Genomic DNA, 57,671 nt, shown 5'->3' with positions numbered 1-57,671 from the left:
CAGTTAGTGGCACTAATATCTTTAACAGCAATACCGGGAACGTTGGTATTGGAACAACGACTCCTTCTTACAAGCTCGAAGTCAACGGACTTTTTTCCTCAAGTGTTACCGGACAGGCTGGAATTCATATTTATAATGGAGGATCCGTTACAGAATGGCTTGTACAACAAAAATCGCAAACCAGTAATAATTTAACAATTTCTTCCCTGATAAGCGGTGTTCAATATTATTATTTTAGTATAAATCCCAGTGGTAATATTGGAATTGGTACCGCAAGCCCCTTAGCGAACCTTCATGTTTCTGGTACAGCAATAATTGGTAACGGCAATTTAGATCATACTTATGTAAATACAAACTTTCTTGCGAATACAGGAGACCTTTTAGTTGGCTGGAACCGGACTTCTGGCGCCGGTGAGACCGATTTGATATCCAACCAGGGGCCAGGCACAACTGGAGGTTTTTCATTTTATAACCATGACAATAATAATAATGAAACGCAATTGATGTGGATAATGGGTAATGGACAGGTTCTTATTGGTAATACACAAGGCAAACAAGGTAGCTATCTGCTGGCTGTAGCTGGTTCGGCGGTGGCTACATCTTTTACTGTTAAAGCCGTTGCTAACTGGCCAGATTATGTTTTCAAAAAAGATTATTCTCTTCCTTCTCTTGCAAGTATAAAGACTTATATCGATCAAAATCATCATTTGCCGGATGTACCATCGGCACTGGACATTGATAAAGAAGGCCTTAATTTGGGGGAAATGAATAAGGTATTGATGAAAAAAGTAGAAGAACTGACGCTGTATTTGATTGAAAAGGATAAAAAAGAACAGGTGCAGGAAGTAATTAACAAAAAACTACAAACTACAATTGCGGTACAAGACATTAAGCTGCAATCGGAGCAGGAGCAGATTGACTTATTGAAGCAACAGATGGCTGCCATTCTTAAGCAATTAAATCAAAAGCAATAAGAGCGGTTGTCTGAGCATATTGTTCACCATTGAAAATTTACTTAGATATATTATGTGGTTTGGGCGTACTCATTACCCGAGCTTTTAAATCAGCACTTTCATGAACATAAAATTTGTTTTCTATATAACGGTTTGTTTTTTCCTTTTGTGGCAAAAGTCTTTTTCACAAGGCCCGGTTTCGGTAGATCCATTAACCGGAACAGCAAGTATTAATATTCCCATATACACGCTAAAAAGCGGGCAGGTGGTTGTACCCATATCACTTTCTTATAGCAGCACAGGTGTAAAGCCCAAAGACGTAGAAGGTACAGCCGGGATGAATTGGCAGCTTAATGCAGGAGGACAGATCAGCAGGGTAGTACGCGGTTTGCCCGATGATTGTACAAAAGATAACGCCAATAACATCCTTTACGGATGGATGAGTACCAACGATACCTATCCCCAATACATCAGCGGTTTCACCATTCAAAATGATGGCTTATTTAATACCTGCACTGATGAAACCAATGATATTACCTATATCAATAACTTTTTCCCATACAATAATGACAGTGAGCCGGATATGTTTTATGTAAATGCCCCGGGTCTGTCCTGTCAACTGGTATATGATAGAAGTACTTCTCCCGCTCAATTCAGGCCAGTGAGCTACCAGGACTTAAAAATAAGCACAGTATTACTTGCCAACGGTAATATATTTTCTTTTAGTATTACCAATGACAGAGGCATTACTTACGTGTTCGGGAATCCGGAATACACCACCCAAACAACCAGCGGCGGCAGCCAAACCTATTTCACCACAAAGTATAAACAATACCAGCATGGAATAACCTTTGCCGACAGTTGGGATTTAAGCAGCATAACGGATGCTACAGGTAACGGTGTACTGTTAAGTTATACAACTGCCTCTCCTCGTACTGGAACCGACAAAGTCTCGCTTTACGTAAGTGGTGCTAGTACAGCGAGCCTTCAATATAATATTGTACAAACAACAACACCATTAACATTAACTGCTATTACTACCACCAACGTGTGGGGAGCGTCACAACCCATTAATATAAGCTTTACCTGGATTGCTGCAAGCTGGCAAGCCGCCAGTGGAGGAACCTCTGGGACAAACCAGACGGTAATCAGCAGTATAAACGCTCCTGGGAGAACTTTCACCTTTAATTATAGTGGTGTCCCGTATAATACCGGATATGTCCGTTATTTTTTAAGAAATTTCAATGATGATAATTATGCAATAAGTTGCACTCCGGTTAATTATAACTTTTCGTATTACGGCGAAACACAACCAACAACGGGAAATTATACTACGGCACTTCCTGACTCTACGACTTTTCAGCAGGATTACTGGGGATATTATGCTGCCAGTTCCAATACCTCATTGATGCCTAAAATTATGATGCTGCCTACAGCAGGTGGTTATCGTTACGCAAACTATCAGCCTACTTTAGCAGGCAACTATACTTATATTAATAGCGGTAACAGTAGGGCTGCTGATCCGGTGAATGTAATTGATGGTAGTTTGAGTAAGATTACCTACGCTACAGGAGGCAGCACCAGCATTGTATATGAATCTAATGATTACCTGGATGTGCCCTCCAATACAACTATTCAGGGAGGTGGTATACGCGTAAAACAATTGATTGATAATGATAATGTCACTGGTCAAAGCATCACCAGGAATTATACTTATCTGGGATCAACCGGACTTTCTAGCGGAAAACCCATAACACTACCGGCTTATGCATTCACGCTGCCTTATACAGGTGGAGCTACCGGGCAAAGTGAATGGAATTTGGCAACGGTAACCTCTGATAATGACCTTTCAGCAGAAGACCATACCATTATGTATACCAATGTAAAGGTGAGTCAAACAGGTGCAGGTAGTGTGCAGTACCAATATCTGGTTCCCGGAACCTATTGGGATGCCAGCGCGGCACCGGCATGTGCCGGGTGCAGTACCGAATGGTCCCCAACGATAGATTATATTGCACGCACTGGGTGTACTACCACTGCTCCATGGCTGGTTACTAATAGCACTAATTCATATCCGTTTATTCCTAATCCAAACTATGATTTTGAACGGGGACTGCCACAGAAAGTAATTACGACTAATGATGCCGGTACCAAGGTCAGCGAATCCGATTACACCTATTCCCGCTCTTTCAGTCCCTCGGTGATGACCGCCTTTAAAACAGACGACGAAATAGATGGCTCCCTACTGGTAGAAGGATATGATAAATATTTAATTTATTACAACACTAGTGAGCTAACCGCTTCGGAAAGCAAAACGGTATATGATTCACAGAATTTAAGTTTACAACAAACTACAACGACCAACTATACTTACGGCAGCAGTAACCACAAACTGTTAACCCAGCGGCAAGCAACCAATAGTGATGGTAGCATTTTAACTACTCACTACACATATGTTAAAGATTACTTGCAAAGCGCTACCAACAGCAATGCAAATATTAACGCTTTATACAATCTGCAACTACAGAACATTAATGCTCCGGTTGAAAGTTACCAGCAGGTAACCCGTAACAGCACTACACTTACCACCGGTGGCTCCTTAAGTTTATATAATGCATTTACGGCAGGTTCAACCACCAATTATCTGCCTTCACAGCAATTTAAGTTTGTACTTCCGCAAGGAGGTAGTTTTACTCCGATGTCTATCAGCGGGCAAACATTGACTAAAGATGGTAACTACCCGGTATTACCATCTGCCAATTACGATCAATATGATGGCGATGGCATGTTGCAAACCGCTGATGACGGGCATAATCATATTACTACCACCTTTACCGAGGATAATTATGGTAATCCAATAATAGCTTTTAATAATGCTAACTACAACGAAGTAGCATTTAATGATTTTGATAGTAGTTTTCCGCCTCCAACGCCCGTTTTTTCGGTTACAGGATCAGGTAGCACCAACATCACGGGACATACAGGTAAAGGATACAACTTAGGAAGTACACAGACTCTTACCCAGGCCATTACTAAAAATACCAAGGCACAAAACTACATATTTTCGATATGGGCTAGTCCCACCAGTGTGCCAACTACTATAACCATAACACTTACCAGTGGTAGCACCAGCATTGTCAAAACTATTGTATTTAGTACTGCGGGAGCCTGGCAATATGGTGAAGTGAAAATCCCGTTGACGGGGCTGGCTGGCACGTTTACCGCAACGGTAACAACAAGCGCAGCTGTGGTTATTGATGATGTGATTCTATATCCGGATATAGCAACAGCAACGTCTTTTGCTTATGATCCTACCACCCATTATAAAATAGCCCAAACTAATACTAACGGAATATCTGCTTATTATACAAATGACCAGTGGGGGCGTTTGCTTTTGCAGTTTGACCAGGATAAAAATATTGTTTTAAAGAAGGCTTACATGACCCCTCAAAATGTAGCAGATTATGGAACACCCGTAATTAGTACGAATCAACAACAAATCACTACCGCAACCCCAGTTAACTTTTTAGTTACTATTGCTGGTATTGATGGCTGTAGTGCGGTAGGATTGGTTTATAATTGGGATTTTGGAGACGGAACAACCGGGCAAACCGCTACACATACGTATGCTTTACCGGGCACATATACTGTTAAGTTAACAGTAACATCTCCCTATTTTCCTACAAAAATAGCTGTTCCAATAAATGTAACAGTTATCCAGGCAACAGGTACAATCAACTATAGCAACAACTCTACTATAAATAATACATCCATCAGCGCCATAACTTTTACCAATAGCAGCCACACCTATAATTTCACCGGTTCTACTTTAAACGGAGCGGCTATTGCAAATGGGACTTACACTATTACCATTACGGTTACGGGAACAGGATTTAACCATTTAGAGGTGTATGATAATAATGACATGGGAGATAGCCAGTGTTTGGGGGTGCAATCAACGTATACCATTACCGCTACCGTAGCAGTTAACGGAACACTGAATATTGTATTAACCACTGCCGGTTGCGGAACAATCGGAAGCTAATCACTATTGAAGAACAGATCACAAAAAGAGAAATCATGAACCTTAAACCATATTTCACCCTCTTGCTTGCCTGTATCCTTCAGTGGATGGGCCAGGAACTCTATGCACAATCCCCTGGATTTGTGCAACAGGATATTATAAAAGTAGCTAATATTACCACTGATGCCCAGACATACAGCCTTGGGGTAAGCAGCAAGCAAACTACCAGGATTTATTACGATGGATTGGGCCGTAACCTGCAAAGTGTGGCTGTACAAGCCAGCCCGCTACAAAACGACCAGATACAACCGGTGGCATACGATAACTTAGGGAGACAAACCAAGAGTTACCTGCCTTACGCAGGGAAGAGCACTGACCCAATGGGCAGCTATCGCCCTAATGCCATCAGCACCGATCAGCCGGCTTTTTATACCGGGCAAAATATAGTGGCCAGTGACAATGCCCCTTACAGCCAGGCGGTTTTTGAAAACAGCCCCTTACAAAGAATGCTACAGGCTGGTATGGTAGGTAGCAGCTATCAGCCTGGGGTAAGCGGCAATCATTACAAAACTGTAATTTACAGGCCGAATACGAGTAGCGACGGCAATATTATTATCTGGAATCCAGATGGTACTTTTACGGCTAATAATTATTATGCAGCCGGTAATCTTTCTGTTACCGATGGCACCGATGAAGATGGTGTGGAAAGCCTGGTGTTTAACGATTTAGCGGGCCGTACCATCCTGAAAAGGCAAAAGCTCAGCGGTGTAAATATGGATACGTATTACATTTATAATTTAGCCGGGATGATCAGCTATATTGTGCCGCCGGCGGCCACCAATATTTTAGCTGCCAATAATTATAACCTTACTATAGCCCCCTTGAGTAACCTGGTATTTAATTTTGTATATAATAACCAGGGGCAGCTTATACAAAAAACCGTACCGGCAAAAGGGGCCATGTTTATTATTTATGATCCCTTGAACCGGCCGGTATTGATGCAGGATGCATTGATGCGCACCAACAATCAATGGAATTATATTAAGTATGATGCGGAAGGACGCGCGATAAGCCAGGGTATTTATATTGATGCGGTAAACGCTGTTAATAGTACTACCCCTGCAACTATGCAAGCCTACGTGAATACGTTTGCTACGTCATACACCACGCTGTGGTATGAAAGCCGCACAGCCACCCTAACAAATAACGGGTACTATACCAATAGCGTGTTCCCTACCGGAACAGTAACCAATACTTCCATCACACCGCTGGCCTATGCATATTACGATGATTATGACTTGAATCATGATGGTACTGCTGATTTTAGTTATGTAACGCAAAATGATGCCTCCCTGCCCAACGAGGAAACAGCGACAACAGCCCAACTGAAGGGCATGCCCACCATGGTTTGTAAAAGTACCGTAGCGGGCCTAACCAATACCTGGCTTACAACCGTGACTTTTTACGATAGACGGCTAAATCCAATACAAGTACGGAGCAACAACCATGTTTATTATAACGGCTATACCACCAGCGCAGCATTAACCGATACCAAAACCGTTGTGAATGATTTTACCGGGGCACCGCAGGTGAGTAAGGTGGTGAAACAAACTACTTCAACAACTTCCGTTACGGTGTATACCCAATTTACCTACGACCAGGTATACCGGGTAACGGCTATCAGCCAAAAGTACAATACCGGAAACTTTATGCCGGTAGCAAATTATACCTATAACGAATTGGGGCAGGTGATCAATAAGAAGCTGGGCCAGGTATCGGCTGGCAGTGTTCCGGCCACACAAACCTTAAATTCAACCTTCAGCGGCACCAATACGATTATTGCCAGCAACAGCATCAATATGGCTACGGGATTTAGTGTACCCTCTGGTTCCACTTTTAGTGCTTATATCAGCCCGGGTTACCTGCAATCGGTAGATTACCGGTACAACATCCGCGGGCAGGTGACCAGTATTAATAACAGCACCCTGAGCAATGATAACGGCCTAACGAATGCGGACAGTAATGATTTGTTTGGCATGCAGATGCTGTACGATCAGACAGATAGCAACCTGGGTAATACACCAAAATATAATGGTAAACTATCGGCTGTAAAATGGATGAGTAAGGATGGGAACAACAACAGTAGCTATGAACGAGCTTTTGTATATAGTTACGATGCACAGGACCGTTATACAGGAGAAATCTATAACGAAAGACCATCGAACAGTACAACTTCAACCGCCTTTACTACCACGCATGGATGGGACGAGACAGGTATAAGTTATGACCTTAATGGGAATTTACTTTCCTTAAGCAGGAATACCGGGACACAAGGTTCATCAACCTATACTAATATTGATAACCTGACCTACACTCCTGATCCCCAGACTCCAGACAGGTTAAAAACAGTAGGCGATGCCAGCAATAATGCACTTGGTTTTATAGGAGGGACAGGTAACTATACTTATGATGCCAATGGTAATTTGGCGGTCGATCCTTATAAGGGGATTTCTCAAATATCCTACAGCTTTTTGAACCGCACCAGTAAAATAGCCTTTACCTCATCAGTTAACAGGTACATTACCTATGTGACAGATGCCAATGGAACAGTACTCAGAAAACAACAGTATGACAATGTGAGCGGTGTAGCTACCATACAACACACTACCGATTATGTTGATGGTTTTGTATATTTGGACGGCGTATTAAGTTATTTCCCTATGCCTGAAGGAAGAGTAGTGAACAATGCAGGTACCCTTACCCAGGAATTTATTATTACCGATGGGCAGGGCAACGCACGGATCAGCTTTAACAATACAGGCGCTGGTGGTGCTGCAAAGGTGGTGCAGGAAAATAGCTATTATGGTTTTGGTATGATTATGCCAAGCTCGCCTGTGGCTACGCCTACCGTGCCTAATAAAGATTTGTATAACGGCGGCAGCGAATGGCAAAACGATTACGCTAACCTGCCCGATTATTACCAAACCTTTAACCGAAACTATGATGCTGCTCTGGGCCGTTTTATTGGTGTTGACCCGGAAGCAGAAAGTGCTGAAAGTATGACCACTTACCAGTATGCCGGGAACAATCCGATTATGAATAATGACCCGCTGGGTAATTTGTTAAATGCAGATAAGTTGCCTCCTTTAGGTGCTCAGCCTGTTAGTGGCCCAAGTTATGGAAACTTTGGAGGAGGAGACGGTAATAGTCTTAGTGATTTTGTTACGTGGAGCGATGCAGCTGCTTATGCTGCTACAGGCGCAGGTCCAGGATCCAGTTATTTAGGTACTACTATTTATAGATCTGGCACTTATGACACTAATGAGGGGAGTGTAAATACTAATGCTGGTGTAGGGGACATTGCTTCAGCCATTTCTTCAATTAATAATTGGACAGGACAGCAAGTTGGAAGTAATGCAGGGGTTTATTATGGTACCAATAAGACTGGTATTCAATATTATGAATATCAAAGTCAAACTGCCAATGGCGTAAATGCAAACGGTGATGTAGACATTACAGATCATTATGGATTTATAATTAATGATGCCAATGCGGGGGGTATGGCGCCTCCAGGATTACTCGGTGGACAATCAAATCCTGCGTCATGGGTGTTTACTCCTGCTGGGCCAGACGCTAATTATCAAACCGCAGGAGTAAGTGGAATACTTTTTCATGAATTGAAGCTTGAATGGAATCCAAAAGAAATGGGGGTTAAAGCGGCAATTGTTATTATGAGACCTCTGTATTTTGAGCTGCCAAGGGTAACCAGTATGTTTGGGAAAACAGATGAGATAATGTCGTCTGTTTGGGCCGCTGGTGTAAGTGCAGGTGCTGTTAACGCAGCAATTAGAGCCGCTGATAAAGCTTGGGATAATAGTAATGGTGAGTTAAATCAATATCAGCTTGGCAATATATTTTTGCAAAGTTTAAGAACTATAATTCAGAGTGTTGGGGGAAGAGTTTCAACACAACCCAATTATCCACTAACTATTGTTAGGCCATATAGTACATTATAATTAATAATATGAAAGACTTACCCTATTTTTTGATGCTTGTAAAACAGAATGCAATTCTATGGACAATCATTACCACCAACAGCTTTGCAAACGTTGATTTAAAAAATACAGTTCATGGTTTCTGGACGAAGCAATGTTTGGAAATAAGAGACTTTTCCTTAAGCCCGGATGAGAAATTCAGCAGCGTAAAAATAACTATTACCGATTCTTTTACTTTAATTGATTTCTTTACAACAAGCGATAAGTATTTACAAAACACTAAACATTATTTCGATAGAAATGGGTTTTCGGACAGTCCAAATACATATTCTATTGATAACGTAAAAATCAGCAGCACCCAAAAAAGTTTAGGAGAGTTTGATATTGGATTAGATATGCCGGTTGATGTAACTGTTATAAAGTCTGATTTTAGCAATTCTATTAATATCACAACTTATAAAAAAGATTGGCTGAAGGACATCGATAAAATGAAGGACATAGATCCATTTGGAAACTAAAACAGAGCCTCGTTTGAATAAGAGCCGGGCTTTGTTGCCTTAACAGATATAGCTATATATACAACTATGTGTATATCTGTTAAGGTGTTTGTTTTTTATACTGCAAGTTGTGTTTTTGTGGCACCCAAAAACCTACTTGCCCTACCGCCGGTGGGCGGTAAGGGACTGAAAGACCTGCGCAACTTGGTCTTTCTTAACCCCCGGCCTGGCTATCGGCTAAACGCTTTTTAAGCAGCTCTACCTTTTCCCGCTCCACCCGGAGCAAGCGTTCGTAAAGTTCTACCACTTTATCAAGGGGGTTAAAGGTACATTGGAAATTATAAGCGTAGGCGGTTGACTTGGATAAAACACATGAAAATGCCCCCTTCCGGCCAACTCAAAAAGGTCCCCTTTGCCAGTTGAAAGCAGCAACGTCTTGTCATGCACAAGAGAATCAGGGCTTAAAAAACCGCAAGCTAGCTCAAGCACTGAATGATACAGCCGTATCACTATTTCAGAAATATGGCTACCAAAAAGACTCTTTAAAAAAGGCTGTTCAATTTTTGGATAATGCGATAAAAAAGGATTCAACTTATACAATATCATATTCAAATAGGGTATCGATTTTATGTGGCTTGGGCGATTGTCGGGGTGCTTTAGAAACAATCGAAAAACTAGTTAGATTAAGAAAAGCAGACCCAGTCGCCATTACCCTGGAAGGTCATATACTTGAAAAAACTGGTGATACATTTGAGGCAATTCAAAAATATAAAACGGCGGACAGTATATATGATAGCCAAATTGAATCTAAAATCAATATAGTCCAAAATAAAATTGACAAATCCTATTTACAACTATTCTTAAAGAGTAAAGACGACGCTGTAGCAGCTTTTGACAGAATCAAAAAAGAAATTCCTGCTAAAGATGCTAAACAAATGACAGAAACGATTAACGACTTTGACAAGGATAAGTTTTTTAATGATTTTTGTAGGTGCAATCCCTGACCAGTAAGGAGCGTTTACCAATTACGAGAAGCCACGCTAAATTTGTCGCTTCATTGATGTAGAAGAATGCCAATCAGGGGGGATATCAGCCAATTGGGGACCCAATTAAATATGGTGATGGAACGGTTCAAAACTATATTGGTTATAAAAATGGTTGGCCAGCCATTCCATATACGTATCAAGCTGTTTTTACAGGCGCGAATGGTAAAGTGGTTTTCCCAGGTGTTACTATTGGCTCAAGCCCAGTGAAAGCGAATTCGGCTATTACTTGGCCTGGAGGAAGTATTATTGCAGATCCAACGCTTACGTTAGCATTTTTAGAACATGAATACGGCCATTATTTAGATGAGTTAAAGAATGGAAGTTTGTACTATATATTTGAAGTAATGCCGTCGAGCGGGTTCAATATGCAATTTTACCCCGATACGCACGCGAATTACTGGACAGAAATACGAGCCAATATAAATGCTGTTCAATTTTTTGGGCCAGACTCCGCAATTGCGAATGACCCAGGGCGTTTTCCGACTAATCCTTCTCAATAAAGAATAACAGAAATATTTATATGAAAAGCAAATTTTATGTTAGTGTTACCCTTATTTTAATTGCAATTTTTTTTATAACTGGGTGCGATTGGGCTAGTAAGGTAGCCATTGTTAAAAATCGTTCCAATAAACCCATATATATTGTTTATTCGTTACATAGTTTTGTGTCCGATAGTAGCGTGATAGGTAGTTATAAATATTTAAAAGAATATATTGTTAATCCGGATACTTTTAAAACAATTTTAACTTTCGACAGGGTTTTGAATAGGGAACCCGACTCCTCAAAAATTTACCTGCACATTTTTAATGTGGATTCGTTAATTAAATATGAAAAAGCCAGCCATTTTAAGGGCATTTTTGCTCATTCATTAATAAAAAGCGTAAAGATCCAATTAAATAAAGTCAAAGAACCGGCCGATACGATTTACGTAGATAAAAAATGATGTGGTCATAGTCAGGGTGGCATATAAAACTTGTTGTTAAGATAATGCTAATCCGGATAATGCTAATCCGGGGGGGCAACAGCAGGAACCCACATTTGCGCATGGAGCTGGAACTCTAGTTGTGAATGATTTACTCGATCAATATGAGAATGGATATTGGCGAGATTATAGATTAACTAAAAGTACATTTAATGCTTTTGTAAACGACATGCGTCGAGCTGGAAAACTCCAAAATAATAAAGGTGTTCCTGTACCCAATGTTAAAGGGCTTTATCAAGTCGTTGTCGATACTCGAGGAACAGATTATTACTATGCGGTAGGTTTAACTACTTTATATTATAACAGCACGGGTTTTGTGGGTTATGCGGATTGGTGGAACTTCGATCATAAAGCTTGGGGGACAAGAACTTTTTGGGGAGAAGTTGCAACTAGATATGGTTCAAGTTTATTTGGGCAGCCTTTCATGGTAATTTATGGCGTAACACCACCTGAAAATACAATTCCTAAAAATTAGTATATGAAACCAATCAAAATAATTATAATAGGCATAATAACACTTTTTGCAGGTACTTTTTTATACTTTCAATATAAATACCACACTTTTGTGGATGATATGGTAAAATCAACTACCCATATTGAAAACTATAAGCTTATATCGAAAGTGCACGACGATCAACAGTGGTATGCTAATATACTGATTAGTAAGTCAGATGGTGCAAAATTAGCGAAATTGTACCCCTTTAAATACGGCAATAATCCAATCTATTTAGCGGGTAAGTATCGAAATACCTATATTAAAAATAAGCCTAATTGCTGGTATTATTTTAATGATAAAGGTCAAGGGCCTTATGGTTACATTTTATACTGTCTGAATAATAACCAAACGCAATTGGAGATTTATGACTTGTTCGCTAACTAAGTGCACATAAAATGCATTAGGCCGGCCGCATCAGCCGGGCTGATTTTTGCCGTTTAATTGGTCGACACTAAAGATACCAATCAGGGAAGACCGAGTTTTAGTGACTTGTTAAAAAACTATTCGACAGGTGATGTACCATCTACTTATGCGCTTGTCGGTGGAGGCTTACTTAGAAGTTACAATCAAGACCCAGTTAGTTACGCTAATACTTGTGCAATGAGATTATCGTATGCATTAAATAAATCTGGTGCGCCTATACCATACGAACGTGGAAAAACATTTAAAGGTGCGGACAACCTAAATTACTTTATTAGGGTGAAAGATATGGCAAGCTATATGGATGCTACCTATGGACAACCTAACATAAATGGAATGAGTCCAAGTGATTTTTCAGGTTATACAGGAATAATACAATTTAATGTTTCCGGGTGGAGTGATGCGACAGGACATTTTACTCTTTGGAATGGTAGTAGCCCGGTATACGGCAATTATTTTAATGTAAGTCAAGAAGAGCCTGGAGTTACACTCACGGGAGTACACCTATGGATATTTAAATAATTTAATATAAATCTATGATTATGAGAACCACATTTGGAATTTTATTCATCATTATTCTTTGCTCTTTTGAGTACGTTCAAAAGGGCTTCCTAATCAATGTTAATATAGGCAAGTACTCTTATTCTATATATAAAGAAAGCAAATATGTGCATGATGAGGGCTGGAATGCTGAATATTTTGTCGTATACCAAGCAGGAGCTAAACGACATATATGCAGTTCGCTCTTAAAAGCAACAAGAAATGATTCAATATTTGTCAGCGGAGATTATATTGTTTACAAGAACAGAATTGAATTTATAGAACATTATTACTATAATAAAGGAACTAATTCAACAGACTCCGTTAAAAATATATTCTATCCTAATAAAGCTGGAAATTTGATCCTTAAACAGTCAATAAGATTCACAGAAAAGCAGGAAATCATAAATAATTATTAATAGTTGATAATTAAAAAGATGCCAATGCGGGGGGACCTGGCGATCACTACTTGGCAAACGTGGCAGCGCAAATGACTCAAGAATTCTTTACAGGCTCAGGTCCAAGAAACAGACTATTCTATAATGACCAGGTGGCAAGAGCATTATAACACTCACGTGGCGCTAACGCGGCTAGGGCGTTTTTTTACAATAAATATAAAAATATCTCTGATTTGACAGATGCCACTGCTACACATTTTGATGCAGGTTTTGGTATTCGTGGATACATAAATGCCGGATTAAATCCAATTGAACAATTTGTAGGAAATTTTAAGGTGAATATGTGGGTAGATGGAACGAACTTATTTTTTGCTGTACATAACATTACTTCATTTCAATCTTTAACATACGATCTGGGGCCGAACTGGGAAAGATCAGATCACCAAATAATGGGAAATACAGAGCAATGGTACATTTGGAGCGAACCTATTAATAGACCAGGAAATGAACAATTTTAAAATAAATGCACTGAAACTTTTTATAATAATTTTAATGTGTATTCTTAATTCATGTGATACATTTGATTCACATAAACATTTGATTGGCCGCTACTACTTCAACCACACTAAATTTGGTAAATGCATTTGTTATAAGGTTGATGATAATGATGATTATGTCGAATTAATTGATGGAGCATTTAGCTTAATCGGCTTCGATAGCAATTATATAATCGTTGAACGCAATAAAGACCAGTTTTTTATTGTACCCATATATAAAGAAATGAACTACTCCCCAGAAAAGGGAATAGTAGGTCCTTTAAATCCCAAGGAGTTTAATGAGAAAAAAAAGATGCTAAAGATAAATGCTGATTTTAGTATGAACACAAATTAAGCATCTCCTTCTGGGCTGAAGCACATCATTTGGTGGAAATAACGAAATGCCTTTTAAGTACCGAAGTTGACCACACCCCGCCCGGCTAAGCGTGCCACGCTAGCCGAGATAACGAAATGTATGTTTGAAAGACAGAGCCAGGCCCAGCGCCGGGCTTTTGTTATTTAAGTGCTTTTGCGCTCATGCTTACTGGGTAATGCAATGTGCATTTAAAAATGTAGTAGGAAGAGCATGGGCTGCTATTTAATAAAGTGCAAGCACCTTTCATTATGGATTTATAAGCCACCCGTGGGACACTTTTTAGGACGATACAGCATATTTTTTGGCCCATTTGGCCCAGCTTGGCCCGTGGGATGTTGTTAACTTATTGATTTATAGTGATAGCTTGTTTCGCCTGGCCCGGTGTGTTTCTGCTGTTTCATGTACTTGCGGGACAGAATGGCTCCCAACTGAGAAAACTAAAGCATATTTGAAACACAAGCCCCAGATTAGTTTAAGCCATGTTGGTGCCCGGTTTAATGCTCCCTGGTTTCATTCCGCAAAGTAAATGTTTGGGGTTTTTAGTGTGAATTATTTAACAATCATTTAATGCACAGCACCCTTTATAATTATAAGGCAGTGACATCTTTGTAGTGCATCATGACAGAGCAAGTAGCCGCTTTAAAAAACGACAGCAGGGAATGTTTTAACGAAGTATATGAGTCTCATCATACAAAGTTATACCAGTATATTTATAGCCGAACGCAGTCATCATATCTGGCACAAGAAGTTGTTCAGCTTACCTATATAAAATTATGGGAAACAAGAAGCAGACTAGCCGATGATCTACCAATAGATATTCAGCTCTTTAGAATTGCAAAAACTACTTTAATTGATGAGTTGCGAAAAGAATCGGTTAAACTCAAATACAATAACCTGGTAAGTAATTCTGCCGAACTGTTATACGAAGACAACCAGCTAACGGATAAAGATACCTTAACTCATGTTTACGCTGCTATGGAAAACCTCCCGGCTATGCGGAAAAAGGTTTTTAAATTAAGCCGGGTACATGGGTTTACCTATAAACAAATTGCGGGTATCTTATCTATTTCACCTAAAACTGTTGAACATCATATTTCTAAGGCTATTAAGCAGTTGCGCAATTCCATCAAAATGTTTTTCTTTTTATGGTGATGCATTTATGTTGTTTTTAAATTAATTGTAAATAAAAAATTAAATAAATAAAAAAAGCTGATGGGGGTAAAATGTTTTCTGAACGTATTAATTAAATATGAACATTACTGAAGAGTTAATAGATAAATTTTTTCGCCAGGAATGTACAGCGGAAGAACGCTCTGCTGTAAGCGATTATTTTGATGAGCATCCGGAAGAGCTGGATAAGTATTTTGGCGAGGAAGATTGGAAAACATTTAATACACCTGCAAAACTGCATCCTGTTATTTCGAAAATTATGCTCGACGCTATAGATGAGCATCTTGATAAAGACAAATCCAGGAAAACGGTTCGTTTTAAAGTTATCGGCATAGCCGCATCAATAATTGTATTACTGGGTATTACTTTGTTTTTTGGTATCAATAGAAACAAGCATACTGAAACACTATCATTAGTAACCAATACCAGTTCGTTACTGAAAAATCATAATGATACGGTTTATAATAAAACAGATAAAGCTATTCTTGTGACGTTAAAAGATGGTTCAACAGTTTTGTTATCAGGTAAAAGTGAAATAGTTTATCAGCTTCCCTTCACACAAAAAAACAGGGATATTTATTTAAAAGGAGAAGGCTTGTTTAAAGTGGCAAAGGATAAAAACCGGCCCTTTACTGTTTATGCAGAAGGTCTTTCAACAACAGCACTGGGAACCAGCTTTAAAATTACGGCATTCGCTTACGGCAATAAAGTTACTGTGCAGCTTTTTTCGGGCAAAGTTGTGGTTAAGCAGCAGCAAAACAGAGCCGCCAATGCAGATACATATCTTACTCCCGGGCATACGTTAATTCTGGATAAAACCAGCTACGTGGTGAGTGTAATTAGTTTTGATGAAAACGAATCCATTTCAAAACCATTGCAAAGCATAACAAGTGGCGCTACTTATGTACATGGAAGCATCATAAAATTTCAGAACCAATCATTGGCTGAAGTTTTTAAAATATTGCAAAAAACTTATCACATCCAGATTCAAGCCGACAAGGTCAAATTATCAAACAGGACTTTTACCGGGGATGTAGATATCCGGACAGATAAACCGGATAATGTATTGCTTACTATTGCAACACTTAATAAACTCACTCTAAGCAAACACGGTGCAACGTATACTTTAAATCAATAAAATTAAACACGGTAGTTTACTTGTGAAATGACATGAATTTTTTGTGGAGGCATACAATAAAGGACATTAATTGAGTGGGTATGTTTACTAAAAAGTGGCTTTTTATAGTATTGATGCCATGCTGGTATGCTTTACATGCTCAATCCACTGCTCCATTAATTACCGGCATTGTAAAAGATGAGCAGGGAATTATTTTACCAGATGTAAGCGTAAAACTGCAGAACAATGGCGTGTTTTTTTATGCCAGAACCAATAGTAAGGGCATTTTCGAGTTTAGTAAAATACCTTATGGCGGCCCATACTCCATCGTTTTTAGTTGCATAGGTTACCAGGACCAGGTTTTGGGTAATTATACCATTATTCCTGGTGGTTTGGTAGCTATTGATGTTAAAATGAAATTAGCAGTAATTGAGCTGACTCAAACGGTGGTGGTGGGTTATGGTATTGCCCCTAAAAGAGACTTAAGTAGTGCTGTCACTTCGCTTTTACCTTCCGATTTAAATGTAGGGGTGATAACATCTCCTTTGCAACAACTACAAGGCAGGGTTGCCGGTTTAAATATAAGTGAAGATGGTAACCCTAACGGCATTCCCACTATTATTCTTCGCGGACCATCTACTTTAAATTTAGGGCAGCAGCCTTTTTATGTAGTTGATGGGGTTCCTGATGCCTCGCTTGATTTGGTTAGCCCATCTGACATTGCCTCTGTAGAGGTTTTAAAAGATGCGTCTGCGGCAGCAATTTACGGTAACAGGGCAGCAAACGGTGTTATACTAATTACTACACGAAAGGGCAAACCTGGCGAAGTAAAAATAACTTATAACGCCTATGCTGCCATCCAAAAAATTTCAAGCTTTATTAATGTAGCAACCGCTGCGCAATTACGGGCTTATTTAAAAGCAAATAACAAAGCATTGGCTCCCACAGATGACAACGGCGGGAATACTGACTGGCAAAAAGAAGTTAGCCGAACGGGAAGCGCACAAAGCCATAACCTTGGTTTTAGTGGTGGTGGGGATAAATTTATTTATAGTGGCAGTCTTAATTATTTAAAAGATAATGCCATTATCAAAAAGTCATCGCTCGAAATATTTACCGGCCGTTTTAATATCGAACAAAAAACATTAAATAACCACGTTAAACTTCGGTTTTCTTTATACAATACCATAAGCAGCCAAAGCGATGTAGATACACTGGTATTTTATAATGTACTACGTTTTTTACCTACACTAAACATATATAATACCGACGGTACCTTTAAAGAAGACCTTACCCGAACACAAACCTATAACCCTTTAGCCTTAATTGAAAACAATGAGTTTGACACCAAAATGAGTACAACTTTGGCTAATGCAGGGGTAGAGGTAACGCTTCCGCATAACATTACCTATAATTTAAATGTAGGCTATCAAACTCATACAGTTGATAGTAATATTTACTTTAACCATTACTCTTTACTGGCTTATAATACTAATGGGGAGGCCATAAGATCAAGTTATCAGGATACTAAAAAAGTACTTGAAAATTATTTCTCCTATGATTATTCATTTGTTCATAATCAGCATTTAAAGTTTTTACTGGGCTACTCATGGCAGCAAGAAACTAATGGGGATGGTTTTCAAACATCAAATGTGAATTTTGCTTCTGATGCAACCTCCTATAATAATTTAGGATTAGGGCAGGCTCCTCCCGGCTATGTGCCTTTATATGGTAATACCTTTATTACAACCTTAAGGTTAATCTCCTTTTATTCCCGCTTTAATTATAATTATAACGATGAGTACCTATTCCAGGGAACCTTGCGCCGCGATGGTTCGTCTGCATTTGGTGTCAACCATCGCTGGGGGTATTTTCCATCAGCTTCTGCAGCATGGAGAATAATTAAAGCGGAATTTATGAAAGATCAACACGTGTTTAACGATCTGAAATTGAGGATAGGTTATGGTATTGCCGGCAATACTATAGGTTTTGACCCGCTTACTCCTTTATTGCTCAATAGTTCTACCGGGTCATTTTATTACAATGGATCATTTGTTAAATCTATTGGACCTGTACAAAATCCAAATCCAAACCTGGAATGGGAAAAAACCACCCAGTTGGATGCCGGTGTTGATTTTGCCTTTTTAAGGGATAGGCTAACAGGCACAATCGATATTTATAATAAAACAACAACAGGTATTATTTATAACTATCAGCAACCGGCCTCTCTTTCTTACACACCCGGAAGTTTAATTTATGCAAATGCAGGCGAAATGAATAATAAAGGGATTGAACTTAGCATTACCGCGATACCAGTAATTGCGGGTAATTTAAAATGGAGCAGTAATTTTAATATCGCCCATAATAAAAACGAGGTGGTTTCCTTATCAAATAATATTTATAAGTTAAATTATATATATACCGGCTACCCGGACGGAACAGGGCAAAGTAATATCAACACTCAAATAATAAAGGGCGGTTATCCGGTTGGTGAGTTTTATACGCTGCATTATTTAGGTAAAAATGCTAATGGTGTATCTGAATTTGAAGATAGAAGCGGCAAGCCAACCATCACCCCAACATCAGCCGACCAAAGGTATCTGGGTAATGCACAGCCACAGTTTGTTTTTGGATGGAATAATACGTTAAACTATAAAAACTTTGACCTCAATATTTTTATGAGAGGGGTTACCGGGAATAAAATTTTAAATGCAACGCTGGCAACACTTAACTCGCCTGTAGATGCCAGTAATCATAATATCCCGAAGCTTACTCTTTCTGAGTCTTATAACGATTATAATGCAAGCTTATATTCTGACCGGTATCTGGAAAACGGATCATATTTGAGACTGGATAATGCATCATTAGGATATAGGTTTAAAGATTTAGGAAAAAGTATTCGCGCTCTAAGGGTATATGCATCCGGTACCAATTTATTTACGCTTACTGGCTATAACGGTATTGATCCGGAAATAAACATTGGCACAGTTACCCCGGGCATCGATAATCACAACTATTATCCAAAAACAAGATCATTTATCGTAGGGATAAACATGGAACTTTAAATATTTATTTAATGAAGCGATTAATTAAATTCAGGTATTATGCGGCTATAATTTTTATAGTCGCGGCAATAACGGCCTGCACAAAACTTGATGTAAGCGTACAATCGCAGCTCACCAGCAGTAATTTCCCTAAAACGCCTGCTGAATATATAGCAGCATCGGGTCCGGTTTATACACAATTACGTACTCAATATGCACAATCATACTGGTTTATGCAGGAGCTGAGTACAGACGAAGCAATTATTGTGGCGCGTGCCGGAAATTGGTATGATGGTGGTAAATGGCGCGATTTGCATTATCATAGCTGGACAATAGACCATGAGCATGTAAATACCACCTGGCAATGGGGCTTTAGCGAAATAAGTACGTGTAACCGCCTGCTTGCCTTATTTAATACATTGCCAGATGATGTCACCAGGCGTACCACTATAGCCGAAATACGTACCACTCGTGCATTTGTCAATTTTTTAATGATGGATTTATATGGAAACATTCCTATAATTAAAAGCTTTGGAGACACAACTGGACTGGTAACAACCAACAGAAATCAGGTTTTTCAATATATTGAAAGTGAAGTGAAGGCAGCTATGCCCGATTTAAATACCTCAGTAGGGGCTATTACCTATGGTCGCCCTACCCGTTGGATGGCTTTTGCCTTATTGGCAAAAATGTATGTTAATGCTGAATATTACACAGGTAGGCCGCGATACACAGATGCGGTTACTGTGTGTGACAGCATTATTCAAAGCAAAAACTTTTTACTTGATGCCGATTATCTGGAAATGTTTAACATTGATAACGGCCCGCAAATAAGAGATTTTATTTTTGCAATTCCTTATGACAATATGCTGGCCCAGGGTCAATATTTTGCACGCTACAGTTTGCATCCGGCTTTAAAAAACAAATACAGTTTGCCTTTTATCCCAAGCGATCCAATGGCTACCCTGCCAGATTTTTATAATTTGTATAACGACCCTAATGACGCGCGGAACAAGCAATGGCTTACTGGTAAACAATATGATAATTTAGGAAATCCTATTATCATCCAAACTACAAAAGTTGGTCTTGACCAAACTTATAAAGGCGCAGATGCCGCAACTGTTGTAAATTATCAGATGGAGTTTACACCAGCTTTGACGCTTGATCCGACTGTTGACCCCTTGAATCTTGATGTTGGAAACGATGAATTGGGAAAGGCAAAGGGTTATCGTAATAATAAGTTTTATCCGGATAAGACCTCGTTGGATCGTAACCAGAGTAATGATATGCCTGTGTTCAGGCTGGCTGATGTAATCCTTACCAAAGCCGAAGCGATATTAAGAGGTGCAAACGCCACTTACGGAGAAACGCCTCTAACGTTGATTAATGAAGTAAGAGCACGTGCGGGCGCAAGTCCATTGTCATCAATAAATCTGCAAACGGTGCTTGATGAGCGGGGGAGGGAACTTGCTTTTGAAGGATGGCGCAGAAATGATTTGATCCGCTTTGGCCAATGGGAATATAAATGGGGATACAAAACGGATGCTAACCCTTTACACCGCATTTATCCCATCCCGGCATCTCAGGTACAGTTAAATCCGGGTTTAACCCAAAATTCCGGGTATTAACCTTCATTGAATTAACGGTTTTACAGGAAATAGTTTCAGTATTGGATATTAAATAATTGTTAAGTATTGGGGGCTGTTGTTTTGAAAGACGTATTGGTATTAATGATCAAAATACCGGTAAAAGTTCTATTCAATTAAACAACAGATTATCAAACTCACAACATTTAACAATCCATGAAAAAAATTTACACCTTATTTTTAAGGTTATTTAGTAGTACTGCATTAAAGGCAATTTTTGCAATTGCACTCATAATGCAGGTTACAGCTACAGCCTATGGCCAAAAGGACACGTATGCCATAAAAGGCCGGGTTATTGACGAAACCAATAACCCGATACCTGGTGCTATAGTAACTTTAAAAGGCACTTCAAAAGCTACCAGTACAGATGCTAATGGTAACTATTCAATTAATGTAAAGGGAAAAGGCGATGTACTTGTTTACACCTTTTTGGGCTCTTTGCCAAAGGAAATTACTGTAGGTGCAGACAATGTAATAAACGTTACACTGCTTACCGATACTAAACAGTTAAAAGATGTAGTAGTAATTGGTTATGGTACATCAAGCAAGCAGGATGTTACAGGATCAATCACATCGCTTAAAGCCGAAGACTTTAACGTAGGAGTTAATACCACACCAGCAGACCTGCTACAAGGTAAAGTGCCCGGGTTAAACATCACGAAAAGCGGCGACCCTAATGCAGCGCCATCAGTAATATTAAGAGGTCCTTCAACCATACGTACAACAGGCGGCGCGCAGGAACCATTTTATGTAATTGATGGTGTTCCGGGTGCATCTATTGACATTCTGGCACCTTCGGATATAGAAACTATTGATGTATTGAAAGACGCAGCATCAACCGCTATTTACGGTTCAAGGGCGGCTAACGGGGTTATTGTAATTACCACTAAAAAGGCTAAAGCAGGGCAAAACCGTTTGTCATATAGTACCTATTTTTCTATGCAGCAAGTATCGAAAAAGATAGATATGCTTACAGGTGACCAGTTAAGGCAATATTTAAAAGATAACGGACAAGCGCCACTTTCTAATCCGCTTAATGACGACGGTTCAAATACCAATTGGCAAAATCTGGTTGAAAGAACCGGTTACTCACAAAATCAAAATCTTTCTTACGGAGGAGCTTCGAACAATGCCGATTACGGAGCAAGTGTCAATTATCTAAAAAACGACGGTGTAATAAAACGTACATCATTAGAACGTACCATTTACCGTGGCTACATTAATGATCGTTTTTTTGACAACCATCTTAAACTAAGCCTTAATTTAACAAACAGCAATTCAAACAGCGATGATGTTCCTCAGCAATATCTTTTGCCTGCTATGTTGTTTTACCTGCCAACTGTTAGCCCTTTTAATCCCGATGGAAGCTATAAGGAAAACTATCAGCGTACAGGCAGTGGTACATTAAATCCTTTATCATTATTAAATAATAATACACTACAAACTAACGATAACAAAACGCTTGTTAACGGTGTGATACAGGTAGATATATTAAAGGGCCTTAAATTTACTGCAAGTGGTTCTTCCCAGCGCGATCAAATTAACTCTTCGAGTTATTTGAATAGTCAATCTGGCCTGGCGGTGGGCTTAAACGGTGTAGCACACCGGGCATCATATTTAAATACGGACGAGATCATTGAATCGTATTTTAACTATGACAGGGTTTTCGGACAGCATAGCCTTAAATTTTTGGCAGGCTATTCGTATCAGCAAACCACTACCAATAACGGATTTGGCGTACAAACGCAAAACTTTTCGAATGACAATCTGGGGGCTAATAATATTTTCCTTTCTAACCCTGCATCGGTTTCACAAATTGCGTTTGATAATAACCCAATATCCACCCTTAGGTTAATTTCTTACTATGGCCGTGTACAATATGAGTTTTCTGACAAATATTTATTACAGGGATCATTAAGAGACGATGGTTCATCGGCCTTTGGTGCAAATAACCGCTATGGCTTATTCCCGGCAGTATCAGCAGGCTGGAGAATAATCAACGAAAAGTTTATGGAAAAATATCCTGTTTTCAGCGATTTGAAATTAAGAGCTGGTTACGGTGTATCAGGTAACAGTGTAGGGTTTAATGCATTTTCTTCATTGCTTATTTATGGTACACAAGCAAGTGGCAGTAAATTTTTATACAATGGCAACGTAGTAAACTCAATAGGTGCAGTAGCAAATGATAATCCTAATCTTAAATGGGAAAGTACTGCTACTACAAATATCGGGGTAGATTTTGGCTTGCTGAAAAATGTAATTACAGGCTCGGTTGATTATTACATTAAAAATACTTCTGATTTGATTTATGACCAGTATCCGGTGTCATTAACACAATATGCTTATCCTACTATTACTGCCAACGCAGGTAAAATCAGAAACTCAGGTATTGAAGTTGTATTAAATGCTACTCCTGTAAAATCAGGAAGCTTTACCTGGAAAACATCTTTCAACGTTTCGCATAATAAAAACGAAGTGGTAAGTCTTTCTAATAGTCAATTTAATTTACCATCATTTTATACAGCACAGCTTGGCGGTAAAGGCCAATCCGGAGATTACAGCCAGATAGTGCAACCCGGGGATCCAATAGGGACATTTTATCTGTGGCATTATACCGGCAAAAACGCGCAGGGTATAAGTACGTTTGAAAATGCAGCCGGAAAAATAATTGATACGCAGCCGCTTACTACTGATCAGCGTATTGCGGGTAATGCACAGCCTAGTATTATTTATGGGTGGACGAACACCTTTTTCTATAAAAACTTCGATTTTAACTTCTTAATACGTGGCGTAACAGGTAACAAAATATTAAATGCCACCCTTGCCGATTTAAATGACCCTGCCGATGCAAAATTGCAGAATATCCCACAATTTACTAAAGGCGAATCATTTAATGATATCAATGCTTACCTTATCTCAGACAGGTATCTGGAAAATGGTGCTTACCTGCGTTTAGATAATGCAACGCTTGGCTATACCATCAAAACTCAAATAAAGGCCATCAAAAGTATAAGACTTTATTTATCAGGAAATAACTTATTCCTGATCACCGCATATAAAGGTCTCGATCCGGAAGTGAGTATGGGTGGATTAACTCCTGGTATTGATAATAATAACTTTTATCCTAAAACACGCACCTACCTTTTTGGATTAAACGCATCATTTTAATAAGCCATAATTATACAATCACGATGAAAAAAATATATTTGTTTTTAACAGGCCTTGCTGCATTTGTTTTAGTAAGTTCTTGTAATAAGTTAGATGTACCTGTTCAGTCGCAGTATGTAAAATCTAACTTTCCAACTACTACGGCTGATTATACAGCCTTATTGGGTACCATGTATTCCAACCTGTCTTCAAACTTCGGAGTAAGTTACTGGCGGATGCAGGAGCTGTCAACTGATGAGGCTATTATACCTGCCCGCGACGGTAACTTTGATGATGGTGGGCAATACAGGCAGTTGCATTATCATACCTGGACGTTTGACCATCCTAACGTAATTACTATATGGCAATGGGGCTTCAGTGGTATAAATACCTGTAACCGTTTGTTAGGAGTGGTTAACAATGCAAATTCTTCACCAAGTGTAAAGGCTGCCTATACCGCCGAAATAAGAGGAATGCGCGCTTTATACTATTATTTTATGATGGATTTGTATGGCAATGTTCCTATCATTACCTCATTTCCGGTAAATACGCCGCCGCCAACACAACCAAGGGCAAAAGTTTTTAGTTTTATTGAAAGCGAATTGCTGGCTATTTTACCACAGTTGCCAAACAAAACCAATAATTCTGCCACAAATACGCTTCAATATGGTCGGCCTACCCGCGCAATGGCATTTGCTTTACTGGCTAAAATGTATCTAAATGCAGGTGTTTATACCGGTACCAATCGTTTTCAGGATGTGGTTACCATGGCCGATAGTGTGCAGAATAATACCAATTATTCACTTGATGCGAGTTACCGCTCCATCTTTTTACCTAATAATGGTCCGCAAATAAATGAAACCATTTTTGCTATCCCTTATGATCAGCAAATACCCGGAAATCAGTTTACACGTTTCGGCTTTTTAGCCTACCTGGCACCGGCTTATGGGTTAAATGCCAGCTTAAGTATAGCTATGAGCACAACGCCCGAGTTTTATAACAGATTTAATTTACCAAACGATTTCAGAACTAATACATGGTTAACAGGCCCGCAGTATTATCCTGATGGCAATGGTGGGTTCACCAATCAGCCTGCTTATTTTCAAGGCACCACCACTCAAATTGTTATCACACCGCAACTGGTATTGGTTCCTGGTAAGCCAATGGATGTTGGTAATACTATAGCTAGCCAGTGTGAAGGAATACGTTCTATTAAATATTATCCTGATCCGGCAATAATACAGGCCACAAGGTTAAATGGCAACGATGTACCTGTTCTTCGCCTTGCAGATGTGTATTTAATGAAAGCCGAAGCCATACTACGCGGAGCTACTATGACAACTGTTGCAGGTGATTTACAAACCCCACTGGAGCTTGTAAATAAAATAAGGGCAAGATCCGGAGCACAACTGGCAACTTCAATTGATCTTCCTGGTTTGCTTGACGAAAGAGCACGTGAACTATCGTGGGAAGGCTGGCGCAGAAATGATCTTATCCGTTATGGTTTATTTGAAACAAGCTATCCTTTACCAAATGATGTGTTAACCATGGATACAGACCCAACACGCCGTTTATTCCCGGTTCCGTCTACCGAATTAAAAACTAATCCTAACCTTGTTCAAAACCCTGGTTATTAATTGGGAGTGGTAGGTTAAAATAAAATTATTGTTCATTTCAGCAACGGGTTAATCTTTTTTAGCCCGTTGCTTTTACACTCAACTTTATGAAAATTATTTTAAGCGCGGTATTAATAATGGGATTGTCGATGTTATCCCAACCGAACAATGACGATTTGCCCATTAATAAAATACAGGTAATCGGATCGCATAATAGTTATAAACAGGCAATTGATCCAAAGCTATTCAGAATGATGCAGCTCAGAGATTCTGTAGGCATGAGTAAAATCGATTATGACCACATCGGTTTTGCCGATCAATTAAATCTCGGTTTATTGAACCTGGAGATAGATGTTTATTCGGATGAAAAAGGAGGTAAATATGCACATCCGAAAGGTTTACAATGGGTTAAAGACCAGCCCCCGTTTGATCCTAATGGTGAAATGCTTGAACCTGGCTTTAAAGTGTTTCACATTACTGATTTAGATTTTAGGAGCAATTGTTTAACCTTAAAAGACGGTCTGCGCCAGTTAAAAGCATGGTCGGACGCACATCCTGATCATAATCCTATTTTTATTACTATCGAACCTAAAGACGAAAAACCTAAAAACCCGGTATTTACTACTCCGGAAATATTTACTGAAAAAACGTTCGAAGATTTAGATAATGAATTTTTAAAGTATCTGGGAAAAGAAAATATTATTACCCCCGACCAGGTAAGAGGCAAATATGCCACACTGGAAGATGCCGTATTACATGATAACTGGCCAACTTTAAAACAAGCCAAAGGCAAATTCTTATTTATCCTTGATGCGAAAGAGCGTAAAAAGGACTTATACATAGCGGGCCATCCATCATTAAAAGGCAGAGTTTTATTTGCCAATGCGGATGCAGGTACACCTGAAGCAGCGATGATGATTCTCAATAATCCTAAAGATAATGCAATAAAAGATTTGGTGAAAAAAGGATACATTATACGTACCCGTGCCGATGGTGATACCAAAGAGGCCCGTGAAAATGATAAAAGTGGCTTTGAAGCAGCTAAGGCGTCCGGAGCCCAGATAATTACCACAGATTACTACCAAAAAAGCACCCATTTTAAATCTGATTATGTGGTCAGCTTTGATGGTGAAAGCAAATATTTCCGTTTAAATCCGGTTTTTAAAAATTAAAGCAGGTTAGCAATAAGAAAACTATTAATAAAATCACAAAATGATATTAAACCTTAATCAAAATAAAATGGTGCTTGCTTTGGTGCGTGCCTTCAATGTTACGCTGCTTACAATCCTATTAGCGTGTATAAGTAATGCCGCGTTGGCTCAGTCAGCGCATGTTAATCCATGGGCGCCAACAGAACTTGGCCCTTTGCCACCTGTAGCAAGCCTTACAGAAGGAGTTTGGCTGAAAGGCGATCTGCATTTACACTCAGACAATAGCAAGGATGCATCTAACAACTCAGTAGCAAAAATTATAGCCTTCGCCAAGTCGGTAGGCATGGGATACATTTGTATTACCGATCATGATAACCACGTTAATGGTGATGTAGCGCATCATACCTGGACTGATCCGGGGTTTAAATCAGATTCGGTATTATTGCTTTATGGTGGAGAGTGGACAACAACCCGTGGCCATGGAAATGCTTTTTCGGCACGGCCCTATGATCATCAGCGTTTATATGATGTTCGTGATCAGCGCGACATCGTTATTCAAGCCGTAAAAAAAGAATTGGGAATTCATCTATCAGCCAATCACCCAAGTGGTAAAGATCATTTCGGATTTTCTTATGATATGGTTGAATCAATTGAAGTATGGAACTCGGCAATATGGTCAAAAAATGCTAACGCAATTATGATTTGGGACGACATGCTCTCATCGGGCCGCAAGTTAACCGGTAGGGGTGGAAGCGACTCGCACCATGGTACGCCTGATTCTCCAGATAAAGCAACCAAAAATACTTATCAGGCTAAGGCAAATTATGTTGGTACGCCAACCACTTGGGTTTTTGCAAAAACACGCACAACACAAGCTGTAGTTGATGCACTTACCAATGGCCGCGTTTCTGTTAGCGCGAATCCTTATGACCCCCGTGTTGAATTTTATGCCGACCTCGATCAGGACGGTAAAATGGATATGATGATGGGCGATAACGTTAAGTCAACAGGAAAGCCGGTTAAATTTCGTGTTCAACTCAGCGGAAAAGTTGCTCCTGATGCCACCTATACTATAAAAGTGGTAAAGAATGGCGATGATTTTAGCACCTTGCAAATGAGTGGCAAAACACCGGTAGTCGAATTTACAGATACACCTGCCATCTCGGGCCGAACTTATTACAGGGTAACCGTTGAAGGGCCGCAAAATGCATATCCGGAAGTACCGAACTCGATGGCTTTAAGCGGTAATATGGTAGGGCTTTCGAACCCGATTTACTTTAATTTTGATCCTAATTTTTGATTATGAATAAAGTAAATTCTGAGTTCGTAATATAAAAGGGGGAGTGTCATATTGATGATACTCCCTGTTTAACACTAAGGTACTGTAGTAAAACTAACAGAGGCTTTTAACTTGTCCCAGCTAACACTTATCACACCGCCGTTATTATCTGCTGCATCTATGGTAAATGTCAACAGCTCTACAGGCTCATTTAAGGCTTGTATGAGCATCGGAACCTTTAAGAAATCGTAATCTGCATTGTGCTCGGTTCCCCATATGTTAGCTTGCTTATTAAATATTAGGGTCCAGCCATTTTGGGTTGGTATGGTAAAAATGGAGTATGCACCGGCCGGAAGCTCTTTTCCGTTAAAATAAAGCGGCTTGCTTAACGAAATTTTTGTAGCTGCATCAGCCCCGGTGCGCCAAATGCGATTCCATGGAACAACTTCACCAAATATGACCCTGTCTCTAACCGATGGACGGGAATAAATGATTTTAACCGCGGCTGCATTAATGGTTGTTTTTACAGAATCAAGCTTGTTAATGATAGCCAACCGCGGGTGCAATTGCTGCTGCTTAACGTTTGAGGCAATTACAGAATCGATATTTAAATACTTGCCTGCTGTACCTTTTATATTAAATGATGTGCCGATACCATCAACCGATTGCATCCTGCCATTTTTATCAAGAAATATAGTAAACATACCCATTACGGAACTTCCTAAGAGCAGTTTCCTGTCGCCTGTTTTTTTGATGATAAACTTTCTGGCACTATTAAACACAATGTGGCTGCTAATTACACTATCGCCCACTCGTTTTGGAGCGAAATTGGCCAACAGGGCAGGCATAAAAACCAGGGCATCGCCCCCGAGATTATTTGCTACCATAATTTTTACAGGGTATTTATGCGTACTGATGCGGTTTTTGCTTCTTGTTTCAATAATGGTAGTATCCTTATCGTAATTTAATTTATAAGCGTAAAGCAATGAATCTTTACCCCTTGCCGGATTATAATTATTCCCCTCCACGTACATTAGTTGGCCATCAGGGAAAAAGGCACCTTTTAATTTACTTACATTAACATAGGGGCTCATGGAAACCACTGTGAGCATAAATTTATTTCCGTTTAATTCAAAGTTGCCCACTGAAGAGGTATCCGGCCCGAGGGTATAAATTAAACTCCCTTTAAACTGAGACGCTTTCTGGGCAACCGCCGAAACGCACAAATGAAGCAATAGCCCTATGAAAAATATTTTTATACGCATAAATTGTTTAGGCGAATTTAGTGTTAAAAATGTTAGCTTATTTATTTTGAAAAAATAGATATAGTTCATCTTTTAAATGAATTTTCTTATAAGGTACTGGTGCTTCTAGTGCAAGTCAAGCATTTTCTCAAAGTCATCATGTATTGTAACGTAATAGAAGGTAATTTTTAGCTTGGGCAAAGGGTGATAAGCGCGCATTTGGCGGCACTTTGGGGAGAATCGATCTACCTTTATCAAATGAATTAACGTCTTATTAACTTCAGACTAACTTCAGTATTATAAAGTAACATTGCCGTTACATCAGTTTAATTATGGAATCCCTGAAAAATTATTTTTTGTCAAACCCTTCTACTTCGCAGGTGCTGCTTTATGCAGGAATAATTTTGAGCCTCTGGCTTATTGAAGCAATCGTCCTGGGCACATCATGGAAAGATAAATGGAAACATACGTTGACAAATACGTTATTTATAGGTACTGCACTTCCGGTTCAGCTTTTCATGACTATTTTTGTCCTGATCATCGCATCATGGGGTGCAGCGCATAGCTGGGGCCTGCTATTTGTACTACCGTATGCCAAAAGTTATTTTACAAAGTATTTTATTGGCTTCATCTTATTGGATTTTTGTGAATACCTATACCACGTAATTATGCACAAGGTTAAGCCTTTTTGGAATTTGCACCTGGTACATCACAGTGATCTGCAATTGGATGTTTCTACAACAGTGCGGGAGCATCCGGCGGAAACTTTTTTGAGAATGTGCTTTTTAATGCTGTGGGTGTTTTTACTGGGGGCATCATTTGGCGTTTTACTGTTACGGCAAACCTTGCAAACAGTCGCTAATATTACCTCCCATACTAAATTCAGGCTTCCTGCCAAAGCCAATCAGATTATCAGTTTGATATTTATTACCCCTAATCTTCACCATGTTCATCATCATTACCAGTTACCCTATACCGACCGCAACTACGGCGATGTACTGAGTATCTGGGACAGGCTATTTAATACTTTTCACCAGGATTTACCGGTTAGTGAAATTACCTACGGGATAGATACACACATGGACCCAAAGGCAAATGCCAGCTTCCTCAGCATATTGAAGATTCCTTTTCTGACAAGAAATAAGTGATCTTTTTTTGTACCAATGGTTTCTGCATTATTAAAAATCATATTTCTGCATTTAAGGATATATGGTTTAAAATTAAACTGCAAAATGTATGAGTTTTGTAGCGGCCAACCGGTAACACTAATTCATTTTAAATGAATATTCTGTCTACAGAATCTCTTCAATTTGGCAGGTTACATTTGATTTAAAACAAGCCAGTGAAACTATTAATTATAGAAGACGAACAAAGTCTGCGGGAAAATATCACTACTTATTTTAATGAGGATGGTAACGTATACGAAAATTGCGGTGATCTTTGTTCTGCAATGGATAAGCTTGCCCTGTACGATTACGATTGTATTCTGTTAGATATTGGTTTGCCGGATGGTGAAGATTTTACCATTCTTAATTATCTGAAAGCCAAAATGAAGTCTGAATCCGTGATCATTATCTCTGCCCGTAATTCTTTGGATGATAAGTTAAAAGGGCTGAATATTGGGGCAGATGATTATTTAACGAAACCATTTCACCTGGCTGAACTAAAAGCGAGGGTTGTGGCGGTTTTTAGAAGAAAAACGGGGAGCAATAAAGGGATACTGGTTTTTAATGAAATCGCTATCGACCTGCAGGGCCGAACTGCAGCTGTCAATGATATACCCATCATCTTAACCAGAAAAGAATATGAAATGTTGCTTTACTTTATTGCCAACAAGGGGAAGGTAATTTCAAAAGCAGCCCTTGCTGAACACCTTTGGGGCGATGAAATGGATATGCACAGCCATTTTGATTTTATTTATACCCATATTAAAAATCTTCGTAAAAAAATAATGGAAGCTGACGGTAAAGATTACCTGCAATCTGTTTACGGTATCGGCTATAAATTTTTAGCTGCGTGAAATTAGCGGCACACTATAACCGGACAAATATTCTCATTACGGTAACGCTGTTAATTATCGGCGCCGTGATTTATTTTTTAGCAATAAATTATATTGCCAGAAGTCAGCTGGACAACGATCTCTCAGAAGAAGTTGCGGAAGTTATAGATTATGTTTCGGCTAATCACAAACTACCTAAACAAGTGGATTTTGATGAAGATCAGACGGTTTTTATTGAAACAAATCAAAAACAGATACAACCCAGGTTTTTCGATACAGTATATGTAAACCCTAAAGAAAAGGAGAAAAAACCAGGAAGAGCGATTGAAAGTATAATTCAATTGAACGGATCATATTATAAGGTAATTATCACTGTTTCGAGAGAAAGCACTGAATATCTTTTACAGTTTGTCGGCATTATCACACTTGGTTTAATGGTTGGCTTATTGCTCACCCTGTTTCTGGCAAACCGGTATTTTTTAAGCGGGCTTTGGAAACCATTCTATGCTTTATTACATCAAATAAAAGAGTTTAACATCTCAGAAAAAAATAACTTCAAATTAACTGGCGAGCGTGTTGATGAATTTGTAGAATTAAGTGCTGCCATCGATGATATGTCAAAGCGGGTTAGCAATGACTATCAGAATTTGAAGCATCTGACGGACAATGCATCGCATGAAATGCTGACGCCACTGGCTGTTATTACTGCTAAATTGGATATATTGATTCAACATGAAAGGCTACCAGCTGAAATATATGAGCAGATAGAAGATATTTACTCGGCTACCAGCAAACTCTCAAGAATGAACCAGACACTGCTGCTGCTCACAAAGATTGAGAACAACCTGATTATTGGAAATGAGCCAATTGATTTAGATATATTACTAACCGACAAGATCAAACAGTTTCAAGAATTGATCTTAGCCAAACAAATATCAGTAACGGAAAATTTAAGAAAAAAAGAAGTTCTTGTAAGTAAATACCTGGTCGATATTTTGTTGAATAACCTCATCAGTAATGCTATCTGGCATAATAACGATTATGGCGATTTGATCATCACCCTGGATGATGAGGAACTGCTTTTCCAAAATACAGGAAGTCCTGTTGCACTAAATAGGGAACATGTTTTTGAACGGTTCAAAAAAGGTAATAAATCTGAGGGAACCGGTTTAGGTTTGACACTGGTAGAAAATATCTGTAAATTTTGTGGATGGGAGATAAGCTATAATTTCAAAGAAAACTTGCACAGCTTTAAGATAGTTTTTTAGACGTTTAAGGGTGGCAATTTTTCCTTTTTGTTTTGCCCTTTAACAATCGGTTATGCATCATAGTGTGAATTTAACACTTTTTAACAAGCAAACTTCAGACTTGCTCCAACATAGGGCTTTATTTTCGGTTAATTTTAAAAGCTAATTGATGGAGCAGCTTAGAACTGCCAATTAGTGTCAAATAAATGTTAAAAAATATTATATAAGGTGATTTTCATGCAAACTTCAGATTGCAACAGTAATATAGCTGTTAAAAACAGGATTATCGTAAAATGAAAGGCATTGAAAATAAAGAAGATATAATCGCGTTTCAATCCGGCGAATGGAATTAAAATACGAGCTTTTGTTTTCATAGAATAATTGCAAGCGATACTTAATACCCGGTTCAAGAATTTACTAATAAAAATAACAACATGAAATTATTACTGATCTCCCTCATTTTAGGCTTGTCTATCAATGTTACCTGGCTAGGTGACTTTAACGAAGCAACTACGGAAGCGACCAAATCTCATAAATACATACTGATCAACTTTTCCGGGTCAGACTGGTGCGGTCCGTGTATTCGCGAAAGAAAAGAGATTTTAGAAAATGAAGTTTTTGAAAAATACGCCTCAGAGCATTTGATATTAGTAAGGGCCGATTTTCCAAGACAGAAAAAGAACCAACTGAGCAAAGAACAGACTAAAAGGAACGAAGAGCTGGCAGATAAATATAATCCGGATGGCAAATTTCCTTATACCATTTTGGTAGATGAACACGGCAAAGTTGTAAAGGACTGGGATGGTTTCCCTAATGAATCGCCAGAAAATTTTGTAAGCCAAATTGCTTCATTTTCAGGCACTGCTAACTAAAGGCGCCATGCTTGTAAGCCTTAATATTTTTATTTTACTTAATAACCCTTGTATAAAATGATAAATCAGATCGTGAAAGTTGCAGCTTGTATACTAGTAGTGATATCTTTTGCCTCATGTGCGAACGTAAAGGAATACCAGAAAAACCGGATCAATGATTCGGAAATGGCTTTAAGCAACCGAAAGGTGGAGAAAAATGAATTGAATTTTCAATCGTACCGCGAAGCCGCTTCCGGTGCTAATGCCGGGAAAACCGGAGGTGGCTGCGGCTGCAATTGATTGCTATTTAATATACTGATTATTAATGAAAAAAATATATATATCCATTCTTGGATTCTCATTCTTATGCCGTATTAACGCCTATTCGCAAGCGAAACAGGATAGTGTGGCAAACAAACCTGCTTATACCATAAATGGTACACCAAAGGCAGATTCCTCCCATTATAATCCGAGAAAGTTTCATATTGATGAAATTGACTTTGTTTCCAGCTATTATTCACAGAATGGTAACCATTCTGCAGTTACCGGTGGCATAGGCACAGAGAAGGTGACCGATCTTGCCACTGGGCTTACCTTAAATTTCGTTAAAACCGACCGTAATTTAAACAAGAATACCCTGCAAGTAGGGCTTGGCTTTGATTACCACACGGCTGCATCACAGGCTTTTGTGTCTAAAACAGGTGCTTCAAGCCCGTCTGGAACCAGGATTTATCCATCTATAGATTATACCATAGAAAGTGCTAAAACCGGTAATACTTTTGGCGTTGGAGCTTATTACTCTAATGAATACAATTATAAGTCATTAGGTGCTGATCTGCATTTTTCCGTAAAAACCGATAATAAAAACGGTGAATTCAGCGCCAAGCTTCAAGGTTATTTTGACAATGTTACGTTGATCTATCCATCAGAGTTAATGCCGGCAACTACAGTCATAACCAATAATTATGGCGACAATGGACATGATGGCCACCGGGATAACTTCGGTACCAGCCCGCGTAAAACTTATAATGCATCTTTTGCCTACTCGCAGATTATTAATTCCAGGTTGCAAATTGCATTTTTGGCGGATGTTGTCGGTCAAAATGGACTCCTGAGCCTGCCATTTCACCGGGTTTACTTCAATGACGGAACGGAAGCAATTGAAAAGCTGCCTTCCTCGCGCTTTAAATTACCACTGGGATTCCGCGCCAATTATTTCCTGGGTGATAATATTATCTTACGTTCTTACTACCGCTATTATGCGGATAGCTGGGGAGTGCGGTCAAGTACAGCTAATTTGGAAGTCGCCTATAAGGTCTCGCCATTCTTTTCCATCTCGCCATTTTACAGATATTATACGCAAACTGCGGCCAGGTATTTTTCTCCTTACGAAGAAGCCAGCCCAACACAACAATATTTTACCAGCAACTATGAATATGCCCAATTCCACAGCCAGTTTTTTGGGGTAGGTTTCAGAATAGCACCGCCTACCGGAGTTTTTGGAATTCAGGGCTTGCATGAACTGGAAGTAAGGTACGGGCATTATGCACAAAATACCGATCTGGTATCAAATGTTGTTTCGGTGAGCCTCGGTTTTAAATAAGTTATATACACCTGATATTATAAGGATCAAACAAGCGTATTCTGTTTGATCCTTATTGAAAAATGTACAACCTATACACAGGAAAGACCAGCTGTGGTAGCATAGCTATGCCCATTTATTTGTTTATTGATAATTAGGCAATGTGGTAATAATGGGTATTAAACAATATCGAATATTGCCTTTTTTTGATCTTTCAGATGTTAATGGTTACTAAACTGGAAAGATTTTTATTTTAAATTAAGATATTGATTTTAAAGATGTTAATAAATGTTAAATCTCATAAAAGAGGCATCTACTTCAATCTATCTTCAGATTCTTACTGTAATATTGCTGATACAATACAGGCCAATATGATTACTATCCAATTCATATAAATTGTGTACCATGACTACTCTTCAAGTTTTTAAAAGAAGCTGCAAACTAATGGGGAACCGTTTTGAATTGAGCGTGGTTGCTACCGATGAGAAATGGGCCAACGAAAGGATTGATGCTGGAATACAGGAGATACAAAGGATTGAAAAACTCCTTACCACTTTTAGTGATGATAGCGAAACTAACCAGGTAAACAATAATGCCGGTATACAACCTGTTAAGGTTAGTCGTGAAACATTTGAACTTATAAAACGCTCCATTAAAATATCGAAGGTTACGCAAGGAGCCTTTGATATTACTTATGGCTCCATTGATAAAAAGTTATGGAACTTTGATCAGCATATGACTGCACTGCCAGATGAGGCTACCGCAAAAAAAATGGTTAGGCTGATCAATTACCAGAATATTACACTGAATGAAGAAGACTGCACTGTTTTTTTGCGGGAGCGGGGCATGCGTATCGGTTTTGGCGGAATTGGAAAAGGATATGCTGCCGAACGGGCCAAACATGTAATGGTGCAATTGGGTGTAGAAAGTGGTGTAGTAAACGCTTCGGGCGATTTAAACGCGTGGGGATTGCAGCCTGACGGAAAAAAATGGACCATTGGCATTGCCAATCCTGATTCTTCGCACCAGGTTTTTTCTTATCTCCATATTTCAGGTTTGGCCGTTGCCACATCTGGCAATTACGAAAAATATGTGATGATTGATGGTAAGAAATATTCCCATACCATTAACCCGCGTACAGGTTTACCGGTAACGGGAATAAAAAGTGTAACCATCATCTCCACCAACGCAGAAATTGCCGATGCTATGGCTACCCCGGTTACCATTATGGGTGTTTACGCCGGTTTGGATATGATTAACCAGATGAAAGATATTGAGGCGATCATTATCGACGATGATGATAATTTATATACTTCTAAAAATATAAATATTACTTAAAACCCCTGATTATGATAACCCAAACAATTAAAGTTACTACTGCCCTGCTGCTGGCAGTATCCGTAACATCATGTGTACGACTTAAGGAATACCAAAAAAATAGGATCAATGATTCTGAAATGGCGCTTAGTAACCGGAAAGTAGAAAAAAATGAATTGAATTTCCAATCGTACCGCGAAGCCGCATCTGGTGCCAATGCCGGTAAAACTGGCGGTGGCTGCGGTTGCAACTAATTGATCATCATTTTTTAAGCCGACACAATACATGAAAAAGATATTTTTATCCATTGTTGGATTTTCGATGATATGCCGTTTTAGTGCCTTTGCCCAAACTAAAGAAGATACAAGTCACAACAAAAGTCCGTTTACTTTATACCAGCCGGTCAAAATTAATTCAGACCCGGCGCCGGATGATTACAATCCGCGAGCCCTGAGGATAGATGAAATCAACCTGGTTTCCAGCTATTACTGGCAACGGGGAGATCATTCAGCTATTACTGGTGGTATCGGTACAGAAAAAGTTTCGGATATCTCCAATGGATTAGACCTTAAGCTTGCCTGGAACGGCGACAATCAGAACAAAAATACGATCTCATTGGGTTTAGGGCTCGACCATCATACCTCTGCATCATCGGCTTTTGTTACTACAACAGGCCTGGGGAAACAAGGTGGAACACGTATCTATCCATCTTTTGACTGGACGGTTGAAAATAGTAAAACCGGAAATACCTTCGGCATCGGAACGTATTATTCAGGTGAATATAATTACAAGTCTTTAGGCGCTGATGTTCATTTTTCAAAAAAGACAGCTGACAAGAATGGAGAATTCAGTTTTAAACTGCAAGCCTATCTGGATCATGTAACGTTGATTTATCCATCAGAACTCGTAAAAATCATTAATCCGGCAGCAACGAGCGCAACATACATTACTACAGCCAGCGGTAATGTTGTTTTGAGTAACGGAGCAAGTACAATTCCTACCAAACCTCGAGATACCTATACTGCCTCTTTTGGGTATTCCCAAATTATTAATTCAAGGCTTCAGATTATGTTCCTTGCAGATGTTGTAGCACAACATGGTTATCTGAGCCTGCCTTTTCACCGTGTTTATTTCTATAATGCGAAAGGAGACTCTGTTGAAAAACTGCCATCATCGCGCTTTAAGCTCCCATTAGGATTCAGGGCTAATTATTTCCTTGGAGATAATATCATTCTCAGGTCTTATTACCGCTATTACCTGGATAATTGGGGTACACGTGCCAATACAGCAAGTTTGGAAATTGCTTACAAAGTTTCACCATTTTTTTCCATATCGCCATTTTACCGGTATTATACCCAAACTGCCGCCCGGTATTTTGCACCTTATGGGGAGCATAGTGTTTCAGATGAATACTATACCAGCAACTATGAATATGCCAAATTTAACAGCCAGTTTTTTGGTGTAGGTTTTAGGGTAGCCCCGCCTAAAGGAGTTTTTGGCTGGCATAACCTGCATGAACTGGAGATCAGGTACGGACATTATGCCCAAAATACCGATCTGGTATCAGACGTTGTTTCTTTAAGTCTTGGCTTTAAATAGCTCTTCAATTTAATATAGAAGTATTATATGCGGTATGTGAAAGTAAATAAGAGTTTTATGCTATTGGGCATACTCTTATTTGCTTCAGCTGCTGTCAATGCACAAAGGCATGCCAATGCCGGTGATAGGATTTTAGGGCAATGGATCTCTGAAAAAAGAAACCTAATTGTAGAAATTGATAAATATGGCAATGAATACCGGGGTAAAGTAATCTGGTTTAATGACAAAGATAACCCTCAATACCCGATGAATGATAGGATAGATTTCAATAATCCGGATGTTTCGCTTAGAAAAAGGAAATTGATAGGATTGGTGGTATTGAAGTCATTAATTTATGAAGAAAACTCCCATAGCTGGGAAAATGGGCTTATCTATGACTCACGGAGCGGAAAGGAATGGAATTCCTGTGTTAATTTAACAGCTGATGGTAGCTTATTTGTAAAAGGGTATTGGCATTTCAAATTTATTGGAAAGACTACCACCTTTCGGCGAATAAATTTTGATCATCAATAAAATAGGTTAGGGACTGTTTTTATCAGCCAGACATTTAGAATAAAGGCTTTTTTTGCATAACAGTGCTTAGCAAGGTAGATTAAGTTCAAAATTTAATGCCTTTTATAGTCATTTCATCTGCTAGCTTTTTTGAGATTGGCCTACAGGCACAGTTTTTTTGATGTTCCAGGTGCCACTCAACTTTTTGCCCAAAAGTTGGATATTTAGGCATCGGATGATTACGATGCCATTACTTATTTATTTCCATATAGGTGCGGATTACTTCTGCACTATTTTTTTATCTAAAATGCCGGAACCGAATCCATAGGATATGGATAAACCAGTAAAGGCACGGTTGTGTTAGCTGCTATTTTTTTAGTAACGCTCGATTTAAAAAGGAAATCAAACAAACTGTTTTTCCGGTGAACCATCACCATCATGTCCGGTTTTTCATTTTCCAATACCCAAACCAATCCCTTTTTTACATTTTGATTAGGGAAATTACGATAACTAATACGTCTGTAGCTAACGTTAAGAACCATTTGCTGCATAAATGCGTTTTCCGCTTTATTGTGGTCAACATCTACAGATAATTCCATATTCACATTCCCAATAATGATGTGGGCTGAAAATTCATCGGCTAGGCCAGCAACTGCATTTATATATTTAATATCGTTCGGGTTTAGGTCTGTGGCAAAAACAATCTTTTCTATATTTTCTATTGGGGCATTTTCCGGAATCAATAATAGCGGAAGCCTTGTATCGTCAATTAATTCACGGCAATTATTTCCTAATGCAAAGGTTGAAATCGCATCAGACCCATGTGTACCCGCTACTAACAGAACAATATCTTCGTTTTGTTGCAATATTGGCAGTGAATTTTCAACGGGACCTTCCTCACATCTGCAAGTAATAGCTGGTACAAATGGTCCTGTTACGGCCCCTTCATTGAAGCTGTGCTTTAACTTGTTGCGCAGGCTGTGTAAGCCTTTTTCTGCATCCGATTTAATCTCTTTGTATTCATCAACGGGCCATGCCAGCTGTGTGGCAGACATAGCGATATCCGCAGGCACCAGAAATGCATTGAATAATAAAACATTTGCTTTGATTTTTTTTGCCAGCTGCAGGGCATACCTGGCTGCGTGCTCTGAACGTGGAGAGAAATTGATTAATACGGCTATGGTTTTCATGATGGGGCAACTTTAATATGATGTTATAAAGTTGAGCAAATACAGTAAGGCAAAAAATGAGTTAGATCACCTAAAAGTTTGTTTTTAATCAATAACTGATAGTTTCCCTCAATAATGAAGTCTATCGCTAAAATTTACCATGAGTAAAATTAAGAAATATAAATTTGTGAGTTTTTTTATACCTTTAGTGTATCCGATTATAAATGAAACCCCTGTTATATTTTCTTTTTTGTTGCTTTTTCTTTTCGTGCTATACTGTTGATGCCCAGTCATCTACTGATAGTCTTCGAAATAAATTAAATAAGGTTTTAGCAGATAAGGATGTTTACGTAGGGCAAAAGCAGGCCCGTATTGAAGATTTAAATAAAAAATTAAAAAAGGCCGGTGATGCCCGGGCAAAGTATGGTTTATACGAACTGCTTTTTAATGAATATAAAAATTTTAGTTATGATTCAGCCTATAGCTATGCTAAAAAGCTGGAGCTAACCGCCAATCAGCTTAAAGATCCGGTTCTTTTGGCATCGGCTAAAATGCAGGTGGGATTTACGCTGATCTCGTCAGGTTTGTTTAAAGAAACACTGGAAACTTTAAATAGCATTAACACAGGCTTGCTAACCGATACTGCCAAAGTTGATTATTACTTTTTAAAGGCACGAAGTTATTTTGACTGGTCGGATTTTGACAGAAATGGCGATTATTCGGCAATTTATAATCCGGAAGGTATTAAATGCGTGGATTCGGCACTGGCACTGAGTCGGCCTGGAACTTATGCTTACCTTGCATCTAAGGGTTTAAAAGATCTGCGTTTGGGTAATTACCCTGAAGGGGTGAAGGATTATAAAGCATTGCTTAGTATAAAGAACCTTACACCACATCAGTTTGCTATAAATGCTTGCTGCTTAAGCTTTATTTACGAGGAGCTGGGATACAAAGAGCAATCTATTGACCTGTTGATAGAGGCAGCAATATCCGATATTCAATCGGCCACTAAAGAAACTGTAGCTATATACAAAGTGGCCGATTACTTGTATAAAAAAGGCGATTTGAAAAATGCCTATACCTATATTAACCAGGCCATAGATGAAGCCAACTTTTATGGCGCGCGGCACAGGCAGGTAACCATAAGCAGCATTTTACCCATTATAGAGGCCCAGCGCATGAGCGCAGTGGAGCAGCAAAGGAGATCGTTGATTATTTATTCGTCAATAATTACTGTGCTGGTAATTTTTGTGATTTTATTTGCAGTAATCATATTTATGCAATTAAAAAAACTGCGTATTGCCGATAACCTGATAAAAGCAGCCAATATTTCACTACAGGATAATAATAAGGCGCTGGAAGAACTCAATAAAAACTTAAGCACTGCCAATAAAATCAAAAACGAATACATAGGGTATTACTTTAACATCAATACCATTTATATTGAGAAGTTGGAAAGCTTTAAAATGTCGATAGATAAAAAATTAAGCAGCAAGCGGTATGAAGATGCATTGACTGCAGTTAAGAAGCTGAACCTGGAAGATGAAAGACATCAGCTTTTCCACACTTTTGATAAGGTATTTCTTCGTTTGTTTCCTGACTTTATTCAGAAGTTTGATGCCCTGTTTAATGGCGATAATGAAATCATTATTCCTGACGGACAATTGCTCAGTACTGAGCACCGCATCTTTGCATTGATCAGGATGGGCATCCACGATAACGACAGGATAGCAAAACTCCTGGGCTATTCGGTTAACACTATTTACTCCTACAAAAACCGCATTAAAAACAAATCATTTGTTGCTAATGATGAGTTTGATAACCATATAATGGCCATTGAGGCTGTTTAAAACGGTTTACCGGTTATTCCAAAATCTATATTGAGCTTCTTTTAAGTATTTGTAAGTAATTGATTGTTAATTATTTATAAATTGTATTGTCTTATAATTTTCTATATTGGTGTTTCCGGCTATTGGGAATGATTTATCATCCTCTTTTCTTTGATGTGGATTTGGTAACCAACGGATCCATTTATAAACCCAATATTAAACCAATAAATTAATGAAACAGATTTACTTTTTCAGGTACATTTTTCTGTTGCTTTTTATTTGCCTGTCGGCCACAGTTATGGCCCAAACAGGTACAATTACCGGCCGGGTAATTGATGAAAGCAGCCTTCCCCTTCCCGGCGCAACCGTTACAATTAAGGGCACTACTTTAAGTGCCGCAGCTGATGTAAACGGATATTTTAAATTAAGCAATGCCCCATCAGGCGCACATGTATTAGTTGTAAGTTTTATAGGATATGAACCAATAGAGCAGCCGGTAACGGTTAATGGTACCATAAATGTAAGCCTGCAATTAAAATCATCATCAGTTATACTTAACCAAGTAGCCGTTATTGGTTATGGTACGGTTAAAAAGAGTGATGCAACCGGCGCCATTGACGTAGTTACCGCTAAAGATTTGAACAAGGGGGCAGTGAACTCAGTTCAGGATGCTATTTCTGGTAAGCTTGCTGGTGTAACCGTTACTTCTAATTCTGGCGCTCCGGGTAATACTTCAACTATCCGTATAAGGGGTATCACTTCACTTAATGCAAGTACTGATCCATTAATAGTGGTAGATGGTGTTCCGTTAAGTAACGAGGTTCCTGGAGGTAGTGCCAATATTTTAACAACTATTAATCCTGATGATATTGAAAATATTACGGTATTGAAGGATGCCTCTGCAACAGCAATTTTTGGTTCGCGCGGATCAAGCGGTGTAATTATGATCACCACCAAACGCGGTACTAAAAAACTGACTATCAATTACAATACTACAGCTTCATTATCCGTAATCCCTAAAGAGGTACCGGTGTATAATGCGCAGCAGTTTCGTGATATTGTGAATGAAACTTATCCTGGTCAAACCGCAGTTTCGTCATTATTAGGCAATGCCAATACCGATTGGCAGAAACAGATCTACCAAAATGCATTTGGTAATGATCAGAACCTTAGTATTTCAGGAAGCACCAAAACAATGCCTTACCGTGTTTCGGTTGGATATGATAATGCCGATGGTATTTTGAAAACCTATAATTTTCAGCGTACTACGCTCGGTGTTAACTTAGATCCTAGCTTTTTTCATAATACTTTAACTGTTCACGTAAACTTAAAAGGTTTATACAATCCCAATAATTTTGCAGATCAGGCCGCTATAGGTAGTGCCGTAAACTATGACCCTACGCAATCAATTTATAATGGTAATACACGCTACAGAGGCTATACCACATGGGCAACAGCTGGAAATACCAACATCAATGGTGATCCCGTTACCCTGGCTACCGCAAATCCGGTTGCCCGTTTAGATGAAACGGACAATAAATCAACCAGCAGAAGAAGCATTGGTAATGTGCAGTTTGATTATAAAATACCTGGTATTGATGGCTTAAGGGCTAATTTGAATCTGGGTTATGATTATCAGTATACGTTTGGTTTGAATAACGTATTGGATAATACACCATGGATTTCTCTGCCGGTTGCCCTTGGTGGTCAAAAAAACACGTACAATACAGGTAACCACAATGCTTTAGCTGAGTTTTACCTGAATTACAAAAAGGATTTGAAATCAATTAAGAGTGTGATTGATGTAACCGGTGGTTATTCTTTCTCTGATTTTTATACATATGGTAATTCTGTTAATGCAGATTATAATGAAACACAGGTTAAAACTTTCCCATACAAAACAGATTATAAACTGATCTCATTTTTTGGGAGAGCCAATTACACTTTCGATGATAAGTATGAACTGACCTTTACAATAAGGGACGATGGTACTTCAAGATTTGGACCGCAATACCGTTTTGGTGTTTTCCCTGCAGGTGCATTTTCATGGAAGATAATGGATGAAGATTTCATGAAAGGTAGTACTGTGTTCTCCAACCTTAAACTACGTTTAGGTTATGGTACCACAGGGCAGCAGGATTTAACAGGTAATAATAACTACCCATATCAGGCAGTTTTTGTACAGAGCGATCCATCGTCAAGGTATCAATTTGGAAATACTTTTTATTATACTTTACGCCCCAACCCGTATGATGCCGGCATAAAATGGGAGTCGACCACTACCAGTAACGTGGGTATTGACTTTGGTTTCTTTAACAACCGCTTAACCGGTAGTATTGACGGATATTACAAAAAAACCTCTAACCTGCTTAACGTAGTTACAGTGCCTGCTTTAACCAATTTTGGTTCAACAGTACTTGAAAACGTTGGAAGCATGGAGAATAAAGGAGCTGAACTTGCTTTAAATGCCATTATTATTAGTCAAACCGACTGGCATTGGAGGTTAGGTTATAACGTTAGCTTCAATAAAAACAAAATCCTGAACCTGGTAGGTTCAAACCAGCCTGGTTATGTACAGGTAAATCCTAATTCGGGTATTTCCGGAACAACATCAGGAGATATACAATACAATACAATACTGTTGGCCAACCTGTCAATTCTTATTATGTTTTCCAGCAGATTTATGATAAAAACGGAAAACCAATAGAGGATGGTTATGTAGACCGCAATCATGATGGAGTGATCAATAGTGCCGACATGTATTTTGATAAAAGCCCTAACCCTACAGTAACAATGGGCATCAACTCTGATGTTACTTATAAAAGATTTGATTTCAGCTTTTCAGGCAGGGTAAGTTTAGGTAACTATAATTATAACAATGTTGCCGCAGGTAGTACTTACTATGGGGTTTACTCATCACTAGGTTATTTACAAAACCAAACAACAGCTGCAAGCTTAACACAATTTAAAAATGTACCATTGATGACTAATCAGTCTGATTATTACATACAAAATGCTTCGTTTTTCAGAATGGATAATATGAATGTGGGGTATACCTTCCCTCCATATTTGAAAGACAAGCTGAAATTACGTGTTAGCGCAGGTGTACAAAATGTATTTGTGATTACACCTTATAAAGGTTTAGATCCTGAGATAGCAGGTGGTCTGGACAATAATTTCTTCCCGAGACCACGTATTTATCAACTTGGTTTAAACGCTAATTTTTAATTGAAACGATCATGAAATCATATAAAATATTTTCAATTCAGGCAGTCATGATAACCATGCTTGCTTGCTCCTGCACAAAAAAACTGAATACCGTACCTATTGACCCATTGGTAACAACTTCGGCCAATGTGTACAACACTCCCATATCTTATAAAGAAGGCTTGGCCAAGTTATACGCGTCAATGGCGGTGTCAGGTCAAAATATAAGTTTTTCTGAGCCTGATTTACAAGCAGCAGACCAGGGAACAGCGTGTTTTTTACGTGAATACTGGGCTGCCGAAGAAGTAACTACAGATGAATGTATCAACGCCTGGGGCGATGGCGGTTTGGTAGAATATCACGGAGGTATTTGGTCTGACCAAAATCTTTATGTAGGATTAATGTACCAAAGGATATTTGTAAATATTGCTTACTGTAATGAATACATCAGGGATGTAAATGCAAAACTAGGATCATTAAGCGGTTCATTAAAAAACGATGTAACACAGTACGTGGCAGAAGCCAGGTTTTTAAGGGCATATTTTTACGAATGTGCTATGGACATGTACGGAAATGTTCCTTTTGCAACAGAAGCCGATTTGCCGGGTACATTTATACCTAAACAAATTGCAAGAGCTGATTTATTTAAATACATAGAATCAGAATTAATTGCCATACAACCTACGCTTGCTGATCCAACAACTAATGAGTATGCCCGTATTGACCGGGCTGCTGACTGGGCTTTATTAAGCAGGTTATATTTGAATGCACAGGTATTTACCGGAACAGCCAGATATACTGATTGTATTACTTACTGTAATAATATCATTAACTCAGGTAAATACGCTTTGCACCCAAGCTACCAGAATTTATTTTTAGCTGATAACAATGGCTATCGTGATGAAATCATTTTACCATTGGCTGAAGACGGAACAAATACCGAAAGCTATGGCGATATGACCTTTATTATTCATGCAGCTGTTGGTGGTTCTGAAGATGCTACCAATACATTTGGTATTGCATCAGGCGGTTGGGCCGGTAACAGGATGACCAATACTTTTGTGACCCGGGTATTCCCTGATGCATCAGGGAATACAGATAAAAGGGCCATTTTTTATACATCAGGACAAACCCTTGGCCCAATTACCCAACCAACCGTATTTACGCAAGGATACCTTTGTGCTAAATTCAAAAATGTTACTTCAACAGGTATACCGGGATCAAACACAACCTTTGTAGATACTGATTATCCCTTATTCAGGCTTTCGGAAATTTATCTGAATTATGCCGAAGCTGTACTACGTGGTGGTAATGGTGGCGATGCTGCTACTGCACTATCGTTGGTAAATAAAATAAGGGAACGTGCCGGCGCAGGTGATATCACTTCAGGACAGTTAGACCTAAACTTTATGATTGATGAGCGCGGACGCGAGTTATACTGGGAAGGTTTCAGAAGAACTGACCTTATCAGGTTCGGCCTGTTTACCGGCGGAGTCTATTTATGGGATTTTAAAGGTAACGTTCAAAGTGGAACAGCAACAGATGCACACTTAAACCTATTCCCAATACCTGCATCCGACAGGCAAAATAATCCAAACCTAGTTCAAAATCCTGGCTATTAAACATCACAATCATGAAAAAAATATTTTTTATACTGATGGCATTTGCCATGTTATCTTCCTGCAAAAAAGAGCAGAAGATAACCGTTGCAGCCAATATTACTGCTCCGGTTATTTCATCGCCGACAGACGGTACCGCAATTGCTGTTACTGCGGCAGATTCTTCACAAACATTAAACATCAAATGGTCAAAGCCTGACTATGGTGTATCGGCTGTTGTGAGTTATTTTGTGCAGGTGGATTCATTGGGTAACAGCTTTAAGAAATATGTAACCCTGGGTAACCTTACCACCACTACCTCGTTGTCTTTAAGCTATGGTACTTTAAATGGTTTGCTCTTAGGTGGATTGAATCTGAACCCAAATGTTGCTACAACAGTTGAGTTTAGAGTAGGATCAGCAATTTATGGTGCTGATACGGTTTACTCAAAAGTGGTAAAGGTAGCGGTAACTACGCTACAACCTAATCAGCTTTGGCTGCCGGGTTCGTATGAAAATTATACTCCCGCTACAGCACAAATCATACCTGCCCTGCTTACCAATCCAACAAGCTATGAAGGCTATGTTTATTTCAGTGCAGCTGGAAACTTCAAATTTACACCGACACCTGCTTATGGACCTGTTATTTATGGCGATGGTGGAAATGGTGCGTTAGCTAAGTCAAGCAACCCTAATGCCATTGTATATAATAATGCAGGGGTATACCTGATTGATGCTGATATAACTGCTTTAACTTATTCGGCAACATACATAAGCACATTTGGTATAATTGGTACAGCCACACCGCAAGCATGGAACGCTTCAACACCGATGACTTATAATCCGGCAACAGGTTTATGGACCGTTTCAGTAGCATTGGTACCGGGAGCTTTAAAATTTAGGGCAAATGATGCCTGGGATATCAATTACGGTCCATCTAATGCTAATGCACTTGCCGGAACACTTATTTTTAATGATCCAGGTGCAGTAACCATTACGGATGCAGGTACTTATACGGTAACATTGGATATGACCAAGTCTACTCAAAAAGCGTACGCTTATACTATAGTCAAAAATTAATCTACATAAGAACAGCCGGTATATTTAGTGACCGGTTGTTTTTCATTATTATCTCATGAATAAAAAATATCTCGGTCTCGCGCTGTTTGTTTCTTTGTTTCTTTTCAAAACAGGTTATTGCCAACAGAGCACTGTTGTTAATGTGGGTAATATTACCGATGTTAAAATAGATCAGCAAAAGGTGACGGTAAAAACCACTAATGCTACTGCAGAGATAACCGTTTATACTCCATCCGTTATCAGGGTGAGGATGGACAGGCAGTTTAAGGCTGATTTTTCATATGCCGTTGTAGGTAAAGTTTTATCAACCAAAACCAACATCAGCCAAACCGAAAGTGAAATTGTTATTGCCACAGATTCTGTTAAGGCTGTTATCCAAAAAAAACCTTTTTCCATAGCGTTTTATACCCCTGAAGGTATATTGATTAATGAGGATGAAAAAGGTTTAACTACCACATGGGTGGAGCAATCGGTTACTACCTATAAAAAAATGCAGGAGGATGAGCATTTTATTGGTTTAGGCGAAAAAACAGGCAACCTTGATCGTAAAGGAAACGGATACACCAACTGGAATTCGGATGTTTATGGTTATAGTATCAGTCAGGACCCCTTGTATTCAACTATTCCGTTTTATGTAGGGATACACCATAATTTAAACTATGGGATATTTTTAGATAATACCTATCAAACTGATTTTAATTTTGGTGCCAGCAATAACCGCTTTTCTTCATTCGGGGCACGTGGTGGTGAGATGAATTATTACTTTATCTATCATAAAAAGCTGGCCGATATTATTGCTTCTTACACCTGGTTAACCGGGCATATGCCGTTACCGCCTGAATGGGCACTGGGCTACCAGCAAAACAGGTACAGCTATTATCCGGCTGACGAAGTATTGCGTATTGCACACACGCTACGCGAAAAACGGATTCCTGCCGATGGGATAACGCTGGATATTCATTATATGGATAAATACCAGCTATTTACCTGGAACAAAAGTCGTTTTCCTGATCCTGCTGGGATGAATGTGGAACTGAATAAGCTTGGTTTTAAAACAACAGTTATTGTTGACCCCGGAATTAAGGTAGAAAAAGGAGCAAAGGCTTACGAAAGTGGTTTAAAAGATGATGTATACATCAAGTATACTGACGGTCAATATTACACCGCACAGGTATGGCCGGGCTGGTGTAATTTTACCGATTTTACCAATCCAAAAGGGCGTGAATGGTGGCGCAAACAGGTTAAGTTCTTTGCAGAGTCTGGCGTAAGCGGAATCTGGAATGATATGAACGAGTTTTCTACATGGGGACAAAAGATACCTGACAATGTATTGTTTAACTATGATGGTACCCTGACCACTAATTTACAGGCACACAACGTTTACGGTTTACAAATGGCTCGTTCAAGTTATGAAGGCGCGCTGGAACAGTTTAAGGAACGTCCCTTTGTGCTTTCGAGATCAGGATATGCGGGATTGCAACGTTATTCGGCTTTATGGACCGGGGATAACAGGGCAGAAGATGATCATATGCTACAAGGCGTGCGGTTGTTAAACAGCCTGGGCATAAGTGGCGTTGCCTTTACAGGTATGGATATTGGTGGCTTTACGGGTAACCCTTCAACCCCTTTGTATATCCGCTGGATGGAACTGGGTGCTTTTATACCTTACTACCGCAATCATACTGCTTTAAATACCAAAGCTGCTGAACCATGGACATTTGGTGAAGATGCACTGGATATTGTGCGTAACTATGTTAGTCTGCGATATGAAATGCTGCCTTACATCTACTCAACTTTTTATAATGCAACCCAAAACGGTATGCCGGTAATGCGTTCACTGGCTATTGATTACACCTTCGACTCAAAAATATTGGATGCTGCCTACCAGAATCAATTTGAATTTGGTGATGCCTTTATGGTTGCCCCGTTTGAAAGTAACAAGGATTATGGGAAAGTGTATTTCCCCAAAGGCGAGTGGTACGAATTATATTCAGGTGCAAAAGAAGAGGGCGGAACTACTAAAACCATTGATTTAAACATTAATAAGTTACCAGTATATGTAAAAGGCGGAAGCATTATTCCGATGCAATCACTTATCCAGTCGACAGCAGAACAACCAACTGATACGCTTACAGTACATGTTTACAATGGAAGCAAGGCTAATAGTTTTGTTTATTATGAAGATGATGGTAAAAGTTTTAATTATCAAAAGGGTGATTTTTACAAACGTAGCATCAGCCTTAATCCTCAAAAACAAATCATAGTATTTGATGATGCAGAAGGAAGCTATAAATCGCACTTTAAATATATTAAAGTAATGCTGCACGGATTTGAACAGATATTGGCATTAAAGTTAAACGGAAGCCAGTTAAAGCTTGAGCAGGGTACATACGCATTTTTAGGAGCAGCAGCCAATACCGATCCGCAGGGAAGTGCTTATCAGACAGAAAGCTCACCGGTAAGGTTTGTTACCATCGATAACGAGCAGGGCAAAATTCAATTAGAATATTAATATCAAGGAAAGTGAGTATGAAAAACATCAATTTAAAAATACAAATGAATAGTTTACTTATAGCAATGGTGGCTGCATTTTTGGGAACCGGATGCAGCAAAAGCCACAATAATAATCCAACCCCAACACCAAAAGATACTACTACAACCAGTACCTATAAAGACCCGGCACAATATGGAACGCCTTATGCAAGTGTCCCGGCCAGCAAGGATATTATTATGTACGAGGTAAATATGCAAACTTATACACCTGCCAATTTTCAGGGTGTTACCGCCAGGCTCGATTCTATAAAAGCTTTGGGTATTAATGTGATCTGGCTGATGCCAACTTACCCTATCGGGGTGCTTAAAGCAGTAGGATCACCTTATGCTGTTAAAGATTATACTGGGGTGAATGCCAACTTTGGTACAATTGATGACCTGCGCAACTTAGTTGCCCAGGCACACAGCCGTAATATGGCTGTAATATTTGATTGGGTAGCTGATCATACTTCATGGGATAATGCCTGGACAGCCAATAAATCATGGTATAAACAGGATGGAGCTGGAAATATTATTAGCCCGCCAAATACCAATTTTACTGATGTTGCTGCTTTGAACTATAATAGTACCGATATGCGTACTGCTATGATAAGGGCCATGAAATACTGGGTTTTTACAGTCAATATCGATGGTTTTCGTTGTGATTATGCCGATGCCGTTCCGTCTGATTTTTGGACACAGGCCATTGATACATTAAACAATATCAAAACCCATAAGCTTATCTTCCTTGCCGAAGGCACCAATGGGTATGAAATTACCGATGGTTTTCAACTGGGATATGCCTTTAGCTTTTATAGTAACCTAAAAGCAGTATTTGCAGGTACACAAAGCCCAAGTTCGTTGTTTACTACTAACAGCAGTGAAATTGCTTCTTTACCGACACAAGGCTTTAAGTTAAGGTATATTACCAATCATGATGATGCTTCATCAGACGGCAGTACAATAACCGAGTATAATGGCAAACAGGGCGCATTAGCCGCTTTTGTTATGGTCGCCTATATGGATGGTGTGCCTTTAATATATGATAGCCAGGAAGTGGGCTATCCGAGTGCTATTAACTTTTTCACCAATGTGCCTGTTGATTATACGGCCAATCCGGATATGGTAGCTGCTTATAAACAAATTATAGCTTTCAGAACCGCACATGAAGCTATTAAAACAGGAACGTTGAAGGTTTATAATGACACTAATATTATTGCTTTTGAAAAAACTTCGGGCACTGATGATGTATTGATTTTGGTGAATGCTACCAACAATACGGTTAACTATGTGGTGCCTGCAGCTTTGCAGAATACTACCTGGATAGATGGTTTTAAAGGTACCAGCCTAATATTTTCAACACAGTTAAGCATAGGGCCTTATGGATATATCGTTTTGAAAAAGAATTAAGAATTTCTCTTCTCACATACAATTGGTTGCAAAGCAGCGGGAGCCCTCCCGCTCTTTGTATTTTTATGCCATCTATTTTTAGAGCCATATTAAAGGATGCCGGATAGGCAGGTTCCTTATCACTTCTTCCACTGCTGGTTGATGATCAAGCTTTTGCCAGGTTACCAGCCAGTTATTTTCATTATAGGCGTTGGCGCCAAACAATAAAAAAGGTTGGGCAACAGGCCAGTTATCCCAATACATTACATCGGGTTTTAAGGTCCATTTACTTTTATTGGCAACAAATGGATATAAATAAGTGATGCCTTTTTTGATGGATTTGCCATCCATGGTTTCGAAATTCCATAAATTATCCTGTGGGGTTGATAAGATCTGGCAAAGCGTAGCCATTGCGTCTAAGTTAAATATAGAATAACCATATGGTTTAGTACGCGCTATTTCTAAAGGAAAACTACCATCGGTACCCATTTGATTAGGCAGTAAAACAGTTTTGTACAAAACCCTGATAGAATCAAGCACAGCTACGTTATTGCAAAGTTTAGCAAAAGATGCTACCTGCATAGCCCAGCAGGTTGAATGATTGTTTTTGGTTAGTTTTTCCTGTATCCCCGGTTTGCTGGTCATGAGCCAGTTGGTATATGCTGCAAACCAGTTTTTTATACCTTCGGTAGTTTGAGGGTCCATAGCACCTGAAGCTTCCACCACTAAAACTCCCTGGGCAACTTCCATTAAATGTATAGTGTCAATAATGCCATAATTACGTCCAGTAAATTTACCATGTACTGCCTGTGCATACCACAAGCTGGGGTTCATCAGGGTTTTCGGATCAATAAACCATGCTTTAAGATGAATAACGGCCTGTGCAACGTATTTTTTATCGCCGGTTATTTTGTATGCAGATGCCAGGGCGCCGATTATTTTGCTGAACCTGATCATAGCCTTTCTGTGTTCCACAAAATTATCGGGATTAGTTAAGCCATCCCTGTTGATATAAGGTGCATCGGGATCCTGCGGGTCGGGCCAGAAGTAATCAGCTTCCGAAAAGAAATCATGTTTACCACCCGCACTTCGCGGACTGAAGGATGCCGTAACCGTAACAGGTTTTTGCTGCATCGCCCAGGAGGCTTCCTTTAAAATTTGTTTTTTTAAGGTAGTCTCCGCAACCTTTTCGGCCTCAGATTTTACTTGCTGATGCTTAGCATTTGAGAATGCATTTTGAAAAGCAAAAAGAACGATAATGAAAAATATGCGAGCCAGTGTTTTCATAAGCAATGTTTTGGTTGATGCCTTTTGATCAACGATTATTTCTTTTTAACACTATTCAGCGCCAGCTGCCAGTTAAAATAGGAGGGATCATTCTTCATAGTTTGTTTAATTGCAGCCAGGTATGAAGGATTGAAATAAAAGGCTAACGATAACGTATACAAGCCACTTTCAGGTTTAAACAATGTGCCTGCTTCATAACCTTTTTCATGGTTCTTGGCGCGCTGCTGATCAAAAGGAACGGTGCTGTTCACAAATTCGCCATGCGTTTTTTCTCCGGTCATGTATGGAACCATAAAATCAACGCATTTTTTAATGGAAGCGCCTTTTGGGGTTTCATAGTCGAAATAGTTTTTGCCGTTTGCCCTGTAAATAGTAATACAAGCGGTTAAAAGTGGTTCGAGATCATAGGTGTGGTAATGAAAAGCATCACGCTCAACAAAATCGTGTGTGGTGCCATCGGCATTTAAATTTATGGCTAATTGTTTCTCCAGCTCAGTATTAATAACATCGTCATACTTTTTGGTATGCAATGTAAAAGCAATTAAGGTGATGATTTTTATACGGTGGGAGTTCCAGTTGTTAATAGCTGTGCCTTTGCCGGGTTTTGCAGACGCGCTGTTTAACTGAGCTTCGGCAATACTGCCCATCCAGTCATCAATTGTTTTTTTATTTTCGGCTGATAGCTCGCTTCGCACTAAATCATACCCGGTAATCATGTCTTCCAGCTTGGTTTCATTTATCGGATCGCCGGTTGCCTTGTTGGTTGTGCTCCAGGCTAAAAGGAAGGTTGTGGCTTTATCAAGATAAGTTTTATCACCGTACAAGCGGTAAACCAATGCCAGCGCATAGACTTTAGTGGCATCCTCAACAGCTTTAAGACTTGCCGTTTTTGCCGGATTGCCTTCTAATAACCCTTGCGATTGTATTTTTTCTATCGGGTTAGGATCTTCGGTTAGTGCTTTCTGTGCAGTGTTTAAAAACGGCTGGTATACTCTTTTGTAGGTTGATGGACTGGTATTATTGGTGTCGATATCCTTGCGGAGCGTCTTAATTTCATTCTTCGTCATGCTAACGATTTGGGCATTAGAATGCAGGCAGAACCCTGCCAGGGAAACAAGTAAAATGATTTTTTTCATTTTAATAATTGAATGCTTTTTTAATTCCTAATTCCAATCCCCTCAATTCGGCTAAACCCCGCAAACGCCCAATGGCTGAGTAACCCGGATTTGTTTTTTTATGCAGATCATCCAGCATTTTATGACCATGATCTGGCCTGAATGGCATGGTTATGTCTTTTTGCCCACTTGCTATTCTTTTTTGCTGTTCTTCAAGTAGGGCCTTCATTACAGCATACATATCCACATCGCCATCTAAGTGATCAGCTTCATGGAAATTACCGTCTACATCCCGTTTGGTGCTTCTCAAATGGATAAAGTGGATACGATCACCCAGGCGTTGAATCATACCCGGCAAATCATTATCAGCATTTACACCGAATGAACCAGTACAAAAGGTAAGTCCGTTATGACGGCTGTCCACAGCCTTGTAAATATCTTCAATATCCTTTTCGTTGCTCACTACCCTTGGCAATCCTAGAATAGGATTGGGAGGATCGTCTGGGTGGATACACATCAGTACGCCTGCCTCTTCCGCAGCAGGAATTACCTGTTGCAAAAACCAATTCAGGTTAGCCTTTAACTCCTGTGGGCCAATGTTTTTATAGGAGTTGAGTATAGCGGCAAATTGCTCCAGCGTATAACCCTCTTCCGATCCAGGTAAACCGGCAATGATATTTTTAACAAGGAGCCGTTCGGCATCCGGTGTTAACTGCTCATGATATATTTTTGCTTTTTGAATAATGGTATCGGTATAGCTTTTTTCAGCATCAGGTCTTTTCAAAACAAAAATATCAAATGCGGCAAAAGCCGTTAAATCAAACCTTAACGCGGTTGATCCGTCGGGCATACGGTAATCCAGATCGGTACGGGTCCAATCCAGTACTGGCATAAAGTTGTAGCAAACAATACGGATTCCGCAGCTACCTAAATTGAGTAGCGATTGCCTGTAATTGGCTATGTATTGTTTGTAATTGCCTGTTTGCCGTTTAATATCTTCATGTACGGGTACGCTTTCCACAACCGCCCATTCCAAACCGGCAGCCTCCACAATGGCTTTCCTTTTATTAATTTCAGCTACAGTCCAGACTTCTCCATTTGGGATATGATGCAAAGCCGTTACTATACCCGTTGCCCCGGCTTGCCTGGCATCTGCTAACGAAACCGGGTCGTTAGGGCCGTACCATCTCCATGTTTGTTGTAAACTCATTTTTAGTATCAATATTATTAATCACAAATCTATAAAGTATCGGGCTCATGTTTGATAAACTCCCACCTTGCCGGACTAAAGGCATCAACCAACATCCCTGCTTCCAGGCATACACAGCCGTGAATGGTAGATGGCGGAGCGTAATAACCATCGCCCTTGCTGATTATCTTTTTTGTTTCGCCTATGGTCATCTCGAATACGCCGCTTTCTACATAACTCACCTGCGAGTGGGTATGGCTATGTAACTCCCCGCATCCGCCTTTTTCAAACTTTACCTTTACCAACATCAGGGTATCATCATAACCAAACACCTGCCGCTGAACACCCTTTCCAACTGATTCCCATTCGGTTGTTGCTTCAGCCTGAAACAGATTGCTTTGTATCATATTGTTTAGTTTATATTTTAATATTATCTGCCTGCGTAATCTTTAGCAGTCATTTTACTTCTTAATAAGGCTTCAATGTAATAATAATCGGCATAAATAATCGGAACATCTATTTCACTTTTAGCGGGCTTGTGGCCTGTGCTGTGCAATAATATGAAATTGCCATTGCTGTTTAACGGCGCTTTGTATGATTTATCCAGATTAGCTAATATGGTATTTGCTTTCTCCCTGTAATCTTTATTGTTACTATAAATAGAAAGCTCATAAAGAGCAGAAGCTGTAATGGATGCAGCTGACGCATCGCGCGGCGCATTTGGTATAGCCGGATCGTCATAATCCCAGTAAGGTATCAGGTCTTTTGGTAATGTAGGATTATTGAAAATGAATTTGGCTATATTTTGAGCTAAAATTAAATACCTTTTATCATGTGTTTCTCTATAGCACATGGTATAGCCATACAATCCCCATGCCTGTCCGCGGGCCCAGGCCGATTCATCGCTGTATCCTTGTGCAGTATTTTTTTGGATGACATTGCCAGTTACCGGATCATAATCAACCACATGATAGGAACTAAAGTCAGGATGATAATGGTTAATCATGGTATGATTGGCATGTGATACCGCAATTTTATAGAACGATGAATCGCCGGTAAGCCTGGTAGCTTCAAAAAGCAACTCCAGGTTCATCATATTATCAATAATAACTGGGTAGGTCCATTTATCTTTGTTATGATCCCATGAGCGTATTACACCGGCTTTGACATTAAAACGGGTACTTAATGATTTTGCCGCCTGGATAATTACCTTTCTGTAGCCGGTATCGCCGGTTATACGATAGCCATTGCCAAAGCTGCAATAAATCATAAAACCGAGGTCGTGGGTGCCCTTGTTATATTGTTGTTTGGTAAGCCTGGCGGTATAAATTTGAGCCTGCTTTAACCATTTATCATCCTTTGTGTAATCATATAAAAACCATAAGATGCCGGAAAAGAAACCGCTTGTCCAGTCATTACCATTTACCAGTTTAAACTTTCCGTTCTCGAAGGTTCGTGGAGAAACCAGGCCGCCGGTGGTGTCTGTGGTTTTAAGCTCATCCAGCATGTAATTGGTTTGCTGCGCAGCATAATTAAATTGCTGCGCCACATTTATTTTTTGGGCGAATGCTGTTGTGGTAACACCATATAGCATCAGGGTAAGTGCTATAGCTTGTATTTTAATATTTTTCATAAACAGGCTTATCTTGAAACTTTAATTAATTGTAATGCTTTAACGGTGTCATCGGTCAGTTGACCGTATGATTTTTCGTCCATTATTTTTTGGCCGATGAGTTTACTGCCCATGCCCACCGCACAAACCCCTGCTTTAAACCATGATCTTAAATTATGTTCATTTATCTCAACCCCACCTGTCGGCATAAAAAGCTGACCGGGAAATAAGGATGAAATTGACGAAATAAATTCATGACCTAAAATATTTGCCGGGAAAATTTTAATCAATGCGGCTTTATGTTTTTGAGCCATAAATATTTCTGTGGGCGTCATGCAGCCCGGTATCCAGAGCAGGTGATGCTCGCGGGCCAGTTTTGAAACTTCTGGGTTAATAATAGGGGCAACAATAAAGTCCGTTCCGGCTTCAATAAAAGCTATGGCTTCTTCTTCGGTTTTAATAGTGCCAATGCCTAAATAAAGATCGGGCATTTCCCGCAACCGCACCTGGTTTAAAAGTTTGAAATTTTCCAAAGCTTCCGGGCCGCGGTTGGTGTATTCCAAAACCCGTACACCCCCTTTATATAAGGCGCGGGTAGTTTCTAAAGTTACTTCTGCATCGCTATGGAAAAAAAGCGGCAGCGTACCCTGGTCAATAATAGCGTTTAATATAATTTTCTTTTTCTTCATTAATTTATTCTTATAGCTTAAACCATTATTCCAATAATCTGCTCCACTGTTTTGCCGTTGGCATCGCCCTGTGTAAACAAATGACTAAAGGCGGCCGTAGTAGCAAATGCAAGCAATTCAGCTGGTGGTAAGCCTCTATAAAATCCGTATATCAATCCTGCCATAAAACAATCGCCACTGCCTATCGGGTCAACTATCTCATCAGCCTCATG

General features: G+C 39.3%; 47 protein-coding genes (2 of these 47 cut by a window edge). 38 read left to right on the top strand and 9 right to left on the bottom strand.

Annotation, left to right across the window (positions count from 1 at the left end; translation table 11 throughout):
- The 21 genes from JN11_RS21375 to JN11_RS21270 all read left to right on the top strand — a co-directional run.
- A protein-coding gene (locus JN11_RS21375; RefSeq protein WP_144916005.1) for a guanine nucleotide exchange factor domain-containing protein crosses the window boundary here: on the top strand, positions 1–974 show its 3' portion. Its footprint begins 67 nt before the window's first position; only the last 974 of its 1,041 coding nucleotides appear in the window; its start codon lies off the left edge, out of view; its stop codon occupies positions 972–974.
- 100 nt (positions 975–1,074) lie between these two features.
- Complete coding sequence (locus tag JN11_RS21370; RefSeq protein ID WP_144916003.1) at positions 1,075–4,998, top strand: PKD domain-containing protein; 3,924 nt, start codon at positions 1,075–1,077, stop codon at positions 4,996–4,998.
- Positions 4,999–5,033: 35 nt separating this feature from the next.
- Complete coding sequence (locus JN11_RS21365; RefSeq protein WP_144916002.1) at positions 5,034–8,993, top strand: DUF6443 domain-containing protein; 3,960 nt, start codon at positions 5,034–5,036, stop codon at positions 8,991–8,993.
- An 8-nt stretch (positions 8,994–9,001) separates the two neighbouring features.
- Positions 9,002–9,490 carry a hypothetical protein gene (locus tag JN11_RS21360; RefSeq protein ID WP_144916000.1) on the top strand — a complete coding sequence of 163 codons (489 nt, stop codon included), beginning with the start codon at positions 9,002–9,004 and terminating at the stop codon, positions 9,488–9,490.
- Between the two features lie 338 nt (positions 9,491–9,828).
- Complete coding sequence (locus tag JN11_RS21350; protein ID WP_144915999.1) at positions 9,829–10,473, top strand: tetratricopeptide repeat protein; 645 nt, start codon at positions 9,829–9,831, stop codon at positions 10,471–10,473.
- A 245-nt stretch (positions 10,474–10,718) separates the two neighbouring features.
- Entirely contained in the window at positions 10,719–11,015 is a 297-nt protein-coding gene (locus tag JN11_RS21345; RefSeq protein ID WP_144915997.1) for a hypothetical protein, read from the top strand.
- A gap of 20 nt (positions 11,016–11,035) precedes the next feature.
- Positions 11,036–11,458: a hypothetical protein gene (locus JN11_RS21340; protein WP_144915996.1), complete on the top strand. Its 423-nt coding sequence runs from the start codon at positions 11,036–11,038 to the stop codon at positions 11,456–11,458.
- A gap of 121 nt (positions 11,459–11,579) precedes the next feature.
- Entirely contained in the window at positions 11,580–11,972 is a 393-nt protein-coding gene (locus JN11_RS21335; protein ID WP_144915994.1) for a hypothetical protein, read from the top strand.
- Between the two features lie 3 nt (positions 11,973–11,975).
- Complete coding sequence (locus tag JN11_RS21330; protein ID WP_144915993.1) at positions 11,976–12,377, top strand: hypothetical protein; 402 nt, start codon at positions 11,976–11,978, stop codon at positions 12,375–12,377.
- Positions 12,378–12,482: 105 nt separating this feature from the next.
- Entirely contained in the window at positions 12,483–12,935 is a 453-nt protein-coding gene (locus JN11_RS21325) for a type VI secretion system amidase effector protein Tae4 (RefSeq protein ID WP_144915991.1), read from the top strand.
- A gap of 20 nt (positions 12,936–12,955) precedes the next feature.
- Positions 12,956–13,372 (top strand): hypothetical protein, encoded by a 417-nt coding sequence (locus JN11_RS21320; RefSeq protein WP_144915989.1) that lies wholly within the window; start codon positions 12,956–12,958, stop codon positions 13,370–13,372.
- A gap of 212 nt (positions 13,373–13,584) precedes the next feature.
- Positions 13,585–13,869: a hypothetical protein gene (locus JN11_RS21315; protein ID WP_144915988.1), complete on the top strand. Its 285-nt coding sequence runs from the start codon at positions 13,585–13,587 to the stop codon at positions 13,867–13,869.
- Positions 13,856–14,242, top strand: a complete 387-nt coding sequence (locus JN11_RS21310) for a hypothetical protein (protein WP_144915986.1) — start codon at positions 13,856–13,858, stop codon at positions 14,240–14,242. The genes JN11_RS21315 and JN11_RS21310 overlap by 14 nt, the downstream gene beginning before the upstream one ends.
- A 639-nt stretch (positions 14,243–14,881) precedes the next feature.
- Complete coding sequence (locus JN11_RS21305; RefSeq protein ID WP_144915984.1) at positions 14,882–15,415, top strand: sigma-70 family RNA polymerase sigma factor; 534 nt, start codon at positions 14,882–14,884, stop codon at positions 15,413–15,415.
- A gap of 97 nt (positions 15,416–15,512) precedes the next feature.
- Positions 15,513–16,571 (top strand): FecR family protein, encoded by a 1,059-nt coding sequence (locus JN11_RS21300; protein ID WP_144915983.1) that lies wholly within the window; start codon positions 15,513–15,515, stop codon positions 16,569–16,571.
- Between the two features lie 80 nt (positions 16,572–16,651).
- Positions 16,652–19,615, top strand: coding sequence for a SusC/RagA family TonB-linked outer membrane protein (locus tag JN11_RS21295; RefSeq protein WP_144915981.1), 2,964 nt, complete (start codon positions 16,652–16,654; stop codon positions 19,613–19,615).
- Positions 19,616–19,626: 11 nt separating this feature from the next.
- On the top strand, positions 19,627–21,222 hold the full coding sequence (locus JN11_RS21290; protein WP_144915979.1) for a RagB/SusD family nutrient uptake outer membrane protein: 1,596 nt from the start codon (positions 19,627–19,629) through the stop codon (positions 21,220–21,222).
- Between the two features lie 174 nt (positions 21,223–21,396).
- Complete coding sequence (locus JN11_RS21285; RefSeq protein ID WP_144915978.1) at positions 21,397–24,408, top strand: SusC/RagA family TonB-linked outer membrane protein; 3,012 nt, start codon at positions 21,397–21,399, stop codon at positions 24,406–24,408.
- Between the two features lie 23 nt (positions 24,409–24,431).
- Positions 24,432–26,024, top strand: coding sequence for a RagB/SusD family nutrient uptake outer membrane protein (locus JN11_RS21280; RefSeq protein WP_144915976.1), 1,593 nt, complete (start codon positions 24,432–24,434; stop codon positions 26,022–26,024).
- An 86-nt stretch (positions 26,025–26,110) separates the two neighbouring features.
- On the top strand, positions 26,111–27,175 hold the full coding sequence (locus JN11_RS21275) for a phosphatidylinositol-specific phospholipase C1-like protein (RefSeq protein ID WP_144915974.1): 1,065 nt from the start codon (positions 26,111–26,113) through the stop codon (positions 27,173–27,175).
- Positions 27,176–27,215: 40 nt separating this feature from the next.
- The gene (locus tag JN11_RS21270; RefSeq protein WP_144915973.1) at positions 27,216–28,454 is read left to right on the top strand and encodes a CehA/McbA family metallohydrolase; all 1,239 of its coding nucleotides are present in this window, start codon (positions 27,216–27,218) and stop codon (positions 28,452–28,454) included.
- Between the two features lie 74 nt (positions 28,455–28,528).
- Here the strand turns inward: JN11_RS21270 and JN11_RS21265 are convergent, their stop codons facing one another.
- A complete protein-coding gene (locus JN11_RS21265) occupies positions 28,529–29,698 on the bottom strand; it encodes a DUF2911 domain-containing protein (protein WP_170227820.1) in 1,170 nt (389 codons plus the stop codon).
- A gap of 311 nt (positions 29,699–30,009) precedes the next feature.
- Between JN11_RS21265 and JN11_RS21260 the strand changes: the two genes are divergently transcribed.
- The 10 genes from JN11_RS21260 (at position 30,010) to JN11_RS21215 (ending at position 38,785) form a co-directional block, all read left to right on the top strand.
- A complete protein-coding gene (locus tag JN11_RS21260; protein WP_144915969.1) occupies positions 30,010–30,825 on the top strand; it encodes a sterol desaturase family protein in 816 nt (271 codons plus the stop codon).
- 194 nt (positions 30,826–31,019) lie between these two features.
- Positions 31,020–31,697, top strand: a complete 678-nt coding sequence (locus tag JN11_RS21255) for a response regulator transcription factor (protein ID WP_144915968.1) — start codon at positions 31,020–31,022, stop codon at positions 31,695–31,697.
- Positions 31,694–32,944, top strand: coding sequence for a sensor histidine kinase (locus JN11_RS21250; RefSeq protein WP_144915966.1), 1,251 nt, complete (start codon positions 31,694–31,696; stop codon positions 32,942–32,944). The genes JN11_RS21255 and JN11_RS21250 overlap by 4 nt, the downstream gene beginning before the upstream one ends.
- Positions 32,945–33,357: 413 nt before the next feature.
- Entirely contained in the window at positions 33,358–33,795 is a 438-nt protein-coding gene (locus tag JN11_RS21245) for a thioredoxin family protein (protein ID WP_144915965.1), read from the top strand.
- A 57-nt stretch (positions 33,796–33,852) separates the two neighbouring features.
- A complete protein-coding gene (locus tag JN11_RS21240; protein WP_144915963.1) occupies positions 33,853–34,074 on the top strand; it encodes a DUF4266 domain-containing protein in 222 nt (73 codons plus the stop codon).
- Positions 34,075–34,099: 25 nt separating this feature from the next.
- Entirely contained in the window at positions 34,100–35,377 is a 1,278-nt protein-coding gene (locus JN11_RS21235) for a DUF3570 domain-containing protein (protein WP_144915961.1), read from the top strand.
- A 384-nt stretch (positions 35,378–35,761) separates the two neighbouring features.
- Positions 35,762–36,694 (top strand): FAD:protein FMN transferase, encoded by a 933-nt coding sequence (locus JN11_RS21230; RefSeq protein ID WP_144915960.1) that lies wholly within the window; start codon positions 35,762–35,764, stop codon positions 36,692–36,694.
- Positions 36,695–36,705: 11 nt separating this feature from the next.
- Entirely contained in the window at positions 36,706–36,927 is a 222-nt protein-coding gene (locus tag JN11_RS21225; RefSeq protein ID WP_144915958.1) for a DUF4266 domain-containing protein, read from the top strand.
- Positions 36,928–36,958: 31 nt separating this feature from the next.
- Positions 36,959–38,272, top strand: a complete 1,314-nt coding sequence (locus JN11_RS21220; RefSeq protein ID WP_144915957.1) for a DUF3570 domain-containing protein — start codon at positions 36,959–36,961, stop codon at positions 38,270–38,272.
- 36 nt (positions 38,273–38,308) lie between these two features.
- Positions 38,309–38,785, top strand: a complete 477-nt coding sequence (locus tag JN11_RS21215) for a DUF2147 domain-containing protein (protein ID WP_170227819.1) — start codon at positions 38,309–38,311, stop codon at positions 38,783–38,785.
- A gap of 281 nt (positions 38,786–39,066) precedes the next feature.
- Here JN11_RS21215 and JN11_RS21210 read toward each other — a convergent pair whose 3' ends face one another.
- Positions 39,067–39,954, bottom strand: coding sequence for a universal stress protein (locus JN11_RS21210; RefSeq protein ID WP_144915954.1), 888 nt, complete (start codon positions 39,952–39,954; stop codon positions 39,067–39,069).
- Positions 39,955–40,157: 203 nt separating this feature from the next.
- Here JN11_RS21210 and JN11_RS21205 point away from each other — a divergent pair, with 203 nt between their 5' ends.
- The 7 genes from JN11_RS21205 to JN11_RS21175 all read left to right on the top strand — a co-directional run bounded on the left by JN11_RS21205 (position 40,158) and on the right by JN11_RS21175 (position 51,588).
- Positions 40,158–41,783, top strand: a complete 1,626-nt coding sequence (locus tag JN11_RS21205; RefSeq protein WP_144915951.1) for a DUF6377 domain-containing protein — start codon at positions 40,158–40,160, stop codon at positions 41,781–41,783.
- A gap of 211 nt (positions 41,784–41,994) precedes the next feature.
- A complete protein-coding gene (locus JN11_RS21200; protein WP_144915948.1) occupies positions 41,995–44,469 on the top strand; it encodes a SusC/RagA family TonB-linked outer membrane protein in 2,475 nt (824 codons plus the stop codon).
- 50 nt (positions 44,470–44,519) lie between these two features.
- Positions 44,520–44,990, top strand: coding sequence for a hypothetical protein (locus JN11_RS21195; protein WP_144915946.1), 471 nt, complete (start codon positions 44,520–44,522; stop codon positions 44,988–44,990).
- An 11-nt stretch (positions 44,991–45,001) separates the two neighbouring features.
- Positions 45,002–46,591 (top strand): RagB/SusD family nutrient uptake outer membrane protein, encoded by a 1,590-nt coding sequence (locus tag JN11_RS21190; protein WP_144915943.1) that lies wholly within the window; start codon positions 45,002–45,004, stop codon positions 46,589–46,591.
- An 11-nt stretch (positions 46,592–46,602) separates the two neighbouring features.
- Positions 46,603–47,646: a SusE domain-containing protein gene (locus JN11_RS21185; RefSeq protein WP_144915942.1), complete on the top strand. Its 1,044-nt coding sequence runs from the start codon at positions 46,603–46,605 to the stop codon at positions 47,644–47,646.
- 55 nt (positions 47,647–47,701) lie between these two features.
- Positions 47,702–50,158, top strand: a complete 2,457-nt coding sequence (locus JN11_RS21180) for a glycoside hydrolase family 31 protein (protein WP_144915939.1) — start codon at positions 47,702–47,704, stop codon at positions 50,156–50,158.
- Positions 50,159–50,175: 17 nt separating this feature from the next.
- A complete protein-coding gene (locus JN11_RS21175) occupies positions 50,176–51,588 on the top strand; it encodes an alpha-amylase family glycosyl hydrolase (RefSeq protein WP_144915937.1) in 1,413 nt (470 codons plus the stop codon).
- A 78-nt stretch (positions 51,589–51,666) separates the two neighbouring features.
- On the opposite strand, the gene JN11_RS21170 is transcribed toward JN11_RS21175, so the two are convergent.
- The 7 genes in view from JN11_RS21170 to JN11_RS21140 are tightly spaced (at most 35 nt apart) and all read right to left on the bottom strand, a layout consistent with a single transcriptional unit that may run on beyond the window.
- On the bottom strand, positions 51,667–52,854 hold the full coding sequence (locus tag JN11_RS21170; protein ID WP_144915934.1) for an alginate lyase family protein: 1,188 nt from the start codon (positions 52,852–52,854) through the stop codon (positions 51,667–51,669).
- A gap of 35 nt (positions 52,855–52,889) precedes the next feature.
- The gene (locus JN11_RS21165) at positions 52,890–53,990 is read right to left on the bottom strand and encodes an alginate lyase family protein (protein WP_144915931.1); all 1,101 of its coding nucleotides are present in this window, start codon (positions 53,988–53,990) and stop codon (positions 52,890–52,892) included.
- A 1-nt stretch (position 53,991) separates the two neighbouring features.
- The gene (gene uxuA, locus JN11_RS21160) at positions 53,992–55,179 is read right to left on the bottom strand and encodes a mannonate dehydratase (RefSeq protein ID WP_144915930.1); all 1,188 of its coding nucleotides are present in this window, start codon (positions 55,177–55,179) and stop codon (positions 53,992–53,994) included.
- A gap of 29 nt (positions 55,180–55,208) precedes the next feature.
- Positions 55,209–55,565, bottom strand: coding sequence for a cupin domain-containing protein (locus JN11_RS21155; RefSeq protein ID WP_144915927.1), 357 nt, complete (start codon positions 55,563–55,565; stop codon positions 55,209–55,211).
- Positions 55,566–55,588: 23 nt separating this feature from the next.
- Positions 55,589–56,791 carry a glycoside hydrolase family 88 protein gene (locus JN11_RS21150; protein WP_144915924.1) on the bottom strand — a complete coding sequence of 401 codons (1,203 nt, stop codon included), beginning with the start codon at positions 56,789–56,791 and terminating at the stop codon, positions 55,589–55,591.
- 8 nt (positions 56,792–56,799) lie between these two features.
- Positions 56,800–57,459 (bottom strand): beta/alpha barrel domain-containing protein, encoded by a 660-nt coding sequence (locus JN11_RS21145; protein ID WP_144915922.1) that lies wholly within the window; start codon positions 57,457–57,459, stop codon positions 56,800–56,802.
- A 17-nt stretch (positions 57,460–57,476) separates the two neighbouring features.
- Positions 57,477–57,671, bottom strand: partial view of a sugar kinase gene (locus tag JN11_RS21140; RefSeq protein WP_144915919.1) — the 3' end only. Its footprint extends 849 nt past the window's final position; 195 of the gene's 1,044 nt are visible here — the last part of the coding sequence; its start codon lies off the right edge, out of view; it ends in the stop codon at positions 57,477–57,479.

It is taken from the genome of Mucilaginibacter frigoritolerans (assembly GCF_007830615.1).
Classification (GTDB): domain Bacteria; phylum Bacteroidota; class Bacteroidia; order Sphingobacteriales; family Sphingobacteriaceae; genus Mucilaginibacter; species Mucilaginibacter frigoritolerans.
The sequence above is the reverse complement of the archived record's forward strand: the minus strand, read 5'-3'. Positions and strand labels throughout refer to the sequence as shown.

Coding starts and splice junctions, on each gene's coding strand:
- JN11_RS21370 (WP_144916003.1), top strand. CDS start 1,075: ATGAACATAAAATTTGTTTTCTATATAACGGTTTGTTTTTTCCTTTTG.
- JN11_RS21365 (WP_144916002.1), top strand. CDS start 5,034: ATGAACCTTAAACCATATTTCACCCTCTTGCTTGCCTGTATCCTTCAG.
- JN11_RS21360 (WP_144916000.1), top strand. CDS start 9,002: ATGAAAGACTTACCCTATTTTTTGATGCTTGTAAAACAGAATGCAATT.
- JN11_RS21340 (WP_144915996.1), top strand. CDS start 11,036: ATGAAAAGCAAATTTTATGTTAGTGTTACCCTTATTTTAATTGCAATT.
- JN11_RS21330 (WP_144915993.1), top strand. CDS start 11,976: ATGAAACCAATCAAAATAATTATAATAGGCATAATAACACTTTTTGCA.
- JN11_RS21320 (WP_144915989.1), top strand. CDS start 12,956: ATGAGAACCACATTTGGAATTTTATTCATCATTATTCTTTGCTCTTTT.
- JN11_RS21310 (WP_144915986.1), top strand. CDS start 13,856: ATGAACAATTTTAAAATAAATGCACTGAAACTTTTTATAATAATTTTA.
- JN11_RS21305 (WP_144915984.1), top strand. CDS start 14,882: ATGACAGAGCAAGTAGCCGCTTTAAAAAACGACAGCAGGGAATGTTTT.
- JN11_RS21300 (WP_144915983.1), top strand. CDS start 15,513: ATGAACATTACTGAAGAGTTAATAGATAAATTTTTTCGCCAGGAATGT.
- JN11_RS21295 (WP_144915981.1), top strand. CDS start 16,652: ATGTTTACTAAAAAGTGGCTTTTTATAGTATTGATGCCATGCTGGTAT.
- JN11_RS21290 (WP_144915979.1), top strand. CDS start 19,627: ATGAAGCGATTAATTAAATTCAGGTATTATGCGGCTATAATTTTTATA.
- JN11_RS21285 (WP_144915978.1), top strand. CDS start 21,397: ATGAAAAAAATTTACACCTTATTTTTAAGGTTATTTAGTAGTACTGCA.
- JN11_RS21280 (WP_144915976.1), top strand. CDS start 24,432: ATGAAAAAAATATATTTGTTTTTAACAGGCCTTGCTGCATTTGTTTTA.
- JN11_RS21275 (WP_144915974.1), top strand. CDS start 26,111: ATGAAAATTATTTTAAGCGCGGTATTAATAATGGGATTGTCGATGTTA.
- JN11_RS21270 (WP_144915973.1), top strand. CDS start 27,216: ATGATATTAAACCTTAATCAAAATAAAATGGTGCTTGCTTTGGTGCGT.
- JN11_RS21265 (WP_170227820.1), bottom strand. CDS start 29,698: ATGCGTATAAAAATATTTTTCATAGGGCTATTGCTTCATTTGTGCGTT.
- JN11_RS21260 (WP_144915969.1), top strand. CDS start 30,010: ATGGAATCCCTGAAAAATTATTTTTTGTCAAACCCTTCTACTTCGCAG.
- JN11_RS21245 (WP_144915965.1), top strand. CDS start 33,358: ATGAAATTATTACTGATCTCCCTCATTTTAGGCTTGTCTATCAATGTT.
- JN11_RS21240 (WP_144915963.1), top strand. CDS start 33,853: ATGATAAATCAGATCGTGAAAGTTGCAGCTTGTATACTAGTAGTGATA.
- JN11_RS21235 (WP_144915961.1), top strand. CDS start 34,100: ATGAAAAAAATATATATATCCATTCTTGGATTCTCATTCTTATGCCGT.
- JN11_RS21230 (WP_144915960.1), top strand. CDS start 35,762: ATGACTACTCTTCAAGTTTTTAAAAGAAGCTGCAAACTAATGGGGAAC.
- JN11_RS21225 (WP_144915958.1), top strand. CDS start 36,706: ATGATAACCCAAACAATTAAAGTTACTACTGCCCTGCTGCTGGCAGTA.
- JN11_RS21220 (WP_144915957.1), top strand. CDS start 36,959: ATGAAAAAGATATTTTTATCCATTGTTGGATTTTCGATGATATGCCGT.
- JN11_RS21210 (WP_144915954.1), bottom strand. CDS start 39,954: ATGAAAACCATAGCCGTATTAATCAATTTCTCTCCACGTTCAGAGCAC.
- JN11_RS21205 (WP_144915951.1), top strand. CDS start 40,158: ATGAAACCCCTGTTATATTTTCTTTTTTGTTGCTTTTTCTTTTCGTGC.
- JN11_RS21200 (WP_144915948.1), top strand. CDS start 41,995: ATGAAACAGATTTACTTTTTCAGGTACATTTTTCTGTTGCTTTTTATT.
- JN11_RS21195 (WP_144915946.1), top strand. CDS start 44,520: ATGTATTTTGATAAAAGCCCTAACCCTACAGTAACAATGGGCATCAAC.
- JN11_RS21190 (WP_144915943.1), top strand. CDS start 45,002: ATGAAATCATATAAAATATTTTCAATTCAGGCAGTCATGATAACCATG.
- JN11_RS21185 (WP_144915942.1), top strand. CDS start 46,603: ATGAAAAAAATATTTTTTATACTGATGGCATTTGCCATGTTATCTTCC.
- JN11_RS21180 (WP_144915939.1), top strand. CDS start 47,702: ATGAATAAAAAATATCTCGGTCTCGCGCTGTTTGTTTCTTTGTTTCTT.
- JN11_RS21175 (WP_144915937.1), top strand. CDS start 50,176: ATGAAAAACATCAATTTAAAAATACAAATGAATAGTTTACTTATAGCA.
- JN11_RS21170 (WP_144915934.1), bottom strand. CDS start 52,854: ATGAAAACACTGGCTCGCATATTTTTCATTATCGTTCTTTTTGCTTTT.
- JN11_RS21165 (WP_144915931.1), bottom strand. CDS start 53,990: ATGAAAAAAATCATTTTACTTGTTTCCCTGGCAGGGTTCTGCCTGCAT.
- uxuA (WP_144915930.1), bottom strand. CDS start 55,179: ATGAGTTTACAACAAACATGGAGATGGTACGGCCCTAACGACCCGGTT.
- JN11_RS21155 (WP_144915927.1), bottom strand. CDS start 55,565: ATGATACAAAGCAATCTGTTTCAGGCTGAAGCAACAACCGAATGGGAA.
- JN11_RS21150 (WP_144915924.1), bottom strand. CDS start 56,791: ATGAAAAATATTAAAATACAAGCTATAGCACTTACCCTGATGCTATAT.
- JN11_RS21145 (WP_144915922.1), bottom strand. CDS start 57,459: ATGAAGAAAAAGAAAATTATATTAAACGCTATTATTGACCAGGGTACG.